50 protein-coding genes and 1 pseudogene (2 of these 51 running past the window's edge) are annotated in these 55862 nt (G+C 72.8%); 29 read left to right on the top strand and 22 right to left on the bottom strand.

What is annotated here, in order from left to right; all coding sequences use genetic code 11:
- Positions 1–773 carry the beginning of a sensor histidine kinase gene (locus ACIRG6_RS22900; protein ID WP_403324323.1) on the bottom strand. 889 nt of this gene lie to the left of the window's left edge, so 773 of the gene's 1662 nt are visible here — the first part of the coding sequence; its start codon is at positions 771–773; its stop codon lies off the left edge, out of view.
- A 361-nt stretch (positions 774–1134) separates the two neighbouring features.
- On the opposite strand from ACIRG6_RS22900, the gene ACIRG6_RS22895 reads away from it, so the two are divergent.
- From ACIRG6_RS22895 to ACIRG6_RS22885, 3 genes are read left to right on the top strand one after another with little or no spacing between them, the layout of a single operon-like run.
- Positions 1135–2121, top strand: a complete 987-nt coding sequence (locus tag ACIRG6_RS22895) for a Bug family tripartite tricarboxylate transporter substrate binding protein (RefSeq protein ID WP_239767712.1) — start codon at positions 1135–1137, stop codon at positions 2119–2121.
- Entirely contained in the window at positions 2118–2654 is a 537-nt protein-coding gene (locus ACIRG6_RS22890) for a tripartite tricarboxylate transporter TctB family protein (protein ID WP_364678567.1), read from the top strand. Before ACIRG6_RS22895 ends, ACIRG6_RS22890 begins: the two co-directional genes overlap by 4 nt.
- A 1-nt stretch (position 2655) precedes the next feature.
- The gene (locus ACIRG6_RS22885; RefSeq protein ID WP_364819037.1) at positions 2656–4143 is read left to right on the top strand and encodes a tripartite tricarboxylate transporter permease; all 1488 of its coding nucleotides are present in this window, start codon (positions 2656–2658) and stop codon (positions 4141–4143) included.
- Between the two features lie 94 nt (positions 4144–4237).
- Here ACIRG6_RS22885 and ACIRG6_RS22880 read toward each other — a convergent pair whose 3' ends face one another.
- Positions 4238–5446, bottom strand: coding sequence for an MFS transporter (locus ACIRG6_RS22880; RefSeq protein WP_403324320.1), 1209 nt, complete (start codon positions 5444–5446; stop codon positions 4238–4240).
- Between the two features lie 77 nt (positions 5447–5523).
- Between ACIRG6_RS22880 and ACIRG6_RS22875 the strand changes: the two genes are divergently transcribed.
- Positions 5524–6048 carry a MarR family winged helix-turn-helix transcriptional regulator gene (locus tag ACIRG6_RS22875; RefSeq protein ID WP_364678560.1) on the top strand — a complete coding sequence of 175 codons (525 nt, stop codon included), beginning with the start codon at positions 5524–5526 and terminating at the stop codon, positions 6046–6048.
- Between the two features lie 68 nt (positions 6049–6116).
- Here ACIRG6_RS22875 and ACIRG6_RS22870 read toward each other — a convergent pair whose 3' ends face one another.
- Positions 6117–6539: a secondary thiamine-phosphate synthase enzyme YjbQ gene (locus tag ACIRG6_RS22870; RefSeq protein ID WP_189231298.1), complete on the bottom strand. Its 423-nt coding sequence runs from the start codon at positions 6537–6539 to the stop codon at positions 6117–6119.
- A 99-nt stretch (positions 6540–6638) separates the two neighbouring features.
- Here ACIRG6_RS22870 and ACIRG6_RS22865 point away from each other — a divergent pair, with 99 nt between their 5' ends.
- Entirely contained in the window at positions 6639–7718 is a 1080-nt protein-coding gene (locus tag ACIRG6_RS22865; RefSeq protein ID WP_403324317.1) for an NAD(P)-binding domain-containing protein, read from the top strand.
- A gap of 12 nt (positions 7719–7730) precedes the next feature.
- Here the strand turns inward: ACIRG6_RS22865 and mltG are convergent, their stop codons facing one another.
- Both mltG and ACIRG6_RS22855 read right to left on the bottom strand, forming a co-directional pair.
- Positions 7731–8489 (bottom strand): endolytic transglycosylase MltG, encoded by a 759-nt coding sequence (gene mltG / locus ACIRG6_RS22860; protein ID WP_403324444.1) that lies wholly within the window; start codon positions 8487–8489, stop codon positions 7731–7733.
- Positions 8490–8709: 220 nt separating this feature from the next.
- Complete coding sequence (locus ACIRG6_RS22855; protein ID WP_350717713.1) at positions 8710–10512, bottom strand: ABC transporter ATP-binding protein; 1803 nt, start codon at positions 10510–10512, stop codon at positions 8710–8712.
- A 125-nt stretch (positions 10513–10637) separates the two neighbouring features.
- Here ACIRG6_RS22855 and ACIRG6_RS22850 point away from each other — a divergent pair, with 125 nt between their 5' ends.
- The gene (locus ACIRG6_RS22850) at positions 10638–11111 is read left to right on the top strand and encodes a MarR family winged helix-turn-helix transcriptional regulator (protein ID WP_350717711.1); all 474 of its coding nucleotides are present in this window, start codon (positions 10638–10640) and stop codon (positions 11109–11111) included.
- Between the two features lie 23 nt (positions 11112–11134).
- Here the strand turns inward: ACIRG6_RS22850 and ACIRG6_RS22845 are convergent, their stop codons facing one another.
- Complete coding sequence (locus tag ACIRG6_RS22845) at positions 11135–11881, bottom strand: hypothetical protein (protein ID WP_403324313.1); 747 nt, start codon at positions 11879–11881, stop codon at positions 11135–11137.
- A gap of 207 nt (positions 11882–12088) precedes the next feature.
- Here ACIRG6_RS22845 and ACIRG6_RS22840 point away from each other — a divergent pair, with 207 nt between their 5' ends.
- The 4 genes from ACIRG6_RS22840 to ACIRG6_RS22825 all read left to right on the top strand — a co-directional run bounded on the left by ACIRG6_RS22840 (position 12089) and on the right by ACIRG6_RS22825 (position 16887).
- On the top strand, positions 12089–13942 hold the full coding sequence (locus tag ACIRG6_RS22840) for an ABC transporter transmembrane domain-containing protein (protein WP_403324311.1): 1854 nt from the start codon (positions 12089–12091) through the stop codon (positions 13940–13942).
- On the top strand, positions 13939–15720 hold the full coding sequence (locus tag ACIRG6_RS22835) for an ABC transporter ATP-binding protein (RefSeq protein ID WP_364678544.1): 1782 nt from the start codon (positions 13939–13941) through the stop codon (positions 15718–15720). Before ACIRG6_RS22840 ends, ACIRG6_RS22835 begins: the two co-directional genes overlap by 4 nt.
- A 357-nt stretch (positions 15721–16077) precedes the next feature.
- On the top strand, positions 16078–16548 hold the full coding sequence (locus ACIRG6_RS22830; protein ID WP_318217499.1) for a DUF5709 domain-containing protein: 471 nt from the start codon (positions 16078–16080) through the stop codon (positions 16546–16548).
- 63 nt (positions 16549–16611) lie between these two features.
- Positions 16612–16887 carry a type B 50S ribosomal protein L31 gene (locus ACIRG6_RS22825; RefSeq protein ID WP_225630194.1) on the top strand — a complete coding sequence of 92 codons (276 nt, stop codon included), beginning with the start codon at positions 16612–16614 and terminating at the stop codon, positions 16885–16887.
- Positions 16888–16982: 95 nt separating this feature from the next.
- On the opposite strand, the gene ACIRG6_RS22820 is transcribed toward ACIRG6_RS22825, so the two are convergent.
- Positions 16983–17777, bottom strand: coding sequence for a metal-dependent hydrolase (locus ACIRG6_RS22820; RefSeq protein ID WP_239766892.1), 795 nt, complete (start codon positions 17775–17777; stop codon positions 16983–16985).
- 157 nt (positions 17778–17934) lie between these two features.
- Between ACIRG6_RS22820 and ACIRG6_RS22815 the strand changes: the two genes are divergently transcribed.
- Together ACIRG6_RS22815 and ACIRG6_RS22810 are read left to right on the top strand one after the other, a co-directional pair.
- Positions 17935–20448, top strand: coding sequence for a DEAD/DEAH box helicase (locus ACIRG6_RS22815; protein ID WP_403324308.1), 2514 nt, complete (start codon positions 17935–17937; stop codon positions 20446–20448).
- Between the two features lie 19 nt (positions 20449–20467).
- On the top strand, positions 20468–21334 hold the full coding sequence (locus ACIRG6_RS22810; protein ID WP_364819049.1) for an acyl-CoA thioesterase: 867 nt from the start codon (positions 20468–20470) through the stop codon (positions 21332–21334).
- A 1-nt stretch (position 21335) separates the two neighbouring features.
- On the opposite strand, the gene ACIRG6_RS22805 is transcribed toward ACIRG6_RS22810, so the two are convergent.
- Together ACIRG6_RS22805 and ACIRG6_RS22800 are read right to left on the bottom strand one after the other, a co-directional pair.
- A complete protein-coding gene (locus ACIRG6_RS22805; protein ID WP_403324306.1) occupies positions 21336–22376 on the bottom strand; it encodes a DUF6397 family protein in 1041 nt (346 codons plus the stop codon).
- Positions 22377–22525: 149 nt separating this feature from the next.
- A complete protein-coding gene (locus ACIRG6_RS22800; RefSeq protein WP_239766888.1) occupies positions 22526–22939 on the bottom strand; it encodes a roadblock/LC7 domain-containing protein in 414 nt (137 codons plus the stop codon).
- A gap of 106 nt (positions 22940–23045) precedes the next feature.
- Here ACIRG6_RS22800 and ACIRG6_RS22795 point away from each other — a divergent pair, with 106 nt between their 5' ends.
- Positions 23046–23474, top strand: coding sequence for a PPOX class F420-dependent oxidoreductase (locus ACIRG6_RS22795; RefSeq protein WP_350717694.1), 429 nt, complete (start codon positions 23046–23048; stop codon positions 23472–23474).
- A 69-nt stretch (positions 23475–23543) separates the two neighbouring features.
- Here the strand turns inward: ACIRG6_RS22795 and ACIRG6_RS22790 are convergent, their stop codons facing one another.
- The 5 genes from ACIRG6_RS22790 to ACIRG6_RS22770 form a co-directional block, all read right to left on the bottom strand.
- Positions 23544–24149 carry a GTP-binding protein gene (locus tag ACIRG6_RS22790; protein ID WP_403324303.1) on the bottom strand — a complete coding sequence of 202 codons (606 nt, stop codon included), beginning with the start codon at positions 24147–24149 and terminating at the stop codon, positions 23544–23546.
- A 154-nt stretch (positions 24150–24303) separates the two neighbouring features.
- Complete coding sequence (locus tag ACIRG6_RS22785; protein ID WP_350717692.1) at positions 24304–24717, bottom strand: DUF742 domain-containing protein; 414 nt, start codon at positions 24715–24717, stop codon at positions 24304–24306.
- 22 nt (positions 24718–24739) lie between these two features.
- Positions 24740–25177: a roadblock/LC7 domain-containing protein gene (locus ACIRG6_RS22780; protein ID WP_318217505.1), complete on the bottom strand. Its 438-nt coding sequence runs from the start codon at positions 25175–25177 to the stop codon at positions 24740–24742.
- The gene (locus ACIRG6_RS22775; RefSeq protein WP_403324299.1) at positions 25174–27792 is read right to left on the bottom strand and encodes a sensor histidine kinase; all 2619 of its coding nucleotides are present in this window, start codon (positions 27790–27792) and stop codon (positions 25174–25176) included. Before ACIRG6_RS22775 ends, ACIRG6_RS22780 begins: the two co-directional genes overlap by 4 nt.
- Before the next feature lie 67 nt (positions 27793–27859).
- Complete coding sequence (locus ACIRG6_RS22770; RefSeq protein WP_364678726.1) at positions 27860–28633, bottom strand: MHYT domain-containing protein; 774 nt, start codon at positions 28631–28633, stop codon at positions 27860–27862.
- A 151-nt stretch (positions 28634–28784) separates the two neighbouring features.
- Between ACIRG6_RS22770 and ACIRG6_RS22765 the strand changes: the two genes are divergently transcribed.
- On the top strand, positions 28785–29384 hold the full coding sequence (locus ACIRG6_RS22765) for a class I SAM-dependent methyltransferase (RefSeq protein WP_350717685.1): 600 nt from the start codon (positions 28785–28787) through the stop codon (positions 29382–29384).
- Positions 29385–29388: 4 nt separating this feature from the next.
- Here ACIRG6_RS22765 and ACIRG6_RS22760 read toward each other — a convergent pair whose 3' ends face one another.
- Positions 29389–30144 carry an alpha/beta fold hydrolase gene (locus ACIRG6_RS22760; RefSeq protein WP_403324296.1) on the bottom strand — a complete coding sequence of 252 codons (756 nt, stop codon included), beginning with the start codon at positions 30142–30144 and terminating at the stop codon, positions 29389–29391.
- A gap of 143 nt (positions 30145–30287) precedes the next feature.
- Between ACIRG6_RS22760 and ACIRG6_RS22755 the strand changes: the two genes are divergently transcribed.
- Entirely contained in the window at positions 30288–30812 is a 525-nt protein-coding gene (locus tag ACIRG6_RS22755; protein WP_364819054.1) for a PadR family transcriptional regulator, read from the top strand.
- On the opposite strand, the gene ACIRG6_RS22750 is transcribed toward ACIRG6_RS22755, so the two are convergent.
- Positions 30798–31658 (bottom strand): oxygenase MpaB family protein, encoded by an 861-nt coding sequence (locus ACIRG6_RS22750; protein ID WP_364678723.1) that lies wholly within the window; start codon positions 31656–31658, stop codon positions 30798–30800. The genes ACIRG6_RS22755 and ACIRG6_RS22750 overlap by 15 nt on opposite strands.
- A gap of 133 nt (positions 31659–31791) precedes the next feature.
- Here ACIRG6_RS22750 and ACIRG6_RS22745 point away from each other — a divergent pair, with 133 nt between their 5' ends.
- From ACIRG6_RS22745 to ACIRG6_RS22735, 3 genes are all read left to right on the top strand, one after another.
- On the top strand, positions 31792–32088 hold the full coding sequence (locus ACIRG6_RS22745; protein ID WP_403324293.1) for a hypothetical protein: 297 nt from the start codon (positions 31792–31794) through the stop codon (positions 32086–32088).
- A 140-nt stretch (positions 32089–32228) separates the two neighbouring features.
- The gene (locus ACIRG6_RS22740) at positions 32229–33158 is read left to right on the top strand and encodes a hypothetical protein (protein ID WP_364819056.1); all 930 of its coding nucleotides are present in this window, start codon (positions 32229–32231) and stop codon (positions 33156–33158) included.
- 148 nt (positions 33159–33306) lie between these two features.
- Positions 33307–34695 (top strand): tannase/feruloyl esterase family alpha/beta hydrolase, encoded by a 1389-nt coding sequence (locus tag ACIRG6_RS22735; RefSeq protein ID WP_364819058.1) that lies wholly within the window; start codon positions 33307–33309, stop codon positions 34693–34695.
- Positions 34696–34699: 4 nt separating this feature from the next.
- Here ACIRG6_RS22735 and ACIRG6_RS22730 read toward each other — a convergent pair whose 3' ends face one another.
- Positions 34700–34882: a hypothetical protein gene (locus tag ACIRG6_RS22730; protein WP_086731275.1), complete on the bottom strand. Its 183-nt coding sequence runs from the start codon at positions 34880–34882 to the stop codon at positions 34700–34702.
- A 202-nt stretch (positions 34883–35084) separates the two neighbouring features.
- Between ACIRG6_RS22730 and ACIRG6_RS22725 the strand changes: the two genes are divergently transcribed.
- Complete coding sequence (locus tag ACIRG6_RS22725; RefSeq protein WP_403324442.1) at positions 35085–38009, top strand: SNF2-related protein; 2925 nt, start codon at positions 35085–35087, stop codon at positions 38007–38009.
- Entirely contained in the window at positions 38006–39313 is a 1308-nt protein-coding gene (locus ACIRG6_RS22720) for an SWIM zinc finger family protein (RefSeq protein WP_403324288.1), read from the top strand. Before ACIRG6_RS22725 ends, ACIRG6_RS22720 begins: the two co-directional genes overlap by 4 nt.
- 121 nt (positions 39314–39434) lie before the next feature.
- Here ACIRG6_RS22720 and ACIRG6_RS22715 read toward each other — a convergent pair whose 3' ends face one another.
- Together ACIRG6_RS22715 and xylA are read right to left on the bottom strand one after the other, a co-directional pair.
- Positions 39435–39878, bottom strand: a complete 444-nt coding sequence (locus tag ACIRG6_RS22715; protein ID WP_403324286.1) for an NUDIX hydrolase — start codon at positions 39876–39878, stop codon at positions 39435–39437.
- Between the two features lie 133 nt (positions 39879–40011).
- A complete protein-coding gene (gene xylA, locus ACIRG6_RS22710) occupies positions 40012–41175 on the bottom strand; it encodes a xylose isomerase (protein WP_189231269.1) in 1164 nt (387 codons plus the stop codon).
- Positions 41176–41371: 196 nt separating this feature from the next.
- Here xylA and xylB point away from each other — a divergent pair, with 196 nt between their 5' ends.
- The 8 genes and pseudogenes from xylB to ACIRG6_RS37760 all read left to right on the top strand — a co-directional run.
- Entirely contained in the window at positions 41372–42817 is a 1446-nt protein-coding gene (xylB, locus tag ACIRG6_RS22705; protein WP_403324283.1) for a xylulokinase, read from the top strand.
- A gap of 238 nt (positions 42818–43055) precedes the next feature.
- Entirely contained in the window at positions 43056–44267 is a 1212-nt protein-coding gene (locus tag ACIRG6_RS22700; protein WP_239766854.1) for an ROK family transcriptional regulator, read from the top strand.
- Between the two features lie 475 nt (positions 44268–44742).
- Positions 44743–45351 carry an N-acetylmuramoyl-L-alanine amidase gene (locus ACIRG6_RS22695; RefSeq protein WP_364678501.1) on the top strand — a complete coding sequence of 203 codons (609 nt, stop codon included), beginning with the start codon at positions 44743–44745 and terminating at the stop codon, positions 45349–45351.
- 108 nt (positions 45352–45459) lie between these two features.
- Positions 45460–46719 carry a GAF domain-containing protein gene (locus tag ACIRG6_RS22690; protein WP_364678498.1) on the top strand — a complete coding sequence of 420 codons (1260 nt, stop codon included), beginning with the start codon at positions 45460–45462 and terminating at the stop codon, positions 46717–46719.
- Between the two features lie 136 nt (positions 46720–46855).
- Positions 46856–48379 (top strand): acetaldehyde dehydrogenase ExaC, encoded by a 1524-nt coding sequence (exaC, locus tag ACIRG6_RS22685; protein WP_364678496.1) that lies wholly within the window; start codon positions 46856–46858, stop codon positions 48377–48379.
- 443 nt (positions 48380–48822) lie between these two features.
- Positions 48823–50508: a ribonuclease J gene (locus tag ACIRG6_RS22680; protein WP_403324278.1), complete on the top strand. Its 1686-nt coding sequence runs from the start codon at positions 48823–48825 to the stop codon at positions 50506–50508.
- A gap of 116 nt (positions 50509–50624) precedes the next feature.
- Positions 50625–50849 carry a hypothetical protein gene (locus tag ACIRG6_RS22675; protein ID WP_403324276.1) on the top strand — a complete coding sequence of 75 codons (225 nt, stop codon included), beginning with the start codon at positions 50625–50627 and terminating at the stop codon, positions 50847–50849.
- Positions 50850–51001: 152 nt separating this feature from the next.
- Positions 51002–51377, top strand: a pseudogene (locus tag ACIRG6_RS37760) (IS982 family transposase); the annotation flags it as partial.
- Positions 51378–51423: 46 nt separating this feature from the next.
- On the opposite strand, the gene ACIRG6_RS22665 reads toward ACIRG6_RS37760, so the two are convergent.
- The 3 genes from ACIRG6_RS22665 to ACIRG6_RS22655 all read right to left on the bottom strand — a co-directional run bounded on the left by ACIRG6_RS22665 (position 51424) and on the right by ACIRG6_RS22655 (position 55265).
- Entirely contained in the window at positions 51424–52248 is an 825-nt protein-coding gene (locus ACIRG6_RS22665; RefSeq protein WP_403324274.1) for a maleylpyruvate isomerase family mycothiol-dependent enzyme, read from the bottom strand.
- Between the two features lie 827 nt (positions 52249–53075).
- A complete protein-coding gene (locus tag ACIRG6_RS22660; RefSeq protein WP_403324271.1) occupies positions 53076–54449 on the bottom strand; it encodes a diacylglycerol/lipid kinase family protein in 1374 nt (457 codons plus the stop codon).
- 243 nt (positions 54450–54692) lie between these two features.
- A complete protein-coding gene (locus ACIRG6_RS22655; RefSeq protein WP_403324270.1) occupies positions 54693–55265 on the bottom strand; it encodes a TetR/AcrR family transcriptional regulator in 573 nt (190 codons plus the stop codon).
- 443 nt (positions 55266–55708) lie between these two features.
- On the opposite strand from ACIRG6_RS22655, the gene ACIRG6_RS22650 reads away from it, so the two are divergent.
- Positions 55709–55862, top strand: partial view of an MBL fold metallo-hydrolase gene (locus tag ACIRG6_RS22650; protein WP_403324268.1) — the beginning only. 737 nt of this gene lie beyond the right edge of the window; only the first 154 of its 891 coding nucleotides appear in the window; it begins with the start codon at positions 55709–55711; its stop codon lies off the right edge, out of view.

Genomic DNA, 55862 nt, shown 5'->3' with positions numbered 1-55862 from the left:
CCCACGCAGTCCTCGGGCAGGTCGAGCAGTCGCCGGCCCATCTCGTTGACCAGGGTGATCCGGTGCTGCGGATCGAGGGCGACCACGCCCTCGGCGATGCCGTAGAGCATTGCCTCCCGGTGTTCGGCGAGCCCGGCGATCTCGCGCGGTTCCAGGCCGAGGGTCTGCCGTTTGACGCGCCGGGCGAGCAGCCAGGAGCCGGCCACACCGAGGCCGCTGGCGATGCCGAGGTAGGCGAGGAGGTAGGAGGAGGCGCCGCCGAGCCGCTGCCACACCGTGGGGTCGGCCTCGCCGACCATCACCGTGCCGAGGTGCCGGCCGAGGGTCTCCGGGGTGTCCCCGAGCACCGGCACCTGTGCGACGAGTTCCCGGCTGCCGCCCAGCGCCAGCGCCCCCGACCAGCCGCGTCCCTCGACGGCGTCGTCGGCGAGCGGCAGCCGGGCGCCGACCACGGTCGGGTCGGTGGAGCTGACGATGCGGCCGCCGGCGTCGGCCACCGTGACCGACGTGACCCCGGACTGGGTCTGCGTGGAGTTCACCAGCGGAGCCAGCGCCTCCCGCGGTACGGGGCGCAGCAGCTGGCTGCGGACGAGTGGAGTGGCGGCGAGCTGTTCGGCCAGGGCGGCGACGCGGCGGCCCTCGACCCGGTTGAACGTGGCCTTCGACTGGGCGAGCGAGACGGCGGCCACCGCGAGCAGCACCACCACGACGATGGCGAGCTGGAGGACCAGCATCTCGCCCGCGAGGGTGTGACGGCGGAAGGTGGGGGCCACGGCGTACTCGATCTCGGCTGACGGGGGCGGGGGTGACGGAGTGGGGGTGTCGGGGCGGGGTGCCGGGTCGCCATCATGGCGTCCACCTGCGGCGAAGGAAAGGGATGTGCTGTCTTCGCAATGAACCGGCGATGCGCCGGTGACGCGGGCCGCACCGGTGGCCCGGCGCCCCGGCGACACGCGGTGGCGCGTCGTGAACGGCACGGCGAGGCGCGGCGGGTGCCGCGACCGCAAAGACCACAACCTCCCTTGGTTCCGCAAGGAAGACACACCGGCGGGCCGCGGGCACCATGTGGCCCACATCACCCTCCCCCACAGGGCTCCCCGTACCGACCTACCCAACCGACAGGTGGTGGCATTCGTGCGCCTGCGCACTCCCCTTGCTCTGCTCGGGGCCGCCGTGCTCGTCCTCGCCGGTCCCCCGCTGCTCTCGACGGGCAGCGAGTCCGAGACCGGCACGCAGATTCCCGGCCTGCGCTTCATGGTCCCCAACACCCCCGGCGGCGGCTACGACATCACCGCCCGCACGGCCGCGAAGAACGCCGAGGACGCCGGACTCACGCACAACATCGAGGTGTTCAACCTGCCCGGCGCGGGCGGCACCGTGGGGCTGAGCCGGCTGGTGAGCGAGCACGGCAACGGCAAGCTCGCCATGTCCATGGGCCTCGGCGTCGTGGGCGCCGCCCGTTCCAACCACGCGCCCAAGACCCTCGCCGACACCACGCCGATCGCGCGGCTCACCGAGGAGCAGGACGTCGTCGTGGTCGGCAAGGACTCCCCGTACAGGACGATCGACGAGCTGATCACCGCCTGGAAGAAGGACCCGGGCAAGATCCCCGTCGGCGGTGGCTCGTCCCCGGGCGGGCCCGACCACCTCGCGCCGATGCTGATGGCCCAGGCCGCCGGGATCTCGCCCAAGTCCGTCAATTACATCCCCTTCGACGGGGGCGGCGAGCTGCTCGCCTCGATCCTCGGCAACAAGGTCGGTTTCGGGGTCTCCGGCGTCGGCGAGTACCTGGACCAGATCAGGGCGGGCGAGCTGAGGGTGCTCGCGGTGACGGGCCCGGAGCGCGTGGACGACCTCGAGGACGCCCCGACGCTGAAGGAGTCCGGCTACGACGTGGACTTCACCAACTGGCGCGGCATCGTGGCCCCGCCCGGCCTGACCGACGCGGAGCGGAGCAAGCTGACCCGCCTGGTCGAGGAGCTGCACGACTCTCCCGAATGGAAGAAGTCCCTGGAGCAGAACGGCTGGGACGACGCCTTCCTGACGGGTGAGGAGTTCGGCGCGTTCCTGGACGCCCAGGACAAGCGTGTGGTGTCGGTGCTGAAGGAGCTGGGACTGTGACGACGCGGACCGAGACGCCCGCCGAACCGGCCGCCGTGCGCCGCTCGTGGCTGCGCGACCACTCCGAACTGGGCGTGTGCGTGCTGCTGCTGGCGCTCGGCGTGCTGGTGCTGACCGACGCGCTGACCATGGACGTCGACATCACCCAGCGGGGTCCGGTCGGCCCGAAGACGGTCCCTGTCGTCGTCGGCGCGGGACTGCTGGTGATCGCCGCGCTGCTCGCCGTGGACGTCCTGCGCGGCGGCCGGGGCGAGGCCGAGGGCGGCGAGGACATCGACCTGTCCGAACCGGCCGACTGGCGCACGGTGCTGCTGCTGGCCGGGATCTTCCTGGGCGCGGCCGTGCTGATCGAGCCGGCCGGTTTCCCCGTCGCGGGCGCGCTGTTGTTCTGGGGTGCCGCCTTCGCGCTCGGCAGCCGGCGCGTCGACCGCGATCCGCTGATCGCCGCGGTGCTGTCCCTGCTCACGTACGTCGTCTTCGACAAGCTGCTCGGAGTGCCGCTGCCCGGTGGTCCGCTGATGGGAGTGCTGTGACATGAACGCCCTCAACTCCCTTCTGGACGGCTTCGGCACGGCCCTCACCCCGCTCAATCTCCTGTGGGCCGCCCTCGGTGTCCTGCTCGGCACGGCCATCGGCGTGCTGCCCGGCATCGGCCCCGCGATGGCGGTGGCCCTGCTGCTGCCCGTGACGTACGGGCTGGACCCGGTGGCCGCGTTCATCATGTTCGCGGGCATCTACTACGGCGCCATGTTCGGCGGTTCGACCACCTCCATCCTGCTCAACACCCCGGGCGAGAGCGCCGCGGTGGTCGCGGCCATGGAGGGCAACCCCATGGCCAAGGCGGGGCGCGGCGCACAGGCGCTGGCGGCCGCCGCCATCGGCCACTTCGCGGGCGGCATGATCGGCACGATCCTGCTGGTGGTGCTGGCGCCGACGGTGGCCGAGCTGGCGGTGGACATCGGCGCGCCCGACTACTTCGCCATCATGGTGCTGGCGTTCATCGCGGTGACCTCGGTGCTGGGCTCGTCGCGCATCAGAGGCCTGGCCTCCCTGCTGATCGGCCTGACGATCGGTCTGGTGGGCCTGGACCAGATGACGGGCCAGCAGCGGCTGACCTTCGGCTCCCTGCAACTCGCCGACGGCATCGACGTGGTGATCGTCGCGGTCGGTCTCTTCGCGATCGGCGAGGCACTCTGGGTGGCGGCGCATCTGCGGCGCGGGACGGCCGAGCCGATACCGGTGGGCCGGCCCTGGCTCGGGCGCGGCGATGTGCGGCGGACGTGGAAGTCGTGGCTGCGCGGCCCGTTCATCGGCTTCCCGTTCGGCGCGATCCCGGCGGGCGGCGCGGAGATCCCCACCTTCCTCTCCTATGTCACGGAGAAGCGGCTGTCCAAGCACAAGGACGAGTGGGGCAAGGGCGCCATCGAGGGCGTGGCCGGCCCGGAGTCGGCGGCGTCGGCCTCGGCGGCGGGCACGCTGGTGTCCATGCTGACCCTGGGACTGCCCACCACGGCGGTCGCCGCGGTCATGCTGGCCGCCTTCCAGCAGTACGGCATCCAGCCCGGCCCGCTCCTCTTCGAGCGCGAGCCCGAGCTGGTGTGGGGCCTGATCGCCTCCCTCTTCGTCGGCATGGTGCTGCTGCTCGCCCTCAACCTGCCGCTGGCACCGGTGTGGGCCAAGCTGCTGCGCATCCCGCGGCCCTACCTCTACGCGGGGATCATGTTCTTCGCGGCGGTCGGCGCCTACGCCGTCGGCGGTGAGGTCGTCGACCTGGTGATCCTGCTGATCATCGGCCTGGTCGGCTTCGGCATGCGGCGCTACGGCCTGCCGATCCTGCCGGCCGTGATCGGCGTCATCCTCGGCCCCAACGCCGAGCAGCAACTGCGGCGCGCCCTGCAGATCAGCGACGGCAGCGTCACGGGCCTGGTGAACACGCCGTTCGCGGTGACGGTGTACGGGGTGATCGTGCTGCTGCTGGCGTGGCCGTTGGTGGCGGGGGTGGTGCGGCGCGCCCGAGCGTGAGGCATGGCCCGGCCGCACCGCCCCCGGAGTCCCGACGAGGCCCCGGGGGCGGTGCGTTTTTTTCCCCCGCCACCGGGAGCTGCCGCACCGGGTCTCAGCCCACCCGCTCCAGGTCGCGCACCCCCCGCGCGGCCAGCGCGATGAGCGACACCCCGGAGATCACCACGGCGACGACGAGCAGCCACGTCTCGAAGCCGACGGCGGTGGCGACCGGACCGGTGAGGGCGAGGCCGACGGGGCGGGCCACGAAGGAGCCGACCGTGTCGAAGGCGTAGACCCGGGCGAGTTTGTCCTCCGGGACGTGGCTCTGGATGGACTGCTCCCAGTACACGTCGAACATCTGCAGGCCGAGGCCGTGCAGGAAGGCGCCGAGCAGGATGGGCCACAGCGTGTCGGAGAGCGCCATGGCGAGCGGGAAGAGGCCCGTGGACGCGAGCAGGACCACACCGACCGCCAGCGGCCGTCGCGGCCGGATCCGGAGGCAGAGCAGGCCGCCGGTCACGAACCCGGCCATCAGGACCGACAGGGCGAGCCCCCAGGCCGACCGGCCGATCCCCTGGCCCACGACGACGGGGCCGAGCACCGCCTGCGCCCCGCCGTAGAAGAGGTGGTAGAGGAGGGCCTGGAGGATGAGCAGCCAGAGCCAGCTGTGCCGCATCACCTCCCGCAAGCCGTCCCTGAGGTCCGCGACGGCCGACGCCGCCCGGGGCGTGCGCACGTGCGGGACGCGGAGACGGGCGAAGGCCACCGCGGCGAAGGCGAAGGTGCAGGCGTCGGCCACGATCGCCCACCCCGAGCCCACGGCGGCGACCAGCACCCCCGCCACGGCGTAGCCGACGGTCGAGGCGCCGGTCTGGAGCAGTGTGCGCAGCGCGACCGCGTCGCCCAGTTCGTCCTGCGGCACGACCAGCCGGGTCATCGCCATGGCGGAGGGGCGCCCCAGCGCCGAGACCACGCCGCCGAGCCCGCCCAGAACCGCGATCAGCGGGATGGTGGCGACGTCCAGCAGCAGCGCGCCGGCCAGCCCTCCCATGACCAGGGCGCTGACGACCGACGCCCCCGTCATCATCAGCCGCCGCGAGACCCGGTCGCCCAGCACGCCGCCGGCGAGCGTGGTGACGACCTGGCACGCGGCGAACGCGGCCTCCACCAGGCCGAGCTGGACGACCGATCCCCCCAGGTCGAGAACGGCGAACGCCAGGGCTACCGGTGTGATGGCGTTGCCGAGCGCGTTGACCGCGGTTCCGGCCACCAGGTACCGGAAGCCGTGGTGGCGCAGGACTCGATGACTTCGTCGCTTCACGGCGAGGAAGGTATTTCGGCACCGAAATGTTCGTCAACCAATTATCCGGTACCGAAACACAAGGCTAGGATCGGCGCATGGAGGAACCCCACCCCGACCAGCCGCACGACTGGGCGGACCGCCATGTCGACCGCTGGCGGGACCATTGGATCGGCATCGACTTCGACGACGAAGTGGAGGCGATCACGGTCCGGCTGGACCGGATCCGACGCCACCTCAAGCAGAGCACGCGCCGCGCCGTCGAAGGGGCCGGGCTCCAGATCCACGAGTACGAGACGCTGCATCACCTGATGATCCGGGACACCCCGGGCCGGACGACCCCCTCCGCCCTCGCCGCCGATCTCGGCGTGAGCGCCGCCGGGATGACCGGCCGGCTCGACGCGCTGGAGCGGTCCGGCTGGGTCCGCCGGGCACCGGCCACGGACGACCGGCGTCGCGTCGACATCGAGGTGACCGAGGCCGGCCTCGCCGTCTGGAAACGGGCGATGGCGCTCCGCGGCAAGGCCGAGGACGAGCTGTTCGGCGCCCTCGCGGCCCGCGACCGCACCCGCCTCGCCGCACTGCTCAAGCGGCTGACCCTCCATATCGAGGGCACCGACTGACCGCCTCCGGCACCCGTCCGGCTCCGGCCCGGACCGTTCCGGGGCTCCAGCCGTCCCGGGGGTCCCGGCTACCCCAGGAAGCTGAGGCGCACCCGGCGTTCGGGGTTGTCACGGTTCGTGTCCACCAGGCACACCGACTGCCAGGTGCCGAGTTCCAGGCGGCCGTCGATCACCGGCAGGGTGGCGTGCGGGGGGACGAAGGCGGGCAGGACGTGGTCGCGGCCGTGGCCGGGGCTGCCGTGGCGGTGCTGCCAGCGGTCGTCGGCCGGAAGCAGGGTGTGCAGGGCGGCCAGCAGGTCGTCGTCGCTGCCCGCGCCCGTCTCGATGATCGCGATCCCGGCGGTGGCGTGCGGGACGAAGACGCTGAGGAGGCCGTCGCGGCCCGCCGCCACCTCGCGGAGGAAGGACTCGCAGTCACCGGTGATGTCGGCGACCCGTTCCGCGGAGCCGGTGGCGAGGTTGATGACTCGGGTGGTGAAGGCATCTGGCATGCCCCCCATCCTGACGCACGCGGCGCGTGAGGGGTGGGAGCGTCGGGCCGGGGACGCGGTCACGGGAAGATCGGGAGCGGGCGCACCGTTGGTAGAAACGTGAACAACACACGCGAGGTCGAGGTCGTCGTCGTCGGAGCCGGTCAGGCGGGGCTGGCCGGGGCCTATCACCTGCGGCGCACCGGGTTCGAGCCCGAGCGCGACTTCGTGGTCCTCGACCACTCCCCCGGGCCCGGCGGCGCCTGGCAGTTCCGCTGGTCGTCGCTGACGTACGGCAAGGTGCACGGCATGCACGCCCTGCCCGGCATGGAGCTCACCGGCGCCGATCCGGCGCGGCCGTCCTCCGCGGTCGTCGCCGAGTACTTCGCGGCGTACGAGCGCGCCTTCGACCTGCGGGTGAGGCGCCCCGTCGACGTCCGCGCGGTGCGCGAGGGGGACGGCGGGCGGCTGCTCGTGGAGACGTCGGACGGCACCTGGTCCACGCGGGCGCTGATCAACGCGACCGGCACCTGGGACCGCCCCTTCTGGCCGCGTTACCCGGGCCAGGAGACCTTCCGTGGCCGCCAGTTGCACACCGCTCAGTACGCGGGGCCCGAGGAGTTCGCCGGGCAGCGCGTGATCGTGGTGGGCGGGGGCGCGTCGGGCACGCAGCATCTGCTGGAGATCGCCCCGTACGCCGCGGCCACCACCTGGGTCACCAGGCGGCCCCCCGTGTTCCGTGAGGGGCCCTTCGACGAGGACGCGGGCCGGGCGGCGGTGGCGCTCGTGGAGGAGCGGGTGCGGCAGGGGCTGCCGCCGAAGAGTGTGGTCTCGGTGACCGGACTGCCGCTCAACGACGCGATCCGGGCGGGACTGGAGTCCGGCGTGCTGGACCGGCAGCCCATGTTCGACCGGATCACGCCCGACGGGGCCGAGTGGAGCGACGGCCGGCAGGTGGCCGCCGACGTCATCCTGTGGGCCACGGGGTTCCGGGCCGCCATCGAGCACCTGAGGCCGCTGCGGCTGCGGGAGGCGGGCGGCGGCATCCGTGTCGAGGGGACGCGCGCGGTCGCCGATCCGCGGGTCCACCTCGTCGGTTACGGGCCGTCGGCCAGCACCATCGGCGCCAACCGTGCGGGACGCGCGGCCGTACGGGACATCAGGCGGCTGCTGGCCGAGGAGGAACCGGTCGCCGCGTGACGCCCCGCCGGCTCACCGGGCCCCGTCACCGGCCGGGGGCGAGGCGCTCCGCCGGTTGCTGCGGAACTCGTCGACGTTGCGCTGGTGCTCGGCGTAGTCGGCGGTGAAGCGGGTGTCGCCGGGCTTGACCGTCACGAAGTACAGCCAGTCGCCCGGGGTCGGGTCGATCGCCGCGCGCATCGCCTCGTCGCCCGGGTTGTCGATGGGCGTGGGCGGCAGGCCCATCCGCTGGTACGAGTTGTAGGGGCTGTCGATCCGGGTGTCCTGCGTGCTCGTCGCGAGCGTGGAACGGCCCAGGGCGTAGTTGATGGTGGAGTCCATCTGCAGCGGCATGCCCCGCTCCAGGCGGTTGAAGATCACCCGGGCCACCTTGCCCATGTCGTCCTTGGTCGCGGCCTCCGCCTGGACGATGCTCGCGATGGTGACCGCCTGGTAGACGTTCAGCGCGTTGCGCTGGGCGCCCGCGGCGATCGGGGCTCCGTGGAACTTCTTCCTCGCCGTGTCGACCATGGCCGCCAGCAGCTTCTCCGGGGTCGGCTGCTCACCGAGCGGGTAGGTCGCCGGGAAGAGGTAGCCCTCGGGGTTGCCCTCGGCGTCGTTCGGCAGCTTCAGGTCGGCTCTGGCCAGGGACTGCTCGGTGGTGCCGACGGGCAGGTCGAGGGTCTTGTCGACGGCCTCGTAGACCTGGGTCGCGCGCCAGCCCTCCGGGATCACCAGGGACGTGGGCCGGGACTCGCCCTCGCCGTCCGTCATCAGCAGCGGCACCGCCACGGCGGACCCGGCCACAAGGGCCCCGGTCGCGATCAGGGCGACGCGGCCCAGGCGTGTCAGCCGGACCGTTCCCCTGGGGGGCCTCGGGTGTCTCGGGGTGCTCGGCGTTCTCAGGGATCTCGGGGTTCTCGGGCTCCTCGCGCTCCTCGCGCTCCGTCGCGGAGTGTTCATGTGCATGCGGGCACGGTAACCCTCTTGTCATCTCAATCCCGGCATATCGTCACCTTGTCGGCTCCAGTCGGGCGTCCCGCCGCACCAGGGCCGCGTACCGCCCGTCCCGTGCCAGCAGCTCCTCGTGCGTGCCCTGCTCGGCCAGGCGGCCCGCGTCGAGGACCACGATCCGGTCGGCGCCCCGGACGGTGGACAGACGGTGCGCGATGGTGATGGTGGTGCGGTTGGCCGACAGGGCGTCGATGGCGTCCTGCACGGCGGCCTCGGTGCGGGTGTCCAGGGCACTGGTCGCCTCGTCGAGGACGAGGACGGGCGGGTCGCGCAGGATGGTGCGGGCGATGGCCAGGCGTTGCTTCTCCCCGCCGGAGAAGCGGTGGCCGCGTTCGCCGACGACCGTGTCGTAGCCGTCGGGCAGGGCGGCGATGTGGTCGTGGATCTGGGCCGCCCGCGCCGCCGCCTCGAGCTCCTCGTCGGTGGCGTCCGGCTTGGCGAAGCGCAGGTTCTCGGCGACCGAGGCGTGGAAGAGGTACGTCTCCTGCGAGACGACGCCGACCGAGCGGGCGAGGGTGTCGAAGTCCAGGTCCCGTACGTCGACCCCGTCGAGGGTGACCCGGCCGCCCGTCACGTCGTACAGGCGCGGCACCAGGTAGCCGAGCGTGGACTTGCCCGCGCCCGTCGGGCCGACGACGGCGAGGCTGCCGCCCGCGGGGACGGTGACGTCGATGCCGTCGAGGACCGGGCCGCCCTTGCCGTCGTAGCGGAACTCGACGTTCTCGAAGCGCACCTCGCCCTTGACCCGGTCGAGACGGACGGGCTCGTCCCGTTCGGTGATGTCGATCGGCAGGTCGAGGTACTCGAAGATGCGCTGGAAGAGGGCGAGGGAGGTCTGGATCTGGACGCCGGTCGACAGCAGGCTCACCGTCGGGCGGAACAGTCCCTGCTGGAGCGAGACGAAGGCGACGATGGTACCGAGGGAGACGTCCGGACCGCCGAGCTGGAGGGCGATGCCGGCGGTCCAGTAGATGACGGCCGGCATGGCGGCCATGACGATCGTGATGACCGCCATGCGCCAGCGGCCCGCCATGTTCGACCGTACCTCCAGGTCGACCAGCCGCTCGGACTCGTCGGAGAAGGCGCGGGTGAGCGAGTCGGAGCGGCCCATGGTGCGGCCCAGCAGGATGCCGCTGACGGAGAGCGACTCGGTGACGGTGGCGGCCATCGCCGCCATCTGCTTCTGGCGTCTGGTGGTGATCTTCCTGCGCTCCCTGCCGACCCGGCGGCTGATCCACACGAAGACCGGCAGGAGCAGCAGCGAGACGACGGTCAGGCGCCAGTCCAGGACGACCATCGCCACGATCGTGGCGACCACGCTGGTGAGGTTGGAGACCAGGGAGGTCGCCGTGGAGGTGACGGTGGCCTGCATGCCGCCGATGTCGTTGGCGATGCGGGACTGGACCTCGCCGGTGCGGGTGCGGGTGAAGAAGGCGAGGGACATGCGCTGGAGCCGGCCGTAGACGGCGGTGCGCAGGTCGTGCATGACGCGCTGGCCGACCGTCGTGGAGATCAGCGTCTGCAGCACGCCGAAGACGCTGGTGAGGACGGCGCCCAGGATCATGCCGAGGGCGAGCAGGGTCAGCAGGCCGGTGCGCCCCTCCGGGATGGCGACGTCGAGGATCTCCCTGAGCAGGAAGGGCGTGGCGACCGAGACCAGCGACGCGGCGCCGACGAGCAGTCCGACGATCGCGAGACGGCCCCGGTAGGGACGGAAGAGCTTCAGGATGCGGCGCACCTGCCGGGGCTGTTCCTCGGCACCGGCGGGTGGCGTCCAGGTGGTTTCACGGTCGGGATGCATGGGCTCCTACGGGGGGCGAGAGGGAAGGCCGAACAGACCGCGCGGGTCGGGGGCCTGACGGACGACGGACCATAGCTCATTGTTACCCCTACTCACAATGAACGTCGTCCTGTTATTGTTCCCGCATGACCGCCCCCGACCCCGACGGCCTGCTCGCCGAGCAGTTGCTGCGGCTCACCCGCAGGGTGCACCGCATCCAGAAGCGCCATCTCGAACGGCGCGACCTCGGCATCACACCGGCCCAGTCCCGGCTGCTGCGCACGCTGGCGCACTACGGCTCGCCGCCGCGCATGGCCGATCTGGCCGAGCGGCTGGAGGTCGTGCCGCGGGCGGTCACGACACTGGTCGACGGGCTGGAGGCGGCCGGGAAGGTGCGCCGCGCCCCTGATCCGGCCAATCGCCGGGTCATCCGGATCGAGCTCACGGACGACGGGCGCGCGACCCTGCGGGAGGTGCACGGCGCACGGCGGCGGGCCGCGGAGGAGATCCTCGCCCCGCTCACGGACGAGCAGCGCGCCGTACTGGGCGGACTCCTGGACACGCTGGTCGACGGGCCCGACACGCTACCCGGGAACGGACACGGGTCCGGCACGGCGTAGGCAATGCGCCGCGCCCGGACCGGTCAGGCCATCAGGTCCGCCCGGTCCCCCATCACCACCACCGGATGCCGGTGCGGGTCAAGCGTCCGCAGCAGGTACTCCATCCCGGCCTTGGGGAGGCTGACGCAGGCGGACGTGCCGCTGCCGTGGTCCATGTGGAGCCAGATCGAACCGCCCTTGGACGCGCCCTCGGGGCGGGTCGGGTCGTTCGGCGACGTGCCCTTGACCCGGTTGTAGTCGATGGCGATGACGTAGTCGAAGTCGTGCCAGTACGACGTGCCCCACGAGCGCGGCGCCGCGAAGTCGGCGGACCGGGTGTAGGGCAGTCCCGCGCCCGGTGCCGGGTCCGGGTCGGGGAGCACGCCGCCCGCGTCGCTGAGCGTGAACACACCCACGGGGCTGCGCTTGTCGTCCTCGTGGTGGTCGGTCGTCCACCCCTTCCGGCCGTTGTGCGCCGCCCAACTGCGCGTCCGGTGCCAGACGGAACCCTGCTTCGTGTACAGCACGACCGTGGACGCGGCGGAGTCCCTGCCCTCGCCGTACACCGCGACGACCTGACGGGACTCGGCGGGAATGCGCTGCTGCAACCGGTCGCCGACACCCGGGATCCGCGTGGTGTCGGCCGGGGCGCCGCTCGTGCCGGCCGCGCCGCCGGCGGGCCGGGTCGCACCGTGCCCGGACGGTCCGCCGCCGCAGGCGGACAGCGCCGCCAGAAGAGAACCGAATGCCACCATCGCGACCGTCGTACGCCGTGCTCCACCGCTTCGCATCGGTCCATCGTCGCACCCGCCGCCCGCAACGCTCCCGGCCGCCCCGGTCGTTGCACCGGCCCGGCCGCCGGGGCACGGCAGCCGGATTCGTACCCCATCGCGGAAAACCGCTTGATTTTGGGCACGCCGCGACGCGAACCTTTCACGGTTTGCAGCCTCTTGATGCCGCGTCGCGCGGCACCCCCTGACCCGAGCCTCTGGGACGTCATGCAGATCCAAGACCTTCCGTATCCCGACCCGGGCGTGCCCGACGCGCGCTCGGGCCCCCGCTTTCTGTGGTGGCTGTTCCGGAACCAGCTGGGTGGCCAACTCAAGTCGCTGGCCTGGGGCCTGCTGCACTTCGCCTCCGTCTCCGCCCTCCCCTTCTGCGTCGGCCTCGCCGTCCAGGCCGTCGTCGACCGCTCCGGCGCCCGACTCGCCGCTGCCGGCGGCCTCATGGCGCTGTGCTGCGTGGGCAACGCCCTCGGCGACACCTTCCTGCACCGTTCCGCGGTCACCAACTGGATCACCGCCGCGGCCCGCGTCCAGCAACTGCTGGCCCGCAAGACCGCGATGCTGGGCTCGGCTCTGACCCGCCGCGTCGCGGCCGGCGAGGTCGTCGCCGTCTCCACGGGCGACGTCGAGAAGATCGGCTGGTTCGTGGAGGCCGTGTCCCGGTTCACCGCGGCGGCGGTGACCATCGTGCTGGTCTGCGTCGGCCTGGTCGTCTACGAGCCGTCGCTCGGCGTCGTCGTCGCGGCGGGTCTGCCCGTGCTGGCCCTCGCGGTGCTGCCCCTGCTCCCCCGCGCCACCCGGCGGGCCGACGTCCAGCGCGAGAAGGCCGGACGCGCCACCGAACTGGCCTCGGACACCGTCGCGGGACTGCGGGTGCTGCGCGGCATCGGCGGCGAGGAGCTCTTCCTCGACCGCTATCGCGGCGCCTCTCAGGAGGTGCGGCACGCGGCCGTCCGCAGCGCCCGGATGTGGTCCCTGATCTCCGCGATCCAGGTGCTGCTGCCGGGACTGCTGCTGATCGCGGTGATCTGGCACGGCGTGCACCTGGCCCGCGAGGGCCGCATCGGCGTCGGCGAACTCGTCACCGTCTACAGCTCCGTCATGATCCTCACCTATCCGCTGCGGCACTTCGAGGAGATCGCCATGGCGTACTCCTTCTCCCGGCCCTCGGCCAAGCGGGCCGCACGCGTACTGGCGCTGGAACGGGCCACGGACACCGCGGGGTCGCGCGCCGCCGAGGTGCCGAACGGGGACCTGTACGACCCGTCCACCGGTCTGCTCGCGCCCAAGGGCCTGCTCACCGCCGTGGTGTGCGGCGATCCCGACGCGGCCGGCCGTCTCGCGGAACGTCTCGGCGGGCACCCCTCGGAGGAGGGCGCCTCGGCCCTGCTGGGCGGGGTGCCGCTCGACGAGCTGCCGCTGGACTCCGCGCGCACGGCCGTCCTGGTCCAGGACAAGGACCCGGTGCTGCTCTCCGGCACGCTGCGGGAACTGCTCGACGTACCGGCCTCCGGCGCCGTCGCCGCCGAGGAAGCGCTGGCCGCGGCCCAGTGCGGGGACGTGCTGGCGGCGCTCGCTCAGGGATCGCTGGGCACCGACGACCCGATGGACGCCCGCATCACCGAGCGGGGCCGCTCCCTCTCGGGCGGCCAGCGCCAGCGTCTCGCCCTGGCCCGGTCCCTGATCACGGACCCGGAGGTGCTCGTCCTGGACGAACCGACCTCCGCGGTGGACTCGCACACCGAAGCGCGGATCGCGGAGGGCGTACGGAGCCTGCGCGCAGGGCGCACGACGGTCGTGTTCACCTCGTCACCGCTGGTGCTGGACCGCGCGGAGCGCATCGTGTTCCTGCACGACGACCGGGTGGCGGCGGTGGGCGTCCACCGGAACCTGCTCCGCAACGAGCCCCGGTACCGGGCCGTCGTCACCCGCGAGACCGACGAGGAGACCGCCGCGCGACGCACCGGGCACGAGGCCGAGAACGCGCCGGACCGCGACGGCGGCTCCCTCGGCGAGCCGCTGGGCGACGCACTGCACCGACTGGAAGAGATCGAGGAGACGGCATGATCGGCGTGGCGCCCCCGTCGTACGACCCGGCGGCCCCGACGACGGCGAGCACCCTGCCCGTCGGAGCCCCCGCGACCGTACGCGCCTACGCGGGCGAGCTCCTGCGCCGGCACCGCCGTGCGTTCCTCCTGCTCGTCACCGTCAACACCCTCGCCGTGATCGCCTCCATGGCGGGCCCCACCCTGCTGGGCGGGCTCGTGGAACGCGTCTCGGACGACACCCGTGAGCTGCACCTGGGGCTCACCGCCACACTGTTCCTGCTGGCGCTCGTCGTCCAGGCCGTGTTCGTGCGCGAGGTGCGGCTGCGCGGTGCCGTGCTCGGCGAGCGGATGCTGGCCGACCTGCGCGAGGACTTCCTCGTGCGGTCGGTCGGACTGCCGCCGGGCGTACTGGAGCGGGCCGGCACCGGCGATCTGCTCTCCCGGATCACGACGGACATCGACCGGCTTGCCAACGCGATGCGCGAGGCCGTGCCCCAGCTGTCCATCGGCGTGGTGTGGGTGGTGCTGCTGCTCGGCGGACTCGTGGTCACCGCGCCGCCGCTCGCCCCGGTGGTACTGCTCGCCGTGCCGCTGCTGGTGATCGGCTGCCGCTGGTACTTCCGCCGGGCTCCCTCCGCCTACCGCTCGGAGGCCGCCGGGTACGCCGCCGTGGCCGCCGCGCTCGCGGAGACCGTGGACGCCGGGCGCACCGTCGAGGCCCACCGCCTCGGCGCCCGCCGCATCGAGCTGTCGGAGCGCCGGATCACGGAGTGGACGGCCTGGGAGCGCTACACGCTCTGGCTGCGGTCCGTGCTCTTCCCGGTCATCAACGTCACCCATGTGACCGTGCTCGCCTCCGTCCTGCTGATCGGCGGTGTGTTCGTCCTGCAGGGGTGGATCGGCGTCGGCCAGCTGACCACGGCCGCGCTGATCGCGCAGATGCTCGTCGACCCGGTCGGGCTGATCCTGCGCTGGTACGACGAGCTCCAGGTGGCCCAGGTGTCGCTGGCCCGGCTGGTGGGCGTGCGGGACATCGAGCCGGACGCCGGTGACGCCTCGCTGGCGCCGGACGGACGGCACGTGCACGCCGACCGGGTGCACTTCGGCTACCTGGAGGGCGTGGACGTCCTGCGCAAGGTGTCGCTGGAGGTCGCCCCGGGGACGCGGCTGGCCCTGGTGGGCCCTTCGGGTGCGGGCAAGTCGACGCTGGGCAGGCTGCTCGCCGGTATCTACGGACCCCGCGACGGCAGCATCACCCTGGGCGGCGCGGAACTGTCCAGGATGTCCGCCGAGCGGGTCCGCTCGCACGTCGCGCTGGTCAACCAGGAGCACCACGTCTTCGTGGGCTCCCTGCGCGACAACCTCCGTCTCGCGCGCACCGGTGCCACCGACGCCGAGCTGTGGGCGGCGCTGGGCGCGGTCGACGCGGACGACTGGGCCCGGGGGCTGGACGAGGGCCTGGACACCGAGGTCGGCTCCGGCGGGTACGCGCTCACACCGGCACAGGCCCAGCAGATCGCGCTGGCCCGCCTGGTGCTGGCCGACCCGCACACCCTGGTGCTGGACGAGGCGACGTCCCTCCTCGACCCGCGGGCCGCGCGCCACCTCGAACGGTCCCTGGCCCGCGTCCTGGACGGCCGCACCGTCGTCGCGATCGCGCACCGCCTGCACACCGCCCACGACGCGGACGTCATCGCCGTCGTCGAGAACGGCAGGATCAGCGAGCTGGGCAGCCACGACGAGCTGGTCGCGGCGGGCGGTGCCTACGCGGCGCTCTGGCGGTCGTGGCACGGCTGACCGGGGCTCGGCGCTCGGCGCTCGCCGCTCGGCCATGCGGACGGGGGCGCGCCGGTCCCCGCGGCACGGGGCAGGGCGGGGCGGAGGACTGGGGGGCTTGGTCGTCGTCGGTGGCCGCGGGTGGTCCGTGGCTCGTCGCGCGGTTCCCCGCGCCCCTGGGGATGCCGCACTGCCCGGCACTGGTCCCGTGCCGTTGCGCGGTCCCGAACGGGGGTGGAAGGCTGGGAGGAGGCACCGGCTCGGGGAAGGCCCGGGAACCGCGTGATTCGGCGACGGGTGACGCCTGTGCCCCGTGCAGCGGCGGCCCGCCGTGGTCCACGGTGAGAAGGGGACGGCCCCCACCCCCTGGAGGTACCCGTGAACAGCGCCGACGGATGGGGAGATGACGTCTACCAGCCCGACGGTTCCGAGCAGAGGGAGGACACCGGGCTGCTCGACGGCGAGGACACCCTCGAGTACGACGGTGTCGACGATCCCCTCGACCGGGGCTGGTCCCCGCCCGAGCGGCCCTGGGCGGTCGAGCACACCGGTGTGACGGCCGCCGAACGTCATCGGGGCGAGACGCTGGAGCAGCGGCTCGCCGAGGAGCAGCCGGATCCTGTCGCCCCCGACGGCGACGGCCTGGGCGACTCCGAGGGCACCGACGGCGAACTGCTGGACGACGAGGTCGGTGCGGGCCGCTCCGGCCGGCTCGTGGCACCCGACGAGGGAGCGCACGAGGACGAGGAGCCGGCGCTGGTCGCCAGGGACGTGGGCATCGACGGGGCGGCGGCGTCCGCCGAGGAGGCCGCGATGCACGTCGTCGACGAGGACTCCCTGCCCGGCTGACACCACCCGCCGTGGCCTTCCCGCGCCGCCGCCGCGACGATCCGCGCCGTACGAGGAGCAGCCATGCAGCAGGACAAGCACCCCGACTACCGGCCCGTCGTCTTCCGCGACCGCGCCGCCGGATACGCCTTCCTCACCCGGTCCACCGCGACCAGCGAGGAGACCATCGCCTGGGACGACGGGGAGACCTACCCGGTGGTGGACGTGGAGATCTCCTCGGAGAGCCACCCCTTCTACACGGGCAAGGCCCGGACGGTGGACTCGGAGGGGCGCGTCGCCCGCTTCGAGCGGCGCTACGGGAGCGGCGAGGGGGAGGGCGGCACCGGCGGGGCCGGCTGAGCGGCCGAGACGCACGTCCCTGGGGCGCGGGTCCAGCGGGCGCACGCCCGGGGAACCCGTGCCCCGTCCCGGCCGGGTGCGGCCGGCCGGGTGCGTCAGATGAAGTTGAGCGCCGCCGCGCAGCCCACTCCGCCGAGCACCATGAAGGCCGGCATCAGCACCCTCAGCTCCACCCAGCTGCCCGCCCGGAACCGCATGGCCTTCGGCGGACCGATGGGGTACCAGCGCTTGCGGCCGACGGGTATGGGCCACAGGATCGGGCAGCCCGAGACGGTCAGCGCGTCCCCGATGTCGTGCACCAGCGCACCCAGCACGATCGGCAGTCCCAGCCACAGGTACTCCTGGCCCGGCGCGGTGAACAGCCAGTCCGAGCCGCCCTGCGGCTTGTCCAGTGTCCCGGCGAGGATCCACGCGCTGGTCGCGGCCAGCAGCCAGACCAGCACGTCCGCGCTGGAGCCGCGGGTCGCCCGCCACAGCAGGCCCTCGATGGCCAGCACCATGTGCACGAAAAGGATCGCGAGTACCGCCCAACGGCCACCCGTGACGGCCAGGGCCGAGGCGCCCGCGCCGATCAGGACGGCCCACAGCCAGGTGTGCGTGAGCGTGCGGTGTCCGCCCGAGCGGCGCGGGTCGCCCCGCTTCTTCGTGGCCTTGTAGACGGCGTACGACAGCTTGTCGACGATCTCGCACAGCCACCGGGAGACGGGCCCGAAGGCCCGCGAGATGGTGGCCGCCTTGTGGTCGAGGTCCGGGGCGAGGGCGGCGCCGGCGCAGATCAGGGCCCCGACGAGCAGCACCGGCCAGGGCATCGGGTGTCCGGCCGCGGCGGTCGCCGCCCCGACACCGAGCCAGGCCGCGGCGCCCGACAGTGAGTGTGCTGGTCCCATCATCGCGCTTGCCCGCCCCATTCCTCGTCTGCCGCTGTCCAGTTGTCCGGGTCCGTCGCCGGTCCCGCTGATGCGCCGTCGGCGACCCAGCGTAGCGGTCGTGATCTTCGTTTCGGCATCCGATTCCCCCATCGCGGCCCGGGCCAGGCAAGATGGGGGCGTGACCCTCATCGACCAGCTCCCGCCGACCGCCGACCCCGATGCCCTGTACGAAGCCTTCGAGTCGTGGGCCCAGGAGCGCGGTCTCACGCTCTACCCCCATCAGGAGGAGGCGCTGATCGAGGTGGTCTCCGGCGCCAACGTGATCGTGTCGACGCCCACCGGCTCCGGCAAGAGCATGATCGCGGCGGGCGCTCACTTCGCCGCCCTGGCCCGGGACGAGGTCACCTTCTACACGGCTCCGATCAAGGCGCTGGTGTCGGAGAAGTTCTTCGAGCTGTGCAAGCTGTTCGGCACCGAGAACGTCGGCATGCTCACCGGCGACGCCTCGGTGAACGCCGACGCCCCCGTGATCTGCTGCACCGCCGAGGTGCTGGCCTCGATCGCGCTGCGCGACGGCAAGCACGCGGACATCGGCCAGGTCGTCATGGACGAATTCCACTTCTACGCGGAGCCGGACCGCGGCTGGGCCTGGCAGATCCCGCTGCTGGAGCTGCCGCAGGCGCAGTTCGTCCTGATGTCGGCCACGCTCGGTGACGTCTCGTTCTTCGAGAAGGACCTCGCGCGCCGCACCGGCCGCCCCACGTCGGTGGTCCGCTCGGCCACCCGCCCGGTGCCGCTGTCCTACGAGTACCGCTACACGCCGCTCACCGAGACGCTCACCGACTTGCTGGAGGCCCGGCAGGCGCCCGTCTACATCGTGCACTTCACGCAGGCGCAGGCCGTGGAGCGGGCGCAGGCGCTGATGAGCATCAACATGTGCTCGCGTGAGGAGAAGGAGAAGATCGCCGAGCTGATCGGCGCCTTCCGCTTCACCACGAAGTTCGGCCGCAATCTCTCCCGTTACGTCCGGCACGGCATCGGCGTGCACCACGCCGGCATGCTGCCCAAGTACCGGCGCCTGGTGGAGAAGCTCGCGCAGGCCGGTCTGCTGAAGGTGATCTGCGGGACGGACACGCTCGGCGTGGGCGTCAACGTCCCGATCCGCACCGTGCTGTTCACGGCGCTGACCAAGTACGACGGCACCCGGGTGCGCACGCTGCGGGCCCGTGAGTTCCACCAGATCGCCGGCCGGGCCGGACGCGCGGGGTTCGACACCGAGGGCTTCGTCGTCGCCCAGGCGCCCGAGCACGTCATCGAGAACGAGAAGGCGCTCGCCAAGGCCGGTGACGATCCGAAGAAGCGGCGCAAGGTCGTCCGCAAGAAGGCCCCCGAGGGCTTCGTGGCCTGGTCGGAGAACACGTTCGAGAAGCTCATCGCCTCCGAGCCGGAGCCGCTGAACTCCCGCTTCCGGGTCACGCACACGATGCTGCTGTCGGTGATCGCCCGGCCCGGCAACGCCTTCGCCGCGATGCGGCACCTGCTGGAGGACAACCACGAGCCGCGCAAGCAGCAGCTGCGGCACATCCGGCGGGCGATCGCCATCTACCGCTCGCTGCTGGACGGCGGCATCGTCGAGAAGCTCGACCAGCCCGACGCCGAGGGCCGCATCGTCCGCCTGACGGTGGACCTCCAGCAGGACTTCGCGCTGAACCAGCCGCTGTCCACGTTCGCGCTGGCCGCGTTCGAGCTGCTGGACCCCGAGTCGCCGTCGTACGCGCTGGACATGGTGTCCGTCGTGGAGTCCACGCTGGACGATCCGCGGCAGATCCTCGCCGCCCAGCAGAACAAGGCGCGCGGTGAGGCCGTGGCCGCGATGAAGGCGGACGGCGTCGAGTACGAGGAACGCATGGAGCGCCTCCAGGACATCACGTACCCGAAGCCCCTGGAGGAGCTGCTCTTCCACGCGTACGACACGTACCGCAGGAGCCACCCGTGGGTCGGTGACCATCCGCTGTCGCCGAAGTCGGTCATCCGTGACATGTACGAGCGGGCGCTGACCTTCACGGAGCTGGTGTCCCACTACGATCTGGCCCGCACCGAGGGCATCGTGCTGCGCTACCTCGCCAGCGCCTACAAGGCCCTCGACCACACCGTCCCCGACGACCTGAAGTCCGACGACCTCCAGGACCTGATCGAGTGGCTCGGCGAGATGGTGCGCCAGGTCGACTCCAGCCTGCTGGACGAGTGGGAGCAGCTCGCCAACCCCGAGGTGATGACCGCCGAGGAGGCCCAGGAGAAGGCCGACCAGGTACGGCCGGTCACCGCCAACGCGCGCGCCTTCCGCGTCCTCGTCCGCAACGCCATGTTCCGACGGGTCGAGCTCGCCGCTCTGGACCAGGTGGAGGAGCTGGGCGAGATGGACGCCGACGCCGGCTGGGACGCCGACGCGTGGGGCGAGGCCATGGACAAGTACTGGGACGAGTACGACGACCTCGGCACCGGTCCCGACGCCCGCGGCCCCAAGCTGCTGGTGATCGAGGAGGAGCCGAAGAACGGCCTGTGGCGCGTGCGGCAGATCTTCGACGACCCGAACGACGACCACGACTGGGGCATCAGCGCCGAGGTCGATCTCGCGGCCTCGGACGCCGAGGGCCGGGCGGTCGTCCGTGTCACCGATGTCGGCCAGCTGTGAGCACAGGAGAGACCCACCGATGACGAACCCGGCAGAAAGCCTTGTCGCCCTGCTCGACCTGGAGCAGATCGAGGTCAACATCTTCCGCGGCCGCAGCCCCGAGGAGTCGCTGCAGCGGGTCTTCGGCGGCCAGGTGGCCGGCCAGGCGCTGGTCGCCGCCGGGCGCACCACGGAGGGCGACCGCCCGGTGCACTCGCTGCACGCGTACTTCCTGCGTCCCGGGCGCCCCGGCGTGCCGATCGTGTACCAGGTCGAACGGGACCGGGACGGAAGGTCGTTCACGACCCGCCGGGTCACCGCCGTGCAGCAGGGCCGCACGATCTTCACGCTCACCGCCTCCTTCCACAAGCCTGAACAGGGGGGTTTCGAGCACCAGTTGCCCCCGGCCCGCAAGGTCCCGGACCCCGAGTCCCTGCCGACGCTCACCGACGAGCTCCGGTCCCACCTGGGCGCGCTGCCGGAGCAGTTGGAGCGGATGGCCCGCCGTCAGCCCTTCGACATCCGCTATGTCGACCGGCTGCGCTGGAGCGCCGACGAGGTCGCGGACGCCGAGCCGCGCAGCGCCGTGTGGATGCGCGCGGTCGGACCGCTCGGCGACGACCCGCTCGTGCACACCTGCGCCCTCACCTACGCCAGCGACATGACCCTCCTGGACGCCGTGCGCATCCCGGTGGAACCCCTGTGGGGGCCGCGGGGCTTCGACATGGCGTCGCTGGACCACGCCATGTGGTTCCACCGGCCGTTCCGTGCCGACGAGTGGTTCCTGTACGACCAGGAGTCCCCGATCGCGACCGGCGGACGGGGGCTGGCCCGCGGGCGGATCTACGACCTGGAGGGGCGCCTGCTGGTGTCCGTCGTCCAGGAGGGCCTGTTCCGGTCCCTGTAGGTCACGAGCCTCCGCGCCGGAGCCGGCCGAGCAGGCCGCGGAGCCGTCCGGTCTCCTCGGCCCGGGGCCGCGCCGGTGCCGGAGCGGGTGGGTCCGGTACCGGCCGAAGGGCGGGGCGTGCGGGCCGGTGTCCGTGCGCCGCCGGGGCCCGGCGATGCTCGTGCCGTCCCGGTACTGGACGATGCTCGTGCGCCGTCTGTGCCGGACCCTGTTGCTGCTCCCGTGGGGCCGGGCGTGGTGCCGGGCGGAGTACCCGCGCGTGGCGCACCTCGCGCGCCAGGTCGGCCCTGAGCCGGTCGATCTCGTCAGGATCGGCCGCCGTCATGAGTTCTCCGGCGATCTGCGCGGCCGGGGAGCCCGGTGAGCCGTGGACCCGGCGGGCCGGGCGGAACCGGCTCAGGTGGGAGCGTTCGTAGGGGTCCCTGACGACCTCCGAGACGTCGACCGGGTCGAGCAGTGAGGCCACGGCGGCCGCTCGGGCCCACGGGTCCTCCGTCCGCCGGAGCAGACATGCGAGGTGCCGGCCCCGCCAGTTGCGGGGGCGCAGGTCCAGACCCTCCGCCAGCTGGTCCCGCAGGCCTTGCGGTGTGCGCCCCGACAGCAGTGCCGCGTTCCGCTCGTCGGCCGCGAACTTGCGCAGTTCGTCGGCGAGATACCGCCAGACGACGGCCCGGTAGCGGTTGAGGGAGAACGTCGTGGGCACCAGCAGCCCCAGCCTGGCGAGGCGGGTGAACCGTGCCTTCGTCACCTCCAGGAGGGCCGCGCCGTCCGTCGTTCCCACCGTCCGGACGCGCTCCCGCAAGGCCTCGGGAAAGCCCACCTCCGTCCGGACCCGCTGGATCTCGGCCCGGGGCACCCGCCGCCCGCCTCCCCCGTCGTCGGGGACGGTGCGGATGCGGCCGAGCTGCACGGCGATATCGAACTCGTCTCGCCCGAGACCGAGTTCTCGTGCCGCCCGGCTGGGCGCGACCGAACCCTCCGGGGGCGTGGTGATCCGTTCGACGGTGGCCGCGCTGTCGTGCGTGATGGTCTTTCCGGACATGCTCGTCTCCCCCGTGGAGTGTGCCGGCCGACGCCGTCCTCGGCCGCCTGACACAGAACCGTAGCCGCTGCCGCGCCACCCGTTACGAGCCTGTGGACAACTCCGCGCCTGCCGTCGACGAGCGCCGAAATGATCTCCGAAAGACCTGGTCAGAGGTCTATGGACGGAAACCGGTCCGGCTGCCGCGCGTCGACGTCGAGGTGTTCGCCGACCCGGTTGACGAGCAGCGTCATCTCGTACGCGATCTGCCCGATGTCGGACTCCGCGCCGCTGAGCACGCACAGACAGCTGCCGGAGCCCGCTGCCGTGACGAACAGCACCGCGTCGTCGAACTCGACCATCGTCTGCCGTACCCCGCCGGCGCCGAAGTGCCGGCCCGAGCCCTTGGCCAGGCTGTGGAGTCCGGACGAGACGGCGGCGAGGTGCTCGGCGTCCTCCCGCCGCAGTCCCGTACTCGCGCCGGTCACCAGCCCGTCGTTGGACAGGACCAGCGCGTGCCGTACGTGTTCCACCCGCTCGGTCAGGTCGTCCAGCAGCCAGCCGAGTCCCTGCTTCTGCACCATGATCCGGTCTCCCCGTGTTGTCCCCGTATGCGTCGTCTCCCCCTGCGCGGGGGATCTGCCCGCCAGCCTTCCCCACACCCGTGCCGCGGGCAAGGAGGATTGGTGCATGGCACAGAAGATGACCGATGACGAGTGGCGGGCGTTCGTCTCCCACGGCACCCGCACGGCGAAGCTCTCCACCGTTCGCGCGGACGGCAGTCCGCACGTGGCGCCGATCTGGTTCCTGCTGGACGGGGACGAGGTGGTGTTCAACACCGGCGAGAACACCGTGAAAGGCCGCAATCTGGCCCGGGACGGCCGGGTGGCCCTGTGTGTGGACGACGACCGGCCGCCCTTCGACTACGTGGTGCTGCAGGGCCGCGCGAGGATCGTGGACGACCTCGCCGAACTGAGGCACTGGGCCGCGCGGATCGGGGCCCGGTACATGGGCGAGGACCGCGCCGAGGAGTTGGGGGCGCGCAACGGCGTCCCGGGCGAGCTTCTGGTCCGCGTCACCGTCGACAAGGTCGTGGCGCAGAAGGCCGTGGCGGGCTGAGGCCGCTGCGCGGGCGGTGCGGCGCGCCGGCACTCGGAGCGCGGTCGCCGCCGGGGGGCGGTGAGCCGGTCACCGCACCGAGTCGAGCAGCCGGGCGGTGTGCACCCGCCCGGCGTACTCGACCAGCCGGATCAGCACCTCCTTCCCCGAGTCGCGTTCCCGCGCGTCGCACAGCACCACGGGCGTTCCGGCGTCGAGGTCGAGAGCGCGCAGGACGTCCTCGGTGCCGTGGCGGCGAGCGCCCGAGAAGCAGTTGACGGCCACCACGAACGGGATGTGCCGGTGCTCGAAGTAGTCCACCGCCGGAAAGCAGTCCTCCAGGCGCCGGGTGTCCGCGAGGACGACCGCGCCGAGGGCGCCCTGTGCGAGTTCGTCCCACAGGAACCAGAAGCGGTCCTGGCCCGGGGTGCCGAAGAGGTAGAGGGAGAGCCCGGACCGGATGGTGATGCGTCCGAAGTCCATGGCGACGGTCGTGGTGACCTTCTGGTCGATGCCGCCGGTGTCGTCGACTCCTTGGCCGGCCTGGGACAGCAGTTCCTCCGTGCGCAGCGGTCTGATCTCGCTGACCGCGCCCACCAGGGTGGTCTTGCCCACGCCGAATCCTCCGGCGACGAGGATCTTCAAGGCCAGCGCGGTCGTGTCGCCGCCGGCGGCGTCGGGGTGTTCGGAGACCATGGATCACTTCTCTCGTGGGTGCGGACGACGGCGGACGGCCGGGGGTGTGTGCGGCGGCCTCGGCGTGCGCGAGCGGCCGTTACGGATGGGCGAGTCGTCGTGGGCGTTCTTCGCCGGCATGGCCTGCGGCCTCTTCTCCTCGGTTCGGGCGGCTCTACAGGGCGCGCAGCCCGTTGATCACCTCGCGCAGAATGCGTTCGTCGGGAAGTTGCGCGGGCGGTACGGGGCGGCTGACGGTCACGGAGCCCAGTTCGACCAGGTCGCCGAGGAGCACCCGGACGACGCCCACGGGCAGATCCGCGTCGGCCGCGAGTTCGGCGACCGACTGGGTCTCCGTGCGGCACAGCTCGATCAGGGCCCGGTGTTCCGGTCCGAGCGCGGTGTGGTCGGCCGCGGGTGCGCCCGGGTCCAGGGTGACGAGGGCGATCAGGTCGAACCGCACTCCGGCGGGGCCCGGGTGGGTGCGGCCGCCCGTCATCGCGTAGGGGCGGACCAGAGGTCCGGCCTCGTTGTCGTACCACTGGCCGCCCGGCCGGTCGGGGACGCCGCCCGTGATGTCGTCGGTCATCTGCGCGGACCGCCCTCCCGCGTCATCCCGCGGCGGGCGGCCGGGCCGCTGCGCGTGGGGGCGTGTAGAGGTGCTCGCCGACACGTCTGACCAACCGTGCCATCTCGTAGGCGACCAGGCCGATGTCCGCGGTCACGGCGGTGAGGACGGCGAGGCAGGAGCCGTCCCCCGCGGCGGCCACGAACAGGAACGCGTCGTCCATCTCCACCATGGTCTGGCGCACGCCCCCGGCGCCGAAGTGCCGGCCGGCGCCCTTGGCGAGGCTGTGGAAACCGGAGGAGACGGCGGCCAGGTGCTCGGCGTCCTCGCGGCCGAGGCCGGTCGACGCGCCCACGGCGAGCCCGTCGTTCGACAGCACGACGGCGTGCCGCACTTCGCTCACGCGCACGACCATGTCGTCCAGCAGCCAGTCGAGTTCGCGGGTCCGCCGGTCGGGTGTCGTGCGGGGATCCTGGATCATGCGGGGTCTCCTTCGCTGGTGTCGCGGACGGTCGTCGGGCCGGGCGGGGCTCCGCGGCCGGGTTGCCTGCCACCGCCGCGCGTCCAGCCGTCGCGGTAGGCCGCCATGCGGTCGCGTACGCGCTCGGGGGTGCGCTCGTCGGGGTCGTGCGGTGGGACGGGCTGGGCGGGTTCCTCCGGTCGCCCGCTGCGCAGTTGGGGGGCGAGGCTGGCCTGGCGTACACGGCGGGGGAGGTCGTCGGACTCCGCGGCTCGGTCGGGGGATCGGTCGCCGGACCGGCCGGAGGACCGGCCTGTGGACGGGTGCAGACGCAAGGCAGGCGCTCCTGTGGGCCGGCTTGTGGTCGTGGCCTCCGCCGCGGCGGGTACGGGCGCCACCAGCGCGGGCCGGTCGGCCGGTGCGGCCACGGGCTCCTGGCGCGGGATGCCGGCGGGCACGCGCGCGTACCTGTGCTCCTCCGGCTCCGCCGCCGTCCGTGCGGCTTCCTTCTGTGCCGCTTCGGGTGCCGGCCGTGAGTGCGCCTGGAGCAGTCGGGCGTCCTCGGGGGAACGTTCCGCCGCTCCGCTGTCCAGCAGAGCGGTGGGCAGGAGGATGACAGCGGTGGTGCCGCCGTAGGGCGAGGTCCTCAGATGGACCTTGATGGCGTGCCGGGACGCGAGCCGGCTGACCACGAACAGGCCGAGCCGGTCGCTGTCGAACAGGTCGAGTGCCTCGGACTGGGCGATGCGGCGGTTGGCCTCCGCGAGGGCCTCCTGGCCCATGCCGAGCCCGCGGTCCTCCACCTCCAGCGCGTAGCCGTTGCCGACGGGCTCGCCGGTGACGCTCACGCGCGTGTGGGGCGGCGAGAACTGCGCGGCGTTCTCGATGAGCTCGGCGACGAGGTGCGTGAGGTCGGCGACGGCGGCGCCGACGACGGACGCCTCGGGCAGTTGCCGTACCTCCACGCGCGCGTAGTCCTCGACCTCGGAGACCGCCGCACGGACGACGTCGGTCAGCGGGACCGGCATGCGCCAGGCTCGTCCGGGAGCCGCGCCGGAGAGGATGATCAGGCTTTCGGCGTGGCGGCGCATCCGGGTGGTGAGGTGGTCGAGACGGAACAGGTCGCTCAGTTCGTTCGGGTCGTCGGAGCGGCGTTCCATGCTGTCGAGCAGGCTCAACTGGCGGTGGACGAGGATCTGGCTGCGGCGGGCGAGGTTGACGAAGACCCCGGAGATGCCGCTGGCGAGCTCGGCGCGCTCGACGGCGGCCCGCAGCGCGGCGCGGTGCACGGTGCCCAGGGCCTCGGCGACCTGCCCGGCCTCGTCCTCGGCGGGTGCCCCCGGCGGGGCCTCGGCGCGGATGTCGATCTCCTCGCCCGTGCGCAGCCGGCGCATGGCCTCGGGAAGTTTGTGCCGGGCGATCTCCAGGGCGCTGTTGCGCAGGCTCACCAGCTCGACCACGAGGCCGCGGCCGATGCGGACGGAGATGACCAGGGACGCGGCGACGGCGAGGAGACCGAGGAGGACGGCGGCCCCGGCCGGCGTGAGCACACCGCGGGTGAACGGGTCGGCCCGGTCGGCGACTCCTCGCCCGGCGTCCCCTTCGATGGTCCGCATGCCGTCCTGCACCCGCGCGTGGGCCGTGTCCCAGGAACTGCGGGATGCCGCGGCGTCGACCGGCCGGTCGTCCGCACCGCCGTCCAGCAGCCTGTCCTCGGCGGCGCCCACCGTCGTGTAGGCGGCGCCGCCGGCGAGTTCCAGCCAGGCGGCGCGGTCCGGGCCGCGCAGATCCGCGACGGCGGACTCGGTGAGGGCACGGCGGGCGCCGACGGCGCCGCTGAACAGCCGTAGTCGTTCGCCGTCGAGGCCGCCGGCGAGCCGGGCACCGGCGAGTACGGCGTCCTCCTGGGCGAGCGCCTCGCCCGCGCGGGCGAACTCGACCAGCACGCGCGCGTCGGAGCCGAGATCCGCGTCCTGGACACCGCTCAGCGCACCGCCCACCCCGAAGGCCGCCGAGATGGCCGTCGTGTACCGCCGGTAGGTCTCCGCCCAGTCCGCGCGGCGCTCGAGCACGGCACTGCGCAGCGGGCCCAGTTCCTCGGCACCGGTGACGAACGCCTCGAGCCGCCGAGCCACTCCGGCGGGCAGTTCCTCGCTGTCGGCGACGGTGCTGTGTTCGCCGAGCCGCAGCTTCCCGACGGCCCGGTCGGTGCGTGCGGACAGCTCCTCGTAATCGCCGGCCGGCACCGCCGACGGGTCGGTGGCGCGGCGTACGGCCGCCGTCCGCTCCGCCTGCAACGCGGCGACTGCGGCGCTCACCGGGGCCCGGACCTGGGCGTCCACCCGCTGGACCTGGCGCAGCCGGGAGACGTCCTGGGCGGTGGTGACGGTGGCGTACGCCCACAGGGCCAGGAGGGAGACCACGGGCACCATCAGCAAACAGACGATCTTGGCGCGCACGGTGCCCGGGCGTATACGCATGCGCCACGTGCGCGTGGAGACCGAGTCCGGTGTCTCGCCCGCGGGCTCCGCCGGGCTCTCGTCGGCCGGTGGTCCGGCGTGCGCGCGACGGCCGCGCGCGGGCGGCGACGGCGGCGCCCCGGCGCCGGTCGCGGGGGTCGTACGGGGTGTGCGCATGGCCTCCTCGCTTCTTACTGGTGCGGTGCGGTCCCCGTCTCCGGGCCGCCGGTGCGCGGTGCCGCCGCTACCGTGCGGGGCTCTGGAGGGGCTGCTGAGCCGAGGCGGATGCCTCGCGCTCCCCCGCGGTCGGTGAGAGCGCGACGAAGGCCGAGGTCAGGAAGAGGTAGGACCCGAGGCCGACGGCGAGGGGGAAGATGAACTGCATCGCCGTGGCCCCGGGCAGGGCCTCGCCGGACGGTGTGACACGCACGCTCACCGCGAACATCCCGGTGTAGTGCATGCTGCTCACCGCCGCTCCCATGAGCAGGGAGGCGAGGGTGACCGCGAGGGGCGACCTGATGTTGAGCGCGGCCCACAGCGCCGCCGTGGCCGCGACGACGGCGATCACGACGGAGAGGGCGACCCGCGTCGGGTCGTAGCTCACGTCGCCGTGCAGGCGTACGGCCGCCATGCCGAGGTAGTGCATGCTCGCGACGCCGAGCCCCGTGGTGAGGCCGCCGAGCAGGAGAGCTCGTCCGCGGTCGCGGCTGTACCCCACCGCGAAGACGCCGGCGCAGACGACGAGCATCGCGACGAGCAGGCTCGTGAGGGTGAGCGGCACGTCGTAGCGGATGTCGGTGCCGCCGACCCGGAAGCCGAGCATGGCGACGAAGTGCATCGTCCAGATGCCGGTGCCGATCGCCGTGGCCGCGGTGAGGAGCCAGTTGCGGCGCGAGCGCCCGGTGGCGCCGAGGGCGCGCACGGTGCAGCGCAGTCCGAGGGCGGCGCCGGTGCAGGCCATCGCGTACGACAGCACGGGTGTCAGCCAGCCGAGGGCGGCGTGGTCCAGGTGTCCCATGGCCACGGGACGCTAGTCCTGCCGGGGGCGCACAACGGGGGCGCGTTCGAAAGCTGTTGGGTTATGACACAGAGAGGTGCTGGAACGATCGCGTCACGCTCGAACGTGTGCACTGCGGCACCTTCGGTGCGCTTGGGGGATCATGCGGGACATGAGCGACGACCACACACACGTCCAGGAGTTCTTCGCGGCCCGCGCCGCCGGCTGGGACAGCCGGTTCCCCGACGACGGCCCCGCCTACGCGGCCGCCGTCGCCGAGCTGGGTCTGCGCGAGGGGGACCGGGTCCTCGACGCGGGCTGCGGCACCGGACGGGCCCTGCCGCCGCTGCGGGCGGCCGTGGGCCCGTCGGGAGTGGTCGTCGGCGCCGATCTGACCCCGGCCATGCTCGAAGCCGCCGTACGGGCCGGGCGGGACCGGGAGGGGCGGTTGCTGCTGGCCGACGTGGCCGCGCTGCCGCTGCGTCCGCGCTCGCTCGACGCCGTGTTCGCGGCGGGGCTGATCGCCCATCTGCCCGATCCGGCGGGCAACCTGGGGGAGCTGGCGCGGGTCGTGCGCCCCGGCGGTGTGCTGGCGCTGTTCCACCCGATCGGCAGGGCGGCGCTCGCGGCACGGCAGGGGCGGCGGATCACCCCGGACGACCTGCGCGCCGAGCCCAACCTCCGGCCGTTGCTGGCCGGTTCCGGGTGGCGCATGACGTCGTACGCCGACGAGGACGCCCGGTTCCTCGCTCTGGCCGTCCGCGAGGACTGACCGCTCAGGCCCGTCCCGCGACGGCCGCCGCGAACGCGTCGGGGTTGTCGAACATGACGTTGTGCCCGGCGCCCGGCACGGTCACCACACGCACGCCCGCCGCCTCCAGGTCCTGATGGCCCGCCAGTTCACCGCTGTGTTCGCCCTGCAGGTACACGCGGTCGACGTCCAGCCCTTCGAGCAGGGTGCGCATCACGGGTTCCGAGCCGCGCCGCAGACCTACGGCAGATCGGTGCAGGGCGCGCGGGTCGGCCAGTCGCATCGTCGCCGCCCACTGGGGGCCGACGTCTTCGAGCACGCGGGCGTGGGCGCCGTTCACGAAGTCGTCCTCCTCGTGGGCGGCGATGCCGCTGCTGCCGGCGGTCGGTGGCGGGAAGGCGTCGAGGTTGGCCTCGGTGAGGACGAGGCGGGAGACCAGGTCGGGCCGCCGGTGGGCCAGGACGACGGCCACGGAGCCGCCCATGCTGTGTGCGATCAGTTCGGCGCCGTTCACGCCCGCCGCGTCCAGCGCCGCGGCGAGTGCCCCGGCGTGGTCGTCGAGGGTGTAGCCGAAGTCCTGGGGCCGGTCGCTGATGCCGTGGCCGGGCAGGTCGACGAAGAGGCTGCGCCGGCCCGCGAGTTCGGGGCGGGAGGCGATGTGCGCGTGGTAGACGGACGACATCGCCCCGAGCCCGTGCACGTACACCCGCGCCGGTTCCGCCCCCGGCGTCTCCGTCCAGCGGACGCGGCTTCCCCTGCCGTCGAACTCGGCCTCTCTCATCCCGTCTCCTCTTCGCCGGCGGACCACGGCGGCCCACGCACACCGAGAGAATACATCGGTGCCGATGTATACGAAGGGCGGGGTATCCATGGATCGGAGTAAGGAGTGGCCGATGTACAGCGGGCATGCGCGAGAATGCGGGCATGCTCGAGCTCGCCATCCTCGGTTTCCTCTACGACGCCCCGCTGCACGGCTACGAACTGCGCAAGCGCATCAGCGCGCTGACCGGACACGTGCGCCCCGTCGCCGAGAGCACGCTCTATCCCGCGATCAAGCGTGTGGAGAAGGCGGGGCTGCTCGCGCGCACCACGCAGCCCGGCTCGGTCGCCGCCCCACGTCACGTCCTGACGCTCACCGAGGAGGGCCGGCGTGAACTGCGCCGCCGGCTCGCCGACCCCGCGCCGCGCGACATCACCGACGAGAACCGCTGGTTCACGGTGCTCGCCTTCCTCCGGCACCTGGACGACGCCGCCGCCCAGGCGGCCGTACTGCGCCGCCGGCTGGCCTTCCTGGAGGAACCCGCGAGCTTCTTCTACGACGGTGACCGGCCGCTGCGCGCCGAGGAACTGGACGATCCCTTCCGCCGCGGTGTGCTGACCATCGCGCGGGCCACCTCGCGTGCCGAACTCAGCTGGCTGCGGGAGACGATCGGCTCACTCGACGGCTGACGTGTCGATGTGGCGCACGGGACAGCCCGCCACGCCGGGGACCGGGCGGGTGCCCAGGTCCGCCAGCCGGTAGCCGTTCGGGTAGCCCTTGATCTCCCAGTTCTGCCGAGCGTGGTGCGGGGCGCGCCGCGGCGGCATGAGGCGGACGGCGCGTCCCCGCAGCCGTACCGCGCGGCGCACGAGCGCACGGGTGGCGGGAGTCGGCGGCGTGTAGCGGAAGGCCCGCAGGAGGGGCTCGTCGAGCAGGGCGAGCGTGCCGGTGCGCAGGAGGGGCGCGAGGGGACGCGGGTACCAGGAGGTCATGAGATCGAGCGTGGCGTCGGAGACCCGGCGCGCACCCTCGTCCCACGCGAAGTGCTCCTGCTCGTAGGCGTCGAGGCAGGCATCGAACTCCTCGTAGGTCTCCGGGATGTCCTTGATGCCCATGTGCCGCCCCAGGGTGCGGTAGTGGACGGCGCAGGCGACGGTCTCGTGGCCGGACATCCTGCGCCATCCGTAGGCGTCGATCCAGCGTTTGGGCATCACGACGAAGGTGCACAGGACGTACCGCATGTCGTCGTCGCTGATGTCGTAGCTGCGGTGCATCCGGTTGATGCGCCGGATCGCCGTGCGCCCCTCTTCGCTGCCGAAGCCGTGCTCGACGACGGCGTCGAGGAGCAGCACGGTGTCGTCGTAGCGCTTCTGGGGGCGGTCCGTGAGCTCCGCCGTCTCGGCCAGCAGTCGGCCGATGCTCGGCACGGCGTAGGTGCGGTAGAGGGCGAGTTCCAGTGCGCGGGTGAAGTCCCAGGGGAACTCGTAGGCGGAGGAGAGCCGATAGATCTCCGAAGCGTCCCGGTACGGGTCCATCCGCCGGATCTCCTCGAGCCGTTCGAAGCGCTTCACGGTGGCCGTCCCCTTCTGCCGTCGAGGGTTCGACTCTACGTTGAGCAGCGGGAGATGCACGATCGTCCGGCACATCGACAGGGGGAGGGTGGTCAGCATGTTCGGCAGGATCCGCAAGGCCTGGGGCAGAGGGGTCGACGCCCGGCGCACGGAGGGGAAGGCGCAGAGGGACACGCGCTCGCACAATCTGTTCGAGGCCGCCGCCGCGTACGTCTCGGCGTGTGCGGACGACGACCAGGAGGGCATCGACGAGGCGGCGGGCTGGGTGTCGCCGGAGGCCCTGTCCTTCGGGGTGAACGAGCTGGCGTGCCGGGCGGTCGTCGCGCTCGCGCGGGAACGCGACGAGTCGCCGCGGGACGTGGCCCGTGCGCTGCTCGGGCTCCGGGCGGTGTGACGCGCGCGGACGCGTGAACGTGGTCGATTCGCCCCCGTCCAGCCGGAAAACTGCAGCTCGGCCGGGTCCGGGGCTCGTGACAAGGGCCTCCTGGTCGCACTAGGGTGCGCGCCGTTGGACGAACCGATGGGGAGGCTGGGATGGCAGGGACGGAAGAGGACACCGTCGCCGCCGCGGACGATGCGCTCTACGTGCTCACGGCGGTGCTGCTGACACCGGCGAAGTTCCCGAGTGTGCTGGGCGACGACTACCCGGAGGCGTGCGCCGCGCTCGGTCTCCCGCCGCTGGCCGACGGCTACGGTCTGGTGCTCGGCCAGGACGGGGACGGCGCCCGGTGGACCGTCGTCATCGACGACGTCTCGCTGGTCGCCGTCGCCGTGGCCTCCTGGGACTGCGGGATGGAGTACGACCTGTCGCCGGACGAGCGTACGGTCGTCACCGCCCTGCCCGGCTGGCCCCTGGCGGTCGCCGTGGCGGCCCCGGGCGTGCCCGCGCCGCACGATCCCGGCCCCGAGCTGGCCGACCGGCCCCCGCTGGCGCCGCCGGACACCGCGGTGTGGGGGCCCGCCCAGCGGCGCCTGGGGGCCGACGAGATCGCGCTCCAGTGGGCGCAGTGGCGGGAGCAGGTCGACGACGCCGACTTCCCGGTGCCGTCCGCGGACGCCGGGGACTCCGGTCCGGGAGACGGTGCGGAACAGGAAGGCGGGGCGGGCACGGAGGACGCGGACGTCGCGGACGCTCCGGACACCGCGGAGGCCGTCACGCGGGCCGCCGACGGCACCGCCGCGGCCGGCGCCCCGGGGCACGGCGGCGTCCGGCGGGTACTGGCGGAAGCCCGCGCCTATGTCGACACGCCGCCGCCGCTCGGCCGGGTCCGGTCGTCGTTCGCGCCGGGCGACGCGCGGACCCTGCGCGCCGACGGTCCCGGCTGGTCCCTCGTGGCCAGGACCGACGACATCGCCTTCGTCCTGCTCGACGACGAACCCGGTGAGGTGCTGCCGGTCGGCCGGGGGCCGGAGCTGCCCGGCCTTCTGGACGCCCTGGACAAAATGGCCGTCCGGCCCAGCTGATCCCGGAGGGGCACGTCCCCGCTGTCGTCAACCTCCATGCGCAGCCGTCCTGTCATGTGGCGCCGGCCCATGGATGAGGGCGGAGCGGACCCGCACGATGGGGCGGCCATCGGCTCCACTCCCCCGGCGCGCCCCTGGAGGTCCTCCCATGCGTCTGTCCCGTGCCGTCCCGTTGCTCGCCGCCGCGATGACGGCGGCGGCGCTCACCGGGCCGTCCCCCGCCGGCGCGACGGAGGGCGGTGAGCACTGCGCCCGCCAGGAGCGCGTGCGGGTGCCCGGCGCCGCCCTGCAGCAACGCGCCTGCCTCGCCGACCTGACGACCACCGGGCTGGCAGGCACCCCGTACACGGACCTGGCCGACCAGGCCGGCCTGACGGCCGCGGGCACCCGCACGCCCTCCGGGGTCCCGGGGATCCAGGTCGACGGCTACTTTCCGGACTCCTCCCGCTTCAACACCACGCACGGCTGGCAGCACGACGCCCAGTTCGTCATCCGGCTGCCGGACCACTGGAACGGCGGACTCGTCGTGACGGGCGCGCCGGGCACGCGCAAGCAGTACGCGACGGACAAGGCGATCTCCGACCGGGCCCTGGCACAGGGGTACGCCTACGCCGCGACCGACAAGGGCAACAGCGGGGTGGACTTCTACCGGGACGGCGTACGGCCGGGAGACGCGGTCGCCGAGTGGAACACGCGGACCACCCAGCTCACCCGCGCCGCCCGGCGAGCGGTGGCGCAGCGCTACGGACACGCGCCGCGCCGCACGTACATGGCCGGTATCTCCAACGGCGGCTACCTCACCCGGTGGCAGCTGGAGAACCACCCGGAACTGTACGACGGCGGCGTGGACTGGGAGGGCGCGCTGTGGACGGCGGACGGCCCCAACCTGCTCACCTCCTTGCCCACGGCGGTGGCCCGCACCCTCGGTACGGCACGGGACGAGGACATGTACGCGGCGGGGTTCGCACGCGGCTCCGAGTTCCTGTGGCCGTACCACGAGAAGGCCTACTGGGGCCTGACCCAGAAGATCTACCGCGCGGAGTTCGACCCGGCCTACGATCCCGCCTGCCCCGGTCCGTCGGCCGGGTCCTCACTGGAGGAGATCCTGGCGCCGTGTCCCTCCGACGCGGCGTACGACTACGCCTCGCGTCCCGCGTCCGTCCACCGCGCCGTGGCCCGGGTGGCCCTGACGGGGCGCATCGGGAAGCCGCTGATCACCCTGCACGGCGACCTCGACGCCCTGCTGCCCGAGGCCGCCGACTCCGACGTGTACGCGCGCATGATCGACGCGAGCGGGCGAGGCCGACTGCACCGCTACTACACGGTCCAGGGCGGCACCCACGTCGACGGGCTCCACGACACCCATCCCACGGAGCTGCGTCCGATCCTGCCCTGCTTCCGGTCGGCGTTCGACGCCCTGACCGGATGGGTGGAGCGGGGCACCCCGCCGCCCGCCGACCACACGGTCGGCAGGCCGGCGGACGGCGACGTGGTCAACTCCTGCGGCTTGACCGACAACGCCTCGGCGCGGCCTTAGCGCGTCAGCGACCGAGCTCCTTGCGCGTGACGCGGCGCAGCCTGCGCCGCTGCGAGGGGTCCAGCGTGAGGTACGCGGCGGCCGGGACTCCGAGGACTATCAGCAGGGCGGCCCACCAGGGCAGCCAGATGAGCAGGATGAGTCCGGCCGCCACACCCCCCGCGGCGATCTTGGCGTTCTTCGACATGGTGCGCCTCCTTCGCGGCCACTGCCGCTCTCTGTCCTGGAAACGGGCCCGCGCTTCCCGCAGTTCCGTACCTCGCCCCTGAGAGGCCCCTGAGACCGGACCCCGACACGACCCTGAGAACCGGGCGGTGACGGCCCCGAAGCACCTCCCACCGGATAGTGACCCACCACACAGCGACGCGACACCCGTGGCGTCGCCGCTCATGTACAATCGGCGACCGCGACTCCCACTAGTCAAATTTGAGGAATACGTCATCGCTGCGCAGACGGCTCTCCCGGCAACCACCATCCCCGTGTCAGAACTCGCCCGGTGCTGCGCCGTGTTCGTGCCCGGCGATCCGGCCCGTACCGGCACGGTCGCCTTCTGGCGGCCCGACGGTGAGGACCCGCCGCACGTCCCGTCGGCATCCGTCGCGGACCTGACGGTCGTGGTACCGGACGGCGACGGCGTGGAGCCGGCGCACGTGGCCGCCGTCCTGCTGCCGGTACGGGAGGCGCTGCCGGTCCTCACGCGCGCGCGTGCCCGTGCGTCCGGCCACCGGGCGGCCGTGTTCTGGGGTGCCGTCGCCGTGGAGGCCCTGCACCTGGTGGCACTGGGGCGGCTGCTGCCCGGCCTGTCCGGGACCGACCACGACGCTTGGCGCGCGGGGCCGCTGGACGCGCGGAAGACCGAACGGATCCGCCACCTCGCCGCCGCCATGCCCCCCGAGGCGCACGCGGTGCCGGTGGACGACGCCGAGCCGCCGCGGCTGCCGGACCCGGAACGGCTGGTGCGCGCCTTCCTGGACGCCGTCGCCGACACACTCCCCCGCTCCCCCGCCGCCGCGCTCGTGACGGGCGGCCCCGCCTACGCGGCGGCGGACCCGCGGAAGCTGCCCGCGCTGCGCGCCTGGGCCGCCGACGTCGCCGCGGGACACGACACGGGCGTACGGCTGTCGCTGCGCGTCGAGGTACGCGACCTGCCGGCCGCCTCCGGGGACGCGTCGCCGACGTTCCGGGCCGTGCCGCAGGTGCACAGCGTGAGCGATCCCGCGCGCGTCGCGGACACCGCCGAGGTGTGGTCCGGCGCCGTGGGCGACGCGTTCGGCACGCGCGCGCGGATGGACACCCTGCTCGCGCTGCGCCGTGCGGCACGGGCCTGGCCGCCGCTGGCCCCGCTGCTCTCGGCCGCCGTACCGGAAGCCGTCGAACTCGCCGACGAGGAGGTCACCGAGCTCCTCGGAGCGGGCACCCGGGCGCTGGCCGGCGCCGGCGTCGACGTGCACTGGCCGCGGGAGCTGTCCCGTGACCTGACCACCCGCGCGGAGGTCGGACCGTCCGACGGCGAACCGGGGCCGGGCGCCGCCTCCGGGGACGGCGGGCCGTCGTTCCTGTCCGCCGACGCGCTGCTCGCCTTCGACTGGTGGTTCGCCCTGGGCGACGAGCGGCTCACGCGCGACGAGCTGGACCGGCTTGCCGAGGCCGGCCGGCCCGTGGTGCGGCTGCGCGACCGGTGGGTCCTCGTCGACCCCGAGGAGGTGCGCCGGGCCCGCGGCCGGCAGGACCACAAGGTCACGCCCGTCGACGCGCTCGCCGCGGCCCTGACGGGCTCGACGGAGGTCGACGGACGCCGCGTCGAGGTGCGGCCCACCGGATGGCTGGCGGCCCTGCGGGAGCGGATCGCCGATCCCGAGGGGCAGGACGCCGTCCCCCAGCCGGCCGCCCTCGCCGCGACGCTGCGCGACTACCAGCGGCGGGGCCTGAACTGGCTGGCCCGCATGACGTCCCTGGGCCTGGGCTGCTGTCTCGCCGACGACATGGGCCTCGGCAAGACGATCACGCTGATCGCCCTGCACCTGCACCGGCAGACCGACACGTCGGCCGCCGGACCCACCCTGGTCGTCTGCCCGACGTCCCTGATGGGCAACTGGCAGCGCGAGATCGAGCGGTTCGCGCCCGGCACGCCCGTGCGGCGCTTCCACGGCCCCCGGCGCGACCTGGCGGACCTGGCCGACGGCGAGTTCGTGCTGACCACCTACGGCACCATGCGTCTTGACGCGGAACGGCTGGCCGCCGCGGAGTGGGGCATGGTCGTGGCGGACGAGGCGCAGCACGTGAAGAACCCCTACTCGGAGACCGCGCGGCGGCTGCGTTCCATCGGCGCACGCGCGCGCGTGGCGCTCACCGGCACCCCCGTGGAGAACAACCTCTCGGAGCTGTGGGCCATCCTGGACTGGGCCACCCCGGGGCTGCTGGGCCGGCTCGGCACCTTCCGCAGGCGTTACGCGCAGGCGGTCGAGGGCGGCCAGGACCCGGCCGCGGCGGAGCGGCTGGCCCGGCTCGTGCGGCCGTTCCTGCTCCGCCGCCGCAAGTCGGACCCGGGGATCGCTCCGGAACTGCCGCCGAAGACCGAGACCGACCATCCCGTGTCGCTGACCGCGGAGCAGACGGGCCTGTACGAGGCGGTGGTGCGCGAGGCGCTCGCGGAGATCTCCGGGGCCGACAGCATGGCGCGGCGGGGTCTGATCGTGAAACTGCTGACGAGTCTGAAGCAGATCTGCAACCACCCGGCGCAGTACCTCAAGGAGGACCGTTTCGGCGGTCCGGGGATCGCGGGCCGCTCCGGGAAGCTGGAGCTCCTGGACGAGCTGCTCGACACGATCCTCGCCGAAGAGGCGAGTGTGCTCGTGTTCACCCAGTACGTGCAGATGGCGCGGCTCCTCGAACGGCATCTGGCCGCCCGCGGCGTGCCGTCGCTGTTCCTGCACGGCGGGACGTCGGTCACCGAACGGGAGTCGCTGGTACGGCGGTTCCAGGACGGTGAGGTCCCCGTCTTCCTGCTGTCCTTGAAGGCGGCGGGCACCGGACTGAACCTCACGCGCGCGGAGCACGTCGTGCACTACGACCGCTGGTGGAATCCGGCCGTCGAGGCCCAGGCCACCGACCGTGCGCACCGCATCGGCCAGACCCGGCCGGTGCAGGTGCACCGGCTGATCGCCGAGGGGACCGTCGAGGACCGCATCGCGGCCCTGCTGAGCCGCAAGAGCGCCCTGGCCGACTCCGTGCTGGGAGCGGGCGAGGCGGCGCTCACGGAACTGACGGACGCGGAACTGGCCGATCTGGTCGACCTGCGGGGAGGCGCGCGATGACTCGGTACGACGGCGACTACGGATTCGACGGCGGCGACAGCGGCGGCGATGGCGGCGAGGAGCGGACGTTCGCCCCGCTGCCGCCCGTGCACGGCAGGGGGTTCGCGCAGACCTGGTGGGGGCAGGCCTGGCTGAAGGCCCTGGAGGACGCGGCCGTGGACGGGGCGCAGGTGAAGGCCGGACGGCGCCTCGCGCGCGCGGGAGCGGTCGGGGCGGTCTCGGTGCGGCCGGGTCGGATCACGGCGGTGGTCAAGGACCGGGACCGCACGGCGCATCGCGCCGACGTCCTGCTGGAGGAGCTGTCCGACGAGCAGTGGGATCGCTTTGTCGACATGGCGGTCGAGCGGTCCGGTCACGTCGCCGCGCTGCTGGACCGGGAGATGCCCCCGCATCTCGTCGAGGACGCGGCGTCGGCGGGCATCGACCTGCTGCCCGGTCTGGGCGATCTGGAACCGGAGTGCGACTGCGGCGCGTGGGACCACTGCGGGCACACCGCGGCGCTCTGCTACCAGGTGGCGCGGCTGCTGGACCAGGACCCCCTGGTACTGCTGCTGATGCGCGGGCGCGGCGAGAGCGCCGTGCTGTCCGCCCTGCAGACACGCGACGGCACGCCCGAAGACGTGACGGCTTCCCGGCCGGAAGGGGTGGATGCCGCCGAGGCATACGCGGCGGGGCACTTCCTGCCGCCGCTGCCCGCGCCGCCCCTCCTTCCGGACGGGCCGGGTGAACCGCCCGCCCTGGACACCGAGACGGCTCCCCCGTCCGGTGTCGACCCGACGGCGCTGGCCTTCCTGGCCGCCCGTGCCGCGGCGGAGGCGCACCGCCTGCTCGCCGACGCCCTGCGCACCGGGCACGACCGGCAGGCGGTCGGCGTGGAACCGACGGCCACGCAGGACGCCGTACGCCTGGCCGCGGGCGACCCCGAACCGGCCGTGCGGGAGCGTCTCGGCGACGGCTCGGGGCGCGGCCACGAGGCGCTGACCGCCGCCGTGCGCGCGTGGCGGCTGGGGGGCGCGGCCGCGCTGTCGGTGCTGGAGGAGGAGTGGACGGTGCGGGGCGACGCGCTGGCACGCGCGCGTGCGGCGCTGGACTCGGCATGGGAGGAGGACGAGAGGCCGTCCCTGCGGGCGCGCGTCAACCGCTGGACGGTCGCCGGTTCGCCGCACCAGCTCCGCCTGGACCGCGACGGCCGCTGGTGGCCGTTCCGGCAAGAAGGGGGCCGTTGGGTTCCCGTGGGCGGCCCGGCCCAGGACCCGGCGACGGCCCTGGCCTCGGCGGCACTCGCGGCCGGGGACGAGCCGTGATGCCGACCGCCCCCGGCGGTAGGGACGTCGGGCAGGCACGCCGGCGTCCGTACGGTCGCCACGCGGCTCGGCGGGCCCGTGTCCCGCCGGTCCGCGAGCCGGGTCCGGGCCTGTCCGGCCGCTACGGGGCCAGGGAACCGGCTTGCTGAAGCAGTGGCAGGACGTGGTCGGTGACCGCGGGTGCGAGCCGGATGTCGTCCTCGTGTCCGGAGATCCACCTCATGTCCGCCAGCTCGGCCGCGGGCCGGGGCGGCCGGTCGATGTGCGCCTCGAAGAGCGTCAGCCGCATCGGCACTCCCTCCAGGACCGCGACGGACTCGACCCGGGCCAGCAGGCGGGGCTGCCGCGGCTCGACGCCCAGTTCCTCGTCCAGCTCGCGGACCAGGGCCTCCAACGGCGTCTCGCCCGCGTCGGGTTTGCCTCCGGGCAGGTAGAAGACGTCGGGGGCGGCCCGCTTGCTCACGACCAGCAGCCGCCCCTGTTGCACGATCGCCGCCGCCGCGACGGCAAGCGGCTCTCCCTCACCGGAGCCCGGGGCAACCATCACTCCACGCTCTTGTGTCATGTCCGTCATCCTCGCAGGCCTCCCGGGAGCGAAGGCGCCCCGGAGGCGAGGACACAGACGTGACGGCGACCGCTCCGGCACTCGCCCCGTGAGGCGGGAAGGTGCCGGAGCGGCCCCTCGGAGCCGGGAGCGCTCAGCGGGCGCCGAGCAGGTGGTCCATGGCGAGCTGGTCGAGCTGCTCGAAGGCCATGCCCCGGGCCGCGGCGGCGTCGACGTCGAACGTGTCGAAGGCCGTGGCGTCCTCGAGGAGGCCCTTGAGCCCGTCGGGGGCGGTGGGCTGGGCGAGCTCGTCCAGGCGGGCCGCGGCAAGGGCCTCCTGCACGGCCGGGTCGGCGCGGAAGGCGGCGGCCCGGTCCTTGAGGATGAGGTAGTTGCGCATGCAGCCGGCGGCTGACGCCCACACCCCGTCGAAGTCCTCGGTGCGCGGCGGCTTGAAGTCGAAGTGCCGCGGTCCCGCGTACCCGGCCCGCTCCAGCAGGTCGACGAGCCAGAACGCGGCGCGCAGGTCACCGGCGCCGAAACGGAGGTCCTGGTCGTACTTGATGCCGGACTGCCCGTTGAGGTCGATGTGGAAGAGCTTGCCCGCCCACAGGGCCTGCGCGATGCCGTGCGGGAAGTTCAGCCCGGCCATCTGCTCGTGACCGACCTCGGGGTTCACGCCGTACAGCTCCGGGCGCTCCAGCCGCTCGATGAAGGCCAGCGCGTGTCCGACGGTGGGCAGCAGGATGTCGCCGCGCGGCTCGTTCGGCTTCGGCTCGATCGCGAACTTGATGTCGTAGCCCTGCCCGGTGACGTACTCACCCAGCAGGTCGAAGGCCTCCTTCATGCGGTCGAGCGCGTCCCGCACGTCCTTGGCCGCCCCGGATTCCGCCCCCTCGCGGCCGCCCCAGGCCACGTACACCGACGCGCCCAGCTCCACCGCGAGGTCGATGTTGCGGATCGTCTTGCGCAGCGCGTAACGGCGCACGTCCCGGTCGTTCGCGGTGAAGGCGCCGTCCTTGAACACCGGGTGCGTGAACAGGTTCGTCGTCGCCATCGGCACCTTCATGCCGGTCGCGTCCAGGGCCTGCCGGAACCGCTTGACCGTGGCCTGCCGCTCGGTGTCGCTCGAGCCGAACGGGATCAGGTCGTCGTCGTGGAACGTGACTCCGTACGCGCCCAGCTCGGCCAGCCGCTGCACCGACTCGACGGGGTCCAGGGCCGGACGGGTGGCGTCACCGAACGGGTCCCGGCCCTGCCAGCCGACCGTCCACAGACCGAACGTGAACTTGTCCTCGGGAGTGGGCTGGTAGTTCATTCCACGGCTCCTTGCTCGCTGACGGCTATTTCGTCATGGCGGTTTACAAATTAGTATGCACACGCGGTCCCGGGAAGGGAACACGGTGTCCCCGACGGATCGTGTCGGGTCTCAGCGACCCGGAACCGCCGCAGAACCCCAGCTCAGATCGGTCTGAGCCACAGAGCCGCAGAGCCCCGGAAGAGGGAGAAGCCCGATGTCAGCAGCCGAGGGTCCGCTTGTCGTCGGCGTGGACACGTCCACCCAGTCCACGAAGGCACTGGTCGTCGACGCGGCCACCGGCCGGGTCGTCGCGAGCGGCCAGGCCCCCCACACGGTGTCCTCCGGCGCCGGCCGCGAGAGCGATCCGCGGCAGTGGTGGGACGCCCTGCGCACGGCCCTGGGCCAGTGCGGCGACGCGGCCCGGGAGGCCGCCGCCGTGTCGATCGGCGGGCAGCAGCACGGCCTGGTCACACTGGACGCCGCGGGTGACCCGGTGCGTCCGGCCCTGCTCTGGAACGACGTGCGCTCGGCACCGCAGGCCCGCCGTCTGATCGAGGAGCTGGGCGGGGCCAAGGCCTGGGCGGAGCGCACCGGCAGCGTGCCCAGCGCCTCCTTCACCGTCACCAAGTGGGCCTGGCTGGCGGAGAACGAGCCGGAGGCGGTCCGCGCCGTCAAGGCCGTACGGCTCCCCCACGACTACCTCACCGAGCGGCTCACCGGCGAGGGGACCACCGACCGCGGTGACGCGTCCGGCACCGGCTGGTGGGCGTCCGGGACGGAGACGTACGACGAGGAGACCCTCGCGCGCGTGGGGCTCGATCCGGCGCTGCTGCCCCGCATGGTCCGGCCCGGCGAGGTGGCCGGCACCGTGCGTGACAGCCACGACCTGCCGTTCAGCAAGGGCACCCTGGTCGCCGGGGGCACCGGCGACAACGCGGCCGCCGCGCTCGGCCTCGGGGTGCGCCCCGGCGTGCCGGTGATGAGCCTCGGCACCTCCGGCACGGTGTACGCCGTGTCGCAGCGGAGGCCCGCCGACCCGACCGGCACCGTGGCGGGCTTCGCCGACGCGCGCGGCGACTGGCTGCCGCTGGCCTGCACCCTGAACTGCACGCTCGCCGTCGACCGCGTGGCGGCCCTGCTGGGCCTGGACCGGGAGGCCGTCGAACCCGGCACGGACGTCACGCTCCTGCCCTATCTGGACGGCGAACGCACTCCGAACCTGCCGCACTCCTCCGGCCTGCTGTACGGGCTGCGCCACGACACGACCGCCGGCCAGCTGCTCCAGGCCGCGTACGACGGTGCCGTGCACTCGCTGCTCGGCGCCCTCGACCTGGTCCTCGACGCGGACGCGGACCCTTCCGCGCCGCTGCTGCTGATCGGCGGCGGCGCACGCGGGACGGCGTGGCAGCAGACCGTGCGTCGCCTGTCGGGACGTCCCGTCCAGATCCCCGAGGCCAGGGAACTGGTGGCGCTCGGCGCCGCGGCACAGGCGGCCGGCCTGCTCACCGGGGAGGATCCGGCGGCGGTCGACCGGCGCTGGAACACGGCCGCCGGGCCGGTGCTCGATGCCGTGGAACGGGACGAGGCGACGCTGGCCAGGATCGCCGGGGTAGTCTCCGACGCGGCGCCGCTCCTGGAGCGGGACGGGGGCACCCGCTGACGACGTGCTCGCGCGGACGGCGGCGTCACGGACGGGCACGGTCAGGAGCCGTCCCCGCGGGACGCCTTCGGGCGCACACCGGCGGGGCCGTTCGGCCGCGGGCGCTCCGCCGGGCACCGGCCGAGGCGCCCGGCGCCCGTCCGCCGACGAACGCGTGGACCGGGGCGGCCGAGACCGTCCGAACGACCGACGAGCACCGACCGAGCAGCGCACATGACGACCGAGGACTGACGGAGGCATGACCGCACCCCCGCACGAAGCGCGTCCGCCCCGCCCCGGGCGCGCGTTGCCGGACACCCAGCAGGGCATGCGCCGCCGCAACCTCTCCCGGGTGATGCACACCGTCGGCGCCGAGGGGCCGCTGTCCCGGGCAGCCGTCGCCTCGCGGATCGGGCTGACACGTGCGGCCGTGTCGACGCTCGTGGACGAGCTGATCCGGTCCGGCCTGCTGGAGGAGCTGGGTCCCGAACGTCCGGGGCGGGTGGGCCGGCCCGGATCCGCGCTCGCCGTCAGCGCGCGGGGCCCGGCCGGGATCGGCGCGGAGGTCGGCGTCGACCACCTCGCGGTCTGCGCGGTCGACCTGCGCGGCCGGGTACGGGCGCGGGCCGTGCGGTACGGCAGCAATCGCGGCCGCTCGCTCGAGCCGGTCGTCGAGCAGCTCACCGGCCTGGTGCGGACGGTCACCGCGGAGGCGGAGGCGGAGGGCCTGTGGCCGGCCGGGCTGGCCGTGGCCGTGCCGGGTCTGGTGGCACGGGACGGACGGACCGTCGTACGAGCCCCGAACCTCGACTGGCACGACGCCGACCTCGGCGCGCTGCTGCCCTCCGACGTGCCGCTGGCCGTGGACAACGAGGCCAACTTCGGCGCGCTCGCCGAGCTGTGGCTCGGTGACGGAACTCCGCGGGACTTCCTGCACGTCTCCGCCGAGATCGGCATCGGTGCGGCCGTGGTCGTCGACGGGCGCCTGCTGCGCGGTACCCGGGGCTTCGCGGGCGAGCTGGGACACATGCCGGTGCATCCCGACGGGCCGGAGTGCGCCTGCGGGGGGCGTGGCTGCCTGGAGCAGTACGCCGGTGAGAAGGCGGTGCTGCGCGCGGCGGGTGTGGAACCGGGCGAGGACCGCGTCGGGCTGCTCGCGGGGCGCGCCGCCGAGGGCGACGAGGGCGTACGGCGAGCCCTGCGGGAGGCGGGGACCGCGCTCGGTATCGCGCTGACCGGGGCGGTCAACCTGCTGGACCCCGAGAGCGTGGTGCTGGGCGGTGCCCTGGCCGGGCTCGCGCCCTGGTTGCTGCCGTCCCTGCGGGACGAGCTGGCCCGGCGGACCGCCGGCCCGGCCTGCCCCGTGTCGGTGTCGGAACTCGGCCCACAGGGACCGCTGCTCGGCGCGGCGCACTCGGTGATCCGGGGAGTCCTGGACGATCCGGCGGCCGCGGTGGCCGGCCGGGTCTGAGACCGGGCCGACCCGGGTCCGAGGCCTGAGGGACCGGGTCCGAGGCCTGACGGACCGGGTCCGAGACCGGGCCGACCCGGCCTGAGACCGGGCCGACCGGGTCCGGGACCAGGCGGTCCGGGTCCGGGATCAGGCCCGGCCGGGGTGCGCCAGGAGCCTGGCGGCAGCGCCGGGAGTCTCACGGCGCTCACTCGAACGAGTGAGCGCCGTATCCACAACACCGTGGTCGTCCACCGGACCGCGACGCGCTCTTATGCCCAACCCTCCTGCCTCGTACGGTGGTTCACGCGAAGCCCCTCGTGACCGCGGCACAGGGGCACCGCGACGCTCGGCCCGCTCCTCGGCGTTCGGACCCGCTCCTCGCAACCAAGGCGTCGCCTCACCGTTGGCAACCGTGTACGACACGGCGCCGCGCCGTGGCACCGCGCACCCCCACCCGCGCACACCCCCCCACCCACGAAAGGCGGTCCTCCCCGTGGAAACGGAAAGGGCAACACCTTCCCCGACCAGGCGGCGGCTCCTCCAGGGCGCCGCGCTCGCCACCGTCTCCTCCGCGCTGCTGTCCGGCACGCGAGCCGCCGCGCGGCCCCTGGCCGACGTCGACTACCCGTCAGCCGAGTGGCAGCCGGCGAGCACGTCCAACTACAGCCGGTCGAGCCGCCCCCTCACCTATCCCCTCGACTACGTGGTCGTCCACGTCACGCAGGAGACGTACGCCGACACGCTCGCCATCTTCCGCAACCCGGACAAACAGGTGTCCGCCCACTACGTCGTCCGGTCCGCCGACGGGCACGTCGCGCAGTGCGTCCTCGAGTCCGACATCGCCTGGCACGCCGGGAACTGGGACTACAACACCCGCAGCATCGGCATCGAGCACGAGGCCTGGGTGGACCGGCCGGAGTACTTCACCGACGCCCTGTACGAGCAGTCGGCGCGGCTCACCGCGGCGATCTGTACCACGTACGGCATCCCCAAGGACCGCGCGCACATCATCGGACACCACGAGGTGCCGGGCAGCGACCACACGGATCCGGGACCGCTGTGGGACTGGACCCGGTACATCAGACTGGTCAACTTCGCCTGACGGGCGGCGGAGGGCCACGTTCGGGTGATCGGGCCGGTCGAAGTGGTTGTCCGAGTCCATCCGCGGAGTGACGATGTCCCCGTCGTATCGCTCTCCGGGGAGGCCGAGTTGACCGATTCGTGGCTGGCTCTGGAACCTGGGGCCGATCCCGTCGAGCGCGCGCGGACGCTGCGCCGCGCGCACGAGACGTTCACCGCGGCGGGCACGGTGTCGCGGCCCGTGCGCGCCGTGGTGGCGGAGTCGTGGCGGCGGTCCGTCCGGGCGGGTGTCGGCCCGGACGGTACCGCGAGCGTGGAGCTCATGGACGGTGACCTCGGCGCCTACCGCGCCGAACATCCGCTGGCACGGGTGATGCCGCTGTTCCGTGAACTCCTGGGCGCCTTCGCGGCCGACGGCGAGCATCTGCTGGCGGTGTGCGACGCGCACGGCAGGCTGCTGTGGGTCGAGGGCCATCCGGCCACCCGGCGGCGGGCGGACCGGATGAACTTCGTGCCGGGTGCCCGGTGGGCTGAGTCCGCGGTGGGGACGAACGCGCCGGGCACGGCGGTGGCCGTGGGCCGCCCGGTGCAGGTCTTCGCGGCCGAGCACTTCATCCGGCGGGTACAGCCGTGGACGTGCGCGGCGGCTCCGGTGCACGATCCACGCACCGGGCGCGTACTGGGCGCCGTGGACATCACGGGCGGGAACGGGCTGGCGCATCCGCACAGCCTGGGCTTCGTCCAGGCCGTGGCGCGGGCCGCGGAGTCCCAGCTGGCTCTGCTGACACCGGAGCGGCCCACCGCCGGCACCGCCGAGCTGACCGCGCTGGGCCGCGACGAGGCGCTGCTGAGCCGCGGCGGCAGCAGGGTCCGGCTCAGCCGACGGCACAGCGAGATCGTGGTGTTGCTGGCGCAGCATCCGGAGGGTCTGACCGGCGACGAGCTGCTGTGCGCGCTGTACGAGGACGAGACGGTGCCTCCGGTGACCCTGCGGGCCGAACTGGCGCGGCTGCGCGGGGTGCTGGGACCGGGAGTGCTGGCGTCGCGCCCATACCGGCTCACGATGCCCGTCGAGTCCGACGTCGCCGTGGTCGAGCGCCGGCTGCGGGCCGGTGGCGTGACGGCGGCCGTGGCGGCGTACGCAGGTCCGCTGCTGCCCGGTTCCCAGGCCCCCGCGGTGGCACGGCACCGGCGCCGACTGGCCGACGGCCTGCGCACCGCGCTGATCGCCTGCCGTGACCCCGACCTCCTGGCCGACTGGGCGCACGCGCCGTGGGGTGAGGACGACCTGGACGTCTGGCGTGCGCTGGCCGCGGTCCGGCCCACGGCCGCGGTGCTGTCCCGGCTCGCCGCGCTGGAGTCCGAACTGGCGGCGCCGAGCGGGTGGTGACGGCCCGCCGGTGAGCGACCGGGTGCCGGTCCAGGGGCCGCGGCCGCTCACGCAACGTCCCCGCAACGTCGGGCTCCCTAGCCTCCCGGAGAGCTGTCCAACGGCGGGCAGCGCACGATGAGGGAGGCAGACCAGGATGACCCGTTACGCGGCGCCCGGCACCGAGGGCGCGATCGTCTCCTACGAGTCGCGCTACGACCACTTCATCGGCGGCGAGTACGTGCCGCCGGTGCGCGGGCAGTACTTCGAGAACCCGTCCCCGGTGAACGGGCAGCCGTTCACGGAGATCGCGCGCGGTACGGCGGAGGACGTGGAGCGGGCGCTCGACGCGGCGCACGGGGCCGCCCCGGGCTGGGGCCGCACGTCGGTGACCGAGCGTTCCGGCATTCTGCTGAAGATCGCGGACCGCATGGAGGCGAACCTGGAGCGTCTGGCGGTCGCCGAGAGCTGGGAGAACGGCAAGCCGGTGCGCGAGACGCTGGCGGCCGACATCCCGCTCGCCATCGACCACTTCCGGTACTTCGCGGGGGCGATCCGCGCGCAGGAGGGCTCGATCGGCGAGGTCGACGACGACACCGTCGCGTACCACTTCCACGAGCCGCTCGGCGTGGTCGCGCAGATCATCCCCTGGAACTTCCCGATCCTCATGGCGACCTGGAAGCTCGCTCCCGCTCTCGCCGCCGGCAACGCGGTGGTCCTGAAGCCCGCCGAGCAGACCCCGGCCTCGATCCACTACTGGCTGAGCCTGGTCGCGGATCTGCTGCCGCCGGGTGTCGTGAACGTCGTCAACGGCTTCGGGGTGGAGGCCGGCAAGCCGCTGGCGTCGAGCCCTCGGGTGGCGAAGGTGGCGTTCACCGGAGAGACCACCACCGGGCGGCTGATCATGCAGTACGCCTCGGAGAACATCAAGCCGGTCACGCTGGAACTCGGCGGCAAGTCGCCGAACATCTTCTTCGACGACGTCTGGGCGCAGGACGACGACTTCCGCGACAAGGCGCTCGAGGGCTTCACGATGTTCGCGCTCAACCAGGGCGAGGTGTGCACCTGCCCGTCCCGGGCGCTGATCCAGCGGGGCACGTACGCCGAGTTCATGGCGGCCGCGGTCGCCCGCACCGAGCTGATCACACCGGGCCACCCGCTGGACACCGACACGATGATCGGCGCCCAGGCGTCCAACGACCAGCTGGAGAAGATCCTCTCCTACCTGGACATCGGCCGGCAGGAGGGCGCCAAGGTCCTCACCGGCGGCGAACGCTTCGAGCACGAGGGCGAGCTGAAGGGCGGCTACTACGTCCAGCCCACGATCTTCGAGGGCCACAACCGCATGCGGATCTTCCAGGAGGAGATCTTCGGCCCGGTCGTGTCCGTCACGTCCTTCGACGACTTCGACGACGCGATCAAGACGGCCAACGACACGCTGTACGGCCTCGGCGCCGGGGTGTGGACCCGCGACATGAACACCGCGTACCGCGCGGGCCGCGCGATCCAGGCGGGACGCGTCTGGACGAACTGCTACCACGCCTACCCGGCGCACGCCGCGTTCGGCGGCTACAAGCAGTCGGGAATCGGCCGGGAGAACCACCGGATGATGCTGGAGCACTACCAGCAGACGAAGAACATTCTTTGTTCCTACAGCCCTCAGAAGCTTGGCTTCTTCTAGAGCCTGAAGTCGGTTGCCTGGAGGCATCGTTGCGCTCCAGGCAACCCCCGAACAACGGCTCCACTCTGTGATGATCTGAAGTCTTCGCGCTACTGTCCGACACGCAAGGGAGTCTCGCCCGGACCAGTCGTGGACCAGACGGCGCCGAGCGACATCACCCCACGAGCCGCCCGCTCATGAGCGCCGCGAGTCCAGGACTTCCCGGGACCGGCTCGAGACAACGACCGAGCCGCGGGCTCCACATCTGGTTGCGGCATGGCCGGCGGGGTCGGCGAGCGCTTCGGGAACACCGCCGCTGTCCGCCCGGCGAGAGAAGCTGCCTCGGGGCGCTCTCGGCCCACTTGCTCCTGAGCGCCGACGGCACCCGCGTCTCGACCATTCCGAGTGGGGAGATCGCACAGGCAATGAATCATCCTGCGCCGCTCTGCGGGTACCGTCAGGGTATGAGTCATCCGCACCCGGAACTGAAAGCCGCCCCGCCCCTTCCCGAAGGAGGGCTGCGGGTCATCGCCCTGGGCGGCCTGGGTGAGATCGGCCGCAACATGACCGTCTTCGAGCACGCGGGCAAGCTGCTCGTCGTCGACTGCGGCGTGCTGTTCCCCGAGGAGACCCAGCCCGGCGTGGACGTGATCCTGCCGGACTTCACCTCGATCCGGGACCGGCTGGACGACATCGTGGCCGTGGTCCTCACCCACGGCCACGAGGACCACATCGGCGGCGTGCCGTACCTGCTGCGCGAGCGGTCCGACATTCCCGTCGTCGGCTCCAAGCTGACGCTGGCGTTCCTGGAGGCCAAGCTCAAGGAACACGGCATCCGGCCGCGCACGGTGCGGGTACGCGAGGGCGACCGGCGCGGCTTCGGCCCCTTCGACTGCGAGTTCGTGGCGGTCAACCACTCCATCCCCGACAGCCTCGCGGTCGCGATCCGCACCCGGGCCGGGATGGTGCTGCACACCGGCGACTTCAAGATGGACCAGTTCCCTCTCGACGACCGCATCACCGACCTGCGCGCCTTCGCCCGCCTCGGAGAGGAGGGCGTGGACCTGTTCCTCACCGACTCCACCAACGCCGAAGTACCCGGCTTCACCACCTCCGAGCGGGAGCTGAATCCGGCGATCGAGCAGGTGATGCGCACCGCGCCGCGCCGGGTCATCGTCTCCAGCTTCGCCAGCCACGTGCACCGCATCCAGCAGGTCCTGGACGCCGCCCACCAGCACGGCCGCAAGGTCGCCTTCGTCGGCCGGTCGATGGTCCGCAACATGGGCATCGCCCGTGACCTGGGCTACCTGAAGGTCCCCTCCGGTCTGGTCGTGAGCACGAAGGAGCTGGAGAAGCTCCCGGACCACAAGATCGCTCTGGTGTGCACCGGCTCCCAGGGCGAACCGATGGCCGCGCTGTCACGGATGGCCAACCGCGACCACATGATCCGCATCGGCAAGGGCGACACCATCCTGCTCGCCAGCTCCCTCATCCCCGGCAACGAGAACGCCATCTACCGGGTGATCAACGGACTCACCCGGTGGGGCGCCCATGTGGTCCACAAGGGCAACGCCAAGGTGCACGTCTCCGGGCATGCCAGCGCCGGCGAACTCGTCTACTGCTACAACATCGTCAAGCCGCGCAACGTCATGCCCGTGCACGGCGAATGGCGCCACCTGCGGGCCAACGGCGACCTCGCCATCCGTACCGGCGTCGACTCCGACCGGGTCGTCATCGCCGAGGACGGCGTCGTCGTCGACCTCGTCGACGGACGCGCGTCCATCACCGGCAAGGTCCCCGCCGGCAACGTCTACGTGGACGGCATGGAAGTCGGCGGCGCCACCGAGGCGTCCCTCAAGGACCGCCTCACCCTCGCCGCCGAAGGCGTGGTCACGGTGGTGGCGATCGTCGACGCGGACACCGGCGCCCTCGCCGAGGCCCCCGACTTCCTGGCCCGCGGCTTCGTCCACGACGACACCACCTTCGAGCCGGTCATCCCCGTCATCGAGAAGACCCTGGCCACCGCGGCCGAGGAAGGCGTCGGGGACGCGCGCCAACTGGAACAACTCCTCGCCCGCGCCGTGGCGAACTGGGCGTTCCGTACCCACCGCCGCAAACCCCTCATCATCCCCGTCATCATCGACGCCTGAGCCACAGCCCAGCAGCACTGTCCGGTTCCGGCCGGGGGACCGCCGTATGCCGGCCTGACGGGGACGGTGGGCCGGCCACTCGTACTCCGGAGAACGGCGACGGCCGGGGCAGCGCGATGACCTCGGCGGGGACGCTGGCGGCGGCGGAGACCGCAGCGTCCGTGGAGTCACTCGACGTGATCGCGCGCATGCTCAGGGAGCAGCTCGGGGCCGCGCCGGTGTCGTTCCTCATCGCCGACTTCACCGGCGGCTCGGTCGTACGGCTGGGGCGGCGGGCAGCGTCGAGACCGATGAACCCGCCCGGCGCATCACGCTGCGGGACACCCTGTACGACGACGTGATCCGCACGCAGCGGCCGAGCGTGGAGGACAAGGGCGAGGGCGCGCTGGTTCGGATCGCGGCCCCCGTGACCGATCGCGGCGACGCCATCGGGTCCTCGAACTGTTCCTGCCCGCGGCGCCGGACGCGGAGGTGATGCGGGCGATCGGCGAGACTCACCGGCGCGAAAGCGGTCGAGCGCCACGTGCTGCTGGACATTCTCACCACCGACCCTGCTGGCCGACAAGAACTACTACGGTCGCGACTTCGAGCCGCAGCTTGCCGACCTCGGTGTCCGGCTGCTGCGGCAGGCCCGCAAGGGCGAACCCGAACGGGCCGGAGCCGAGTTGTTCAAGCCGCTGCGGCAGCTGATCGAGTCCGTCAACCAGACCCACACAGCCCAGCTGAACCTCGAACGCCGCGGCGGCCGCACGCCCGGCGGGGTGACCGTCCGTGCCCTGCAGCGGCTCCTCGCCCTGACCACGGCAATCTGGCACAACCACCACACCAGAAGCCCGGCCACCCGCTCCCTGACCGCCCACGACCACTGACCTTGGGATCAGTCATCTAGTAGGGCTCGATCGGGGAAGGACATGGTCAGGGTGCGTTGAACAGGGTGGGGAAGCGGGGGGCGAGCCAGGGTTTGCGGCCCCAGGCGAGCACATCTCCGCGTGCCATGGCCTGCCACGGGCCCAGACGTCCCAGCGCGATGAGAAGAAAAGCGACCGGCTCGGTGAGGATGGTGCAGTCCGAACGCTCCGGCGGGTCAGGAAGCACCTCGACCGTGCCGTCGGTGAAGGTGACGCCGAATGCCGCGCCGCCCCGGATACGCAAGGTGTAACGGGCCGTCAGCGCGGAGGCGGCGGCGATGCGCGGCATCGCCGCCTTCAGGAACGGCAGGCACAACCCGACCCGCCTCTCGTTGATCATGTGCGGCCGGCGCAGCCCGCGGGCGAGATCGTAACCGTGGCCCAGCATGTGGGTCAGCAGGTACGAGGCGAGAACGTCCTGGTCCATAGGACCGAGCGGGGTCAGGAGCGTCCGGCCCGCGGCCCCGTCCGCCATGGCTCGGTCCACCGCGTCCAGGAACACGTCGGCCCGCTCCACGATCATCGCGGCCAGCGGTTCCGCCCCGCGCTCGGGAAACTCGATGAGACTCTGTGCATTGGCCGCCGCGAGGCTCTGCGGCGTGCCGTCCCCGTAGAGGCGTTCTCGGCCGGACGCGAGATCGGCCATCAGGCCGTTGGCCAGTACCAGGTGGGCGGCCGTCTCGCCGACGGTCCACTCCAGCCCCGGTACCGGAACGGTCATGTCCGTCGCGCCGTGCAGGAGCGCGGCGATGGCACTGGCGGTCTCGCGTATCGCCTGACCGAGCCCTTCCGGCAGGGAGTCCCTGGTTCTCGTCTGCGTTCCCCGCTCCACGCCGCTCGTTCTCCTCGTGTCTCCTGATCACGCACCTGTAGCGCGGTACAAAATCAGACCCACCGGTCCGCGGCAAGGGTCCTGGGCGCCCGGATGTCGGGGGCACTTCGAGAACAGAGACCATCGAGAGAACGTGCTCACCGACCTGGTGCCCGCGCCGAACAGCCTGGAGCCGCACCACCTTCACAAACGCCGCCACCGTCATCCCCGCCCCGGGCGTCTCCGGCACCACCACAGGTTTCTCCGCGGACATGCTTCCCGCGGTGGCTATGCCACCGGCGCTCGGGGGGCGTGCGCTGATCCCATGCCATCACGCCGGCGAGCTCAGGACAGGTCCACCACACCCCGGGCCTGCCTGACCAGGCACTCATACGGACAGATCAGGGGACGTTGCGCCTGCTGCGCAAGGGCTGCGAGTCGGATCAGGTCTCGGTCCAAGATCCGGACCATGCGCGGACCAGCGATTCGCACGCTGCCCGGCCTCATGCCATCTCACCTGGTGAGTGCCATGCAAAACGTGTACCACCAGCAGACGAAGAACCTCGTGGGATTTCGACCCGTCAGGCGCCTTTCTCGGAAACGCCCATCGCCTTTCCGGGGTTCCGGAATCGAGGTCAGCGAAGAGGGGAACCCCCGGCCCGGGCGCCGCCCCGAACGCGTAGCGCTGGAGCACCGTGCCCCGCGTCGAACGGCGGGCCCAGGTGCGCACCCGCTCCGGGGACGCGGTCGAGAAGGTGACCGTCGTGATCACGAGGCAGGGGAAGAGACAGGCGAGCACCGACGGCGTGGAGAGGGTGGCTGTGGCACGGACGAGCTCCTGGGGCCGTTCAGCTGCGGGTCCGCTCGGCCATGCTCCGCCCCTCGTCGGTCCGCCGGGTGCGGCCGAACGCGAGGTCGATGACCCGTCGCCACTTCACCGGCGGCGCGGGTACGGCGACGCCCGGACGGTCGCGCGGCACCAGGACCCGCAGCATGCCCGGACGCACTGTGCACACGACCGGGGTGGGCATCCGCAATGCCTCGCCGTCGACCGCCACAGGTATCTCGCCCGTGTCGGCGGTCACGACGACGCGCTGCGCGGTCATGACGGTCAGCCCCGCGGACTGCGAGCCCCGCACGGCGACGTCGGCGGCCTGCGACGCGTCCTCCACCCGGATGCCCAGCACCCCCAGTTCGCCGCTGTCGAGCCGGAACCGGCGGCCTCCGCCGGCGAACTCGTCGGGTGAGGCGTACGGGTTGTTGCTGACCAGCAGCGCCTGCTGGGACGAGAGCTCGGTGCCGTCGATCCGCGCGTCGAGCCGTCGTACGCGCTCGCCGAGCAGCAGGTCCGGCATGAGGCTCAGCGCCGTGCCGGCCTTGTCGTCGCGGTACTCGGGACGTTGCACGACGTCGGCGTACACGCCGAACGACACGGTGTTGACGAAGGCCCGGCCAGCGACGTCGCCGAGGTCGACCCTGAGCTCCTCGCCCTCGGTCAGGGCGTCGAGGCACCGGGAGGGGTCGGAGCGGTCGAGACCCAGGTCCATGGCGAAGTGGTTACGGGTGCCGGCGGAGACCACGAGGAACGGCAGGTCGTGCTCGGCGGCGACCGCCGCGACCAGGGCCTGGGTGCCGTCGCCGCCCGCGACGCCGAGCAGGTCCGCGCCCTCGGCGACGGCCCGCCGGGCCAGCGCGGCGACGTCGGCCGGGGCGGACGGGTCGAGCATGATCACCCGGGCGCCGAGCTCTTCCGCCCGTTCGGCCAGCCCGAAGCGGCCGACCTTCCCGCCACCGGACCTCGGGTTCATGATCAGGACCGGCCGCTTCGGCGGGGGCACGGGGATCGCCCGCGCCTGCCTCTCCGGGCGCGCCCTGCGCAGCGCCGCCCGGGCGCAGGCAGGCGCCGCGCCCCAGCACAGGGCCAGGACCAGAGCCGTCAGCCACAGCCGGTCGTGCGCGAGGAGCACGACGACGCTGACGGGTGCCAGGATCGCGAGGAGCGCGCCGAGCAGGCGCACCGCGCCGCGGTGTGCCACGAACCACCAGAGACCTGCGGCGCAGACCACCAGCCCGAGGAGGCCGGCCCCGATGACCAGCAGCCCGCCCTCCCCCACCGCGAGCACCAGCACGACCACTGCGCCGATCACCGCCAGCACGGCCAGACGCGCCAGCATGCGCGCCGCACCGCTGGCGGCGGAACCGGTGGTGCGGATCCCTCCCATGGTGTCCTCTCCCTGCCTCGCCCGGCCGTGAGCCCGGTCCGGGGCACCAGCCTGCACATTCCCGGCCCGGCGAGCATCCCGGCCGGGCCAAGCGGACGGCCGACGGTCTCGTGAAGGAGCTCGGCCGGGCCATCCGGTCGGGCAGGATGACGTCCGACGAGGCGGTCGACTTCATGAGGGAGATCGTCAAGAGCCGTCACCGAGGCGCTGTGGCGCCATGCCGGCGGGAAGCTCCTCGAGGATTCACCTGGTCACTTCGGAGGCGTACGTCTCCAGGTACGCGGTGACGAGGCGGCGCGCTTCGTCGATCGTGGCGTCGTCACCGGCCGGCGAGCGCCGGAACGCGCTGTCGAAGAGCCGGGTGCCCACCTCGAAGACGAGACGCAGGGCGAGCAGGGGTGTGTCGGCGGGTACGAAGCGCTGCTCGACGAGGTACTGCCAGAGCCGTTCCGCCTGCGCCTCGTCGAAGACGCGCACCAGTTCGTCGAGCGTGGGGTGCCGGCCCGTGAACCAGAGCTCCGTGCAGCTCCGGTGGCGGCGCAGATAGTCGAGGAGCAGGTCGGTCACGATGTCGACGGCCTCGCGCAGCGTCCGCGCCCTGGATTCGGCCAGAGCGGCGCCGATGAGCCTGTCCAGCTCGCTCAGGTGTCGTTGCAGCAGCTCGGCATCGACCTGGTACCGGTCGGCGAAGTAGTGGTACATGGAGGCGATCGGGATGCCGGCGCGCTCACCGGTCGCCTTCAGAGTGGCGGCCTCGTAGCCCTGCTCGGCGAGCAGGGCCTCGGCGGCGTCGAGGATGGCCTTCCTGCGCTCCATCCCGCGACGCTGTGTTGCCGCCCGAGCCGGGGGCCGGGTGGTCTCATTTCCATCGAACACGATTCGAGATCGTATCAGTCACGGTGCCGGATCTCCCGCTCGGCGCGTATTGACAGCGCCCGTGAGCCACATAAACTCGAATGCGACTCGGCATCGATTCGACGGGAGGCACACCCGCTGTCCAGAACCTCCCGGCAGCGCCGGCCGCCGGCCGGGACCGGCCCACAAGCTCGCCGCGGTCCTCGAGGGCGTCCCCTTCCGCCACCTGTGCGGACAGACCGTCGGCCCCGGCCGAGGCACACCCTCCACGGCGTCCAGAGCGGCATCGGTGTCGTGCACGACGCGTCCCTGGAGGACGACCCTGTCCCCCCCAAGCCCCCGCGGTCCGTCACCAACCGCACGGCCGCCACCACGGGCCGCCCACGGACGAAGGAATGCCGACCTTGCTCACCACCGGATACACGGAAGCGCACTACGGCGGGGTAACCGTGCTGGTGGGCGCCGAACGGGGCGCCTACCCCTACGCCAACTCCATACTCGTGCGCGGCACCGCCGAGACACTGGTCATCGATCCGTCGCTGTCGCTCGTCGGAACGG

The organism is Streptomyces flaveolus (assembly GCF_044765825.1).
GTDB lineage: Bacteria > Actinomycetota > Actinomycetes > Streptomycetales > Streptomycetaceae > Streptomyces > Streptomyces flaveolus.
Note: the sequence above shows the minus strand (reverse complement) of the source record. Positions and strands in the feature narration are given on the sequence as shown.

What these genes read in the sequence shown, in the direction of transcription:
- ACIRG6_RS22840 (WP_403324311.1), top strand. Translation starts at nt 12,089, where the DNA reads ATGCAGATCCAAGACCTTCCGTATCCCGACCCGGGCGTGCCCGACGCG.
- xylB (WP_403324283.1), top strand. Translation starts at nt 41,372, where the DNA reads ATGTCAGCAGCCGAGGGTCCGCTTGTCGTCGGCGTGGACACGTCCACC.
- ACIRG6_RS22735 (WP_364819058.1), top strand. Translation starts at nt 33,307, where the DNA reads ATGCGTCTGTCCCGTGCCGTCCCGTTGCTCGCCGCCGCGATGACGGCG.
- ACIRG6_RS22680 (WP_403324278.1), top strand. Translation starts at nt 48,823, where the DNA reads ATGAGTCATCCGCACCCGGAACTGAAAGCCGCCCCGCCCCTTCCCGAA.
- ACIRG6_RS22750 (WP_364678723.1), bottom strand. Translation starts at nt 31,658, where the DNA reads ATGGACCCGTACCGGGACGCTTCGGAGATCTATCGGCTCTCCTCCGCC.
- ACIRG6_RS22660 (WP_403324271.1), bottom strand. Translation starts at nt 54,449, where the DNA reads ATGGGAGGGATCCGCACCACCGGTTCCGCCGCCAGCGGTGCGGCGCGC.
- ACIRG6_RS22870 (WP_189231298.1), bottom strand. Translation starts at nt 6,539, where the DNA reads ATGCCAGATGCCTTCACCACCCGAGTCATCAACCTCGCCACCGGCTCC.
- ACIRG6_RS22760 (WP_403324296.1), bottom strand. Translation starts at nt 30,144, where the DNA reads ATGAGAGAGGCCGAGTTCGACGGCAGGGGAAGCCGCGTCCGCTGGACG.
- ACIRG6_RS22850 (WP_350717711.1), top strand. Translation starts at nt 10,638, where the DNA reads ATGACCGCCCCCGACCCCGACGGCCTGCTCGCCGAGCAGTTGCTGCGG.
- ACIRG6_RS22825 (WP_225630194.1), top strand. Translation starts at nt 16,612, where the DNA reads ATGCAGCAGGACAAGCACCCCGACTACCGGCCCGTCGTCTTCCGCGAC.
- xylA (WP_189231269.1), bottom strand. Translation starts at nt 41,175, where the DNA reads ATGAACTACCAGCCCACTCCCGAGGACAAGTTCACGTTCGGTCTGTGG.
- ACIRG6_RS22845 (WP_403324313.1), bottom strand. Translation starts at nt 11,881, where the DNA reads ATGCGAAGCGGTGGAGCACGGCGTACGACGGTCGCGATGGTGGCATTC.
- ACIRG6_RS22855 (WP_350717713.1), bottom strand. Translation starts at nt 10,512, where the DNA reads ATGCATCCCGACCGTGAAACCACCTGGACGCCACCCGCCGGTGCCGAG.
- ACIRG6_RS22740 (WP_364819056.1), top strand. Translation starts at nt 32,229, where the DNA reads ATGGCAGGGACGGAAGAGGACACCGTCGCCGCCGCGGACGATGCGCTC.
- ACIRG6_RS22715 (WP_403324286.1), bottom strand. Translation starts at nt 39,878, where the DNA reads ATGACACAAGAGCGTGGAGTGATGGTTGCCCCGGGCTCCGGTGAGGGA.
- ACIRG6_RS22775 (WP_403324299.1), bottom strand. Translation starts at nt 27,792, where the DNA reads ATGCGCACACCCCGTACGACCCCCGCGACCGGCGCCGGGGCGCCGCCG.
- ACIRG6_RS22800 (WP_239766888.1), bottom strand. Translation starts at nt 22,939, where the DNA reads ATGGTGCAGAAGCAGGGACTCGGCTGGCTGCTGGACGACCTGACCGAG.
- ACIRG6_RS22725 (WP_403324442.1), top strand. Translation starts at nt 35,085, where the DNA reads ATGTACAATCGGCGACCGCGACTCCCACTAGTCAAATTTGAGGAATAC.
- ACIRG6_RS22785 (WP_350717692.1), bottom strand. Translation starts at nt 24,717, where the DNA reads ATGACCGACGACATCACGGGCGGCGTCCCCGACCGGCCGGGCGGCCAG.
- ACIRG6_RS22655 (WP_403324270.1), bottom strand. Translation starts at nt 55,265, where the DNA reads ATGGAGCGCAGGAAGGCCATCCTCGACGCCGCCGAGGCCCTGCTCGCC.
- ACIRG6_RS22790 (WP_403324303.1), bottom strand. Translation starts at nt 24,149, where the DNA reads ATGGTCTCCGAACACCCCGACGCCGCCGGCGGCGACACGACCGCGCTG.
- ACIRG6_RS22835 (WP_364678544.1), top strand. Translation starts at nt 13,939, where the DNA reads ATGATCGGCGTGGCGCCCCCGTCGTACGACCCGGCGGCCCCGACGACG.
- ACIRG6_RS22875 (WP_364678560.1), top strand. Translation starts at nt 5,524, where the DNA reads ATGGAGGAACCCCACCCCGACCAGCCGCACGACTGGGCGGACCGCCAT.
- ACIRG6_RS22805 (WP_403324306.1), bottom strand. Translation starts at nt 22,376, where the DNA reads ATGTCCGGAAAGACCATCACGCACGACAGCGCGGCCACCGTCGAACGG.
- ACIRG6_RS22780 (WP_318217505.1), bottom strand. Translation starts at nt 25,177, where the DNA reads ATGATCCAGGATCCCCGCACGACACCCGACCGGCGGACCCGCGAACTC.
- ACIRG6_RS22675 (WP_403324276.1), top strand. Translation starts at nt 50,625, where the DNA reads ATGACCTCGGCGGGGACGCTGGCGGCGGCGGAGACCGCAGCGTCCGTG.
- ACIRG6_RS22820 (WP_239766892.1), bottom strand. Translation starts at nt 17,777, where the DNA reads ATGATGGGACCAGCACACTCACTGTCGGGCGCCGCGGCCTGGCTCGGT.
- ACIRG6_RS22730 (WP_086731275.1), bottom strand. Translation starts at nt 34,882, where the DNA reads ATGTCGAAGAACGCCAAGATCGCCGCGGGGGGTGTGGCGGCCGGACTC.
- ACIRG6_RS22755 (WP_364819054.1), top strand. Translation starts at nt 30,288, where the DNA reads ATGCTCGAGCTCGCCATCCTCGGTTTCCTCTACGACGCCCCGCTGCAC.
- ACIRG6_RS22885 (WP_364819037.1), top strand. Translation starts at nt 2,656, where the DNA reads ATGAACGCCCTCAACTCCCTTCTGGACGGCTTCGGCACGGCCCTCACC.
- ACIRG6_RS22810 (WP_364819049.1), top strand. Translation starts at nt 20,468, where the DNA reads ATGACGAACCCGGCAGAAAGCCTTGTCGCCCTGCTCGACCTGGAGCAG.
- ACIRG6_RS22700 (WP_239766854.1), top strand. Translation starts at nt 43,056, where the DNA reads ATGACCGCACCCCCGCACGAAGCGCGTCCGCCCCGCCCCGGGCGCGCG.
- ACIRG6_RS22770 (WP_364678726.1), bottom strand. Translation starts at nt 28,633, where the DNA reads ATGGGACACCTGGACCACGCCGCCCTCGGCTGGCTGACACCCGTGCTG.
- ACIRG6_RS22745 (WP_403324293.1), top strand. Translation starts at nt 31,792, where the DNA reads ATGTTCGGCAGGATCCGCAAGGCCTGGGGCAGAGGGGTCGACGCCCGG.
- exaC (WP_364678496.1), top strand. Translation starts at nt 46,856, where the DNA reads ATGACCCGTTACGCGGCGCCCGGCACCGAGGGCGCGATCGTCTCCTAC.
- ACIRG6_RS22765 (WP_350717685.1), top strand. Translation starts at nt 28,785, where the DNA reads ATGAGCGACGACCACACACACGTCCAGGAGTTCTTCGCGGCCCGCGCC.
- ACIRG6_RS22795 (WP_350717694.1), top strand. Translation starts at nt 23,046, where the DNA reads ATGGCACAGAAGATGACCGATGACGAGTGGCGGGCGTTCGTCTCCCAC.
- ACIRG6_RS22720 (WP_403324288.1), top strand. Translation starts at nt 38,006, where the DNA reads ATGACTCGGTACGACGGCGACTACGGATTCGACGGCGGCGACAGCGGC.